The organism is Peribacillus sp. P4_D6 (assembly GCF_056401795.1).
Genome location: NZ_JBFUIQ010000020.1, coordinates 1 through 57,671 on the forward strand (window position 1 = coordinate 1; position 57,671 = coordinate 57,671).

Here is a 57,671-nt window from a genome sequence, read left to right on the forward strand (position 1 = left end):
ATTAGGCACTACTTTGATTTGTTCAGCGCCTAATAAATGGTAGAGAAAATAGTTACCGTTAAAATCCGGTTCAGAATTTGAAAGGCCCTCTTCCAACACAAGGATGCATTTCATTTTCTCTTTAACCGCAGCAGCTAGTGTCAAGCGGCAATGATTTGATTGAATGCCTCCACATGTAATCAATGTATCCGCGCCTTTGTCCAATGCATCGGCAACAAGGAATTCCAGTTTCCTTGTTTTATTTCCCCCAGCCGTCAGACCAAGTAAATCATCTCGTTTAAGATAAATAGAAGGGCCACCAAGAACTTCGGAAAAATGATGTAATTTCTCAATGGGTGTATCTGTTGGTGTATATCGCTGTCTAGGAAATTGTGCTAAATTCATTTTAAAACTCCTCAGATATTTTCTGTTTAAGACTGGCCATATTTACATTAAAGAAAGTAGAATATCAATCTGCCTTCCCTTTTCAATTACATATAATTAAATAATAGCCAACGCTTCTATTTCAATAAAAGCATCTTTTGGTAAACGAGCAACTTCAATCGCACTTCTTGCTGGATAATTATCAGAGAAAAACTCTCCATACACCTGATTCATCACGGCAAAGTGATTCATATCGCTTAAAAAAACCGTTGTTTTTATTACCTGCTGTAAGCTTGATCCCGCCGCTTCTAAAACCTTCTTAAGATTCTCCAATGACATCCTTGTTTGCTCCTCTATATTATCAGGCATTTCTCCTGTTTCAGGATCAATTGGGAGCTGCCCTGAAGTGTACATTATATTTCCTGCCTTAATACCTTGTGAATAAGGACCGATAGCCTTTGGGGCTTCTTTTGTTATGATTGCTTCTATTATCATATAAACCACCTCTTTTTTTGTAATACTATAAATACGGAATAGAATTAAATTCCCCTTTGAATAAAACGCTTACATTCATCATAAGCCTTCCCTCTTATTCTTTGCGCTCAAAATCACACTCCATCAGAGGAACTATTTTTGTTTTCTTAATGATTTTATAACCAAGCCAGAGAAGCAAGAAAATAGGAAGACCTATATACGTGGCGATAATTTCTGCCCAGCTAATTTGATCTCCATAAAAAAGAGTCTGCCCAAAAATGAAAACCACAAAAAATAACAGCGTGATAACCGGGCCCAGCGGGTACCATTTGGCTTTAAACGGCAATTCATTTAGATCTCTGCCTTGGGCTACATAGGCCTTACGGAAGCGGTAATGACTAACGGCAATCCCGAACCATTTGATAAATCCGGTAAGGGCTGAAGCATTTACCAACCAAATAAAAACTGAACCATTTCCAAAAAGTGAAGCCAAAAAAGAGGCAAGGCCTATAAAAGCAGTTGTACAAAGGGCCCACATGGGAATTCCCTTCCTGTTAAGCCGTGCAAAGATTCGTGGTGCCTTTCCTTCTTTCGCCAGTGCCCATAGCATACGTGAAGAAGCATACATTGCTGAATTTGCTGCTGATAAAACAGATGTAAGAAGCACTGCATTCATGACGGAAGCTGCAAATGCCAGCCCAGCTCTCTGAAGAACAAGCGTGAAGGGGCTGATAGATACATTTTGAACGCCGGATTTAAGCAGGTTTGAATCCGTATAAGGGATAATCAAACCGATAACAAAAATCGTCAACACGTAGAAAATAAGGATTCGCCAGAAGATTGACCGAATGGCTTTCGGTACGTTTTTCGATGGATTTTCGGTTTCACCGGCTGCCGTCGCAATCACCTCAGTTCCCTGGAATGCAAAGCCCGCGATGAGCACAACACTAAAGATAGATACAAGCCCGCCATGGAAAGGAGCATCTCCTTGGGTAAAGTTACTGAACCCAACCGTATGTCCTCCCATAATTCCAAAAATCATGGCAACCCCAATAACGAGAAATACGATGATCGAGATGACCTTAATACCAGCAAACCAGTATTCACTTTCCCCATATGCCTTGACTGATAAAACATTTAAGATTAGCAACAAACCCAGAAAAAGTGCGCTCCACAAGATAGAAGGTGAGTCCGGAAACCAATACTTCATAATAAGAGTAGAGGCCACCAAATCTGCAGGAACCGTTATTGCGGTTGTATACCAATAGTTCCAACCTAACGCAAAGCCTAACGCAGGATCAATATACTTTGATGCATAGATGTCAAAAGCCCCCGGGACCGGTAAGAAGGCCGATAGCTCTCCTAAACTATTCATGACAAAATAGACCATGATTCCTACCAGAATATATGCAGCAAGCGCTCCTCCCGGCCCCGCAGTGCTAATCGTCGATCCGCTGGATACAAACAATCCAGTTCCAATAGCGCCACCTATAGCCATCATCGTTAAATGTCTGGATTGCAGCTTCCTTTGTAATGATCCTTTTGAATTTCGCTCTTCTAGGGTGTTACTTATCTCTGCTTCTAATTTCCCCATAGTGTATCCCCCTTTTTACTCATAGTTCAAATACTTTGTATGGAAGGCTCATCTGGCTGTTCTTTTGAATAATCTATTTATGATTATTTAGAGAACTTTCAGTAAATTGTTAAAATACCTCTACCTTCTGCTTTTATCCTCACAAAAAACTCAGGCGAGAAATTGATATGAGCACTCTCTCTTTCATTTCAAGTAACTTTAAATGAGTAAAATAGAAATCTTTTAAACGAAGTTAACATAATTGGTATTTTTCCAACTTGCGATAAAGAGTAGACAGGCTAATCTTTAGTTCCCGGGCAATTTGTTCTTTATCATTTCGATATTTTTCAGTCAGAAAATAGTTCTGGATTACTTCTTTTTCATATTCAGAAATCATTTCTTCCAAACTTAACCCTCTACAATCGGCAGAGAGATGATCATGTTGAAAGAGATAGTCAGGTAAATCATGGAATTCAACGATATCTGATTCAGCCATATTGACCATATATTCTACGGCGTTTTCCAACTGGCGTATATTCCCCGGCCAATCATAGCGTATAAGCCATTGCTCCAGCATGGGGTCAAGTCTAAGAGGATACCTTTGCATGACCTTACAATGTTTATGAATGAAATGTTCGAGATACAAAGTGATATCATCACGCCGTTCTCTCAAAGGTTTGGTATGGAGAGGGAGGACATTGAGACGATAATATAAATCTTCACGAAAGGTACCGTTTCGCACCATTTCCTCTAAGTTTCGGTGAGTGGCTGCAATCACCCGTACATTAATCTCGATTGCTTTTTTTCCACCGATTCTTTCAATCTCTCTTTCTTGTAAAACCCGTAATAACTTTGGCTGCAAGAAAAGCGGCATATCACCAATTTCATCAAGAAAAATGGTTCCTTTGTGCGCTAATTCAAATTTCCCCATTTTCCCATTCCGACTCGAGCCGGTAAATGATCCGCCCTCGTAACCAAACAACTCACTTTCCAACAAGCTCTCAGGTATGGCTGCGCAATTTACTGCCACAAATGAATGCATTCGGCGCTTGCTTTCAAAATGAATCGCTTTGGCTAATAATTCCTTTCCCGTACCGCTATCTCCCCTTATCAAAACAGTGGATGGGCTGTTTATAATCCGTCTAGCTTTTTTAATAACATCTTGAAGCCCGGAATCCTTACCAAGAATGTTTTCAAAAGAAATAGCTTTTTGGGGGATCGGTATCTCTTCTTGAATTTTGCAACCCGGTTCTTTATCAGGGTCCAGCATTGCTAATTTATTGACTAACAATGTACTAACATTGCGTAGAAACTGGATCAGATTCTCTGATTCTATAATCATTTTCTCCTTTTGTTCATGGGAAAAACCAATCATGCCGATGACGCCAACTGGTTTGTCTTGCTTTACAATAGGAAACCCGATGGTAGCGAGTTCTTTGCATTGATTTACGAATTTACAACTCCTACACTGCGACTCATCTTTTTTCACATCGTAAACCACTCCAGGCTCCCCTGTTTCCAATATCATTCTGAAAAAGGAGCCTTCCGGAGCCGTTTTGCCAATGAGATCTTTATAGTAGCCAGTTCCGCTAATACGAACGCCCTTTTCATCAAGCACGGTTATATCCAGACCAAGGATTCCTGCTGTGTTCTCAGCGTAATCTTGAATAAACTGCTGCATGCCGATAAAGCCTGCCATATTATCCTCCTCTGCTATTGCGCTTTATGAAATAATAAAATAAATTTATTATAAAATAAATTTCTACGCTTTGCACAAAGAGGAGACAGCTTTTTCTATGCCACCGAGAGCATTTTTCAACATCGAACGTGGACAAGCAATATTGAGCCGCATAAACCCTTCACCTTCCCTACCGAAAATCTGCCCTCCATTCATTGCAACCCTTGCTCGGCGCAACATAAATTGATCCATTTCTTCAACTCCCAATTCCCGGCAATCAAGCCATACAAGATATGAGCCTTCAGGCTGGATGACTTTGATTTGCGGGATGTTTTTGCTGAAGTAATTCAGAGTGAACTCCAAATTCTCCTGCAAATATTCAAGAAGCTGATCCAGCCATTCTTCTCCGTGTCGGTAAGCAGCCTCTAACGCAACAACGCCAAATATGTTCGGCGAACCAATAGATAATGTATTCAGTTCTCGATCATACCTATCGCGCAGTTGCTGATTTGGAATAATGATACTTGACGTCTGTACACCCATCAGGTTAAAAGTTTTGCTTGGCGCAATACAGGTAAGAGAATGGTTCGCAAACTCTTCTGATATAGAGGCAAAAGGAATGTGAGTATGTGTCTTATAAACAAAGTCAAAATGAATTTCATCTGCGACAACGAGAATGTTATGCTTCATACAAATCTGTCCCAATCTCGTCAATTCTTCTTTGCTCCATACCCTTCCGATCGGGTTATGAGGACTACACAGAATCAACATTTTTACCGATGAATCTATCTTTGCCTCTAGATCTTCGAAATCTATGGAATAACGCCCATTTTCAAGCTTAAGCGGGTTGTTTACAATTTCACGGCCGTTCGCTTGGACTACACGAGCAAAATGATGGTATACAGGAGGTTGGATAATTATTTTGTCCCCTGTCTGCGTGAAGGACTGAATCGCCAACGATAGGGCTGGAATCACTCCTGGGCTGTGGGTAATCCATTCTTTCTCAATGGACCATCGATGTCTTCTTTTCAGCCAACCAACAATGGATTCCATGTACGAGTCCGGTCTAAGCGTGTAGCCATAAACACCGTGCTCCACACGTTGTTTTAATGCTTCGATGATAGGTTGTGGAGACTGAAAATCCATATCGGCCACCCACATCGGTATAACATCCTTTACGCCAAAATGATTTTCAAGATCATCCCACTTTTCGCAGTCTGTGTTCAGTCGACGGATTTCTTGGTCAAAATTATATTTCATCGAGTATCTCTCCTTCTCATGTTTGCTTGTGTACCTTGCCTCTTTATATATGCAATTGTCATGCCAACCCATTTCTCTTATAAAATCTCCTTATTTTCTTAGAAGATCTTGTTTGATTACCCTAAACACGTGATCTTTTTTTTAAAACCCTTTCATCCCAAGCAATAGCACTTTTGCAATCTTAGGAAATATTTTCCCATGGATGATAAAATTAAAAGATTTCATTAAGATTTCTGGTGGGTCACAATTTCTTCCGTTTTCGCCATTCCTCATAACCGCCTACAAGGCTTTGTACTTCTTTAAAACCATGAACTTGCAAAAGGCTTGCAGCGATGGCCGATCTTCCTCCGGTTTTGCAATAAACCAAAATGGGTTTATCATGTGGAAGTTTAGGTGCCTGTTCTTGCAAATGGCCAAGCATGACATGATTAGCTTTTGGAAAATGGCCTTCCTGCCATTCGGCCATGCTTCGGACATCTAGCACATAGATGCTTTCTGTTTGAATTGCGTCATCTATCATGTCCATTGTCACTTCTTCATATTTCATAACATGTGAATCAGTTTCGCCAGCCTGCTCAATGATATATGGGTCCAATGTTGCAATGACGCGATCCAACCCAATGGACTGGAGATCTTTTACAATATCTGCAACATCATCATTGCTTGCCAAAAGATATATAGGCAAGTCATAATCCAACAGCCACCCCGCCCACGTTACAAATGATTTGTTATATGGAATATTAATTGAGCCTCGTATATGCTTGGTGGCAAATTCACTGGCCGGACGCGTATCCAAGACTATTCCCTGTTCCGTCCACTCCTGCACAATATCAATTGGGCCCACCATTGGAAGTGGTGCTGCTATCCTTCGGATTTGTTGCGCTCCATCTTTATTCAACCGCTTCATCATTGAAAAATAAGGGGGTGCCTCAGGCTGCCCAGCCAACAACGCTTCAACAAAGAGATTTTCATCATTATATTGCAGTGCCCAATTTGTCCGTTTTTCATAGCCGATGGTTGACGACGGGATCGCACCTAGCGCTTTACCACAGGCACTGCCCGCTCCATGCCCTGGCCATACTTGCAAATAATCTGGAAAGTTTTTAAATTGTTGCAATGACCGAAACATCATGCGTGCCATTTTTTCTGAGGAACCATGTACCCCTACGGCTTTTTCTAATAAGTCGGGACGCCCCACATCACCCACAAATACAAAATCTCCGGTAAATATGCCGAGCGGATCCTTGGTAGATGCCCCTCCATCTGTTACGAGCAGCGATATATGCTCAGGTGTGTGTCCTGGTGTGTGTACCACCTCAAAATGGATATTTCCAATGGCAAATACATCTCCATTTCTCAGAAAGCGGTGGTCATACCCAGTTGCGTACTCATATTTCCAGTCCGGCCTTCCTTCATCAGACAAATACAATGTCGTTTCAAGCCTGGAAGCCAGCTCCAGCGAACCAGACAAAAAATCGGCATGGATGTGTGTTTCCGTTACGCCCACGATCCTCACACCATGTGCTCTTGCCGTTTTTATATAAGGTTCTATGTTACGTGACGGATCGACAATTATCGCTTCACCGGTAGCCTGACACCCCACAAGGTATGAAGCTTGAGCCAGTTTCTCATCATAAAAATACTTCAATAGCATAAATCCTTCTCCTTTCAAGCACCTCGGATACTTAGGTTGTGTTATGGCTGTCAACGTTTTTACATCTTTCCTTTAAGCATTCCGTTCCAATACATAATGGGAAGCAAGTTTTTCTTTAATAAATACATACTGAACCTCTCACGGGATTGATCGATTGGAAAGGTTTCTTGCGGCTGTAAATCATAATTGAACTCAGCCAGTATAAGCCGCCCATACCCGGTAACAAGCGGACATGATGTATAGCCGTCATATTTATGAACCATAAGTTTGGCACGCATCCGATGAAGCAAATTTTTCACAAGCACTGGCGCTTGTTTACGAATCGCAGCCCCCGTTTTCGATGTAGGCAGGTTTGTGCAATCACCTATGCCAAATATATTGTCATAGTGTTGATGCTGAAGTGTATATTTGTCCACATTCAGCCATCCATTACTAGCTGCGAGCGAACTATTCTTGATAAAATCAGGAGCGCTCATCGGTGGTACCACATGTATCATGTCATAATGCATATTCACGCGCTCTTTCGTGTTCAGGTTTTCAAATGTCGCTCGCTTATTCTCACCATCAATTTCAATAAGATGATGCATAAAATATGTCTCTATTTCTTTTCGTTCTATTATCTTATTTAGTGCCTGTTCATATTTTTTCACATTGAATATGGATGGGCTACCTGAAACAAAAATAACCGAAGATTGCTCGCGAACTCCTGATTTTCTGAAATAGTCTTCTGCCATATACATAATTTTTTGAGGAGCCCCACCGCATTTTACCGGCGTGTTCGGGTTGGTGAAAATGGAAGTCCCCCCTTTGAAGTTTCTGATCGCCTCCCAAGTGCCATCAACATAATCATAAGAGTAATTACTACATACACCATTCTTTCCAATACTCTCTTTTAAACCTTTGATTTTATGCCAGTCAATTTGAATCCCGGCTGCGACAACTAGATATTCGTAGTGCAGTTTCTTTCCGGATGCTGTTACAACAGCATTTTCATCGGGCTCAAAAGTGGTTATCGCATCCTGAACCCACACGGCTCCGCTCGGAATAACGGATGCTTCCTCCCTTTGTGTCACAGTTTTGTCAGCTTCGCCAGCTCCCACAAGTGTCCATAATGGCTGATAATAATGTTTTGTCGCAGGCTCAATGATGGCAACGTTTCCACTCAGAGTGCGAGATTCACGCAGGAGACGGGCTGCAACCGTAATTCCGGCACTGCCCCCTCCTACAATCAAAATTTTGTAATGTGTCTCATTCTTCATATTTGCCATTCTAATCTCCTCATCTCAATTTTATATAGTAGCTCACCAATCTGATACTTCAGCATTTATGATTAGCATATAAATGGAGACCAACATAACAACACTGAAAATACATAATGGAGCTTACGCTGCTGTTTGCTTAAGAGCACTGCCAGCCAAGTTCTGACTGTTCCGCCGACAACTCCCCCTCCAACAAATGCGAGCATAATCCCCTAAAGCAAAAAAGTTATATTAAAAGTTATATATTCTTCTCTTCTATCCCTACACGCTGTATAGTTCCTATGCAAAAAATAAGTTGATAAAACCGGTGATTTTGAATATATCGCCAATAAATATTGAGTAACTATTCAATATTTATTGGCTTCAGATTAATGCTGGTCTCTGATTAATGTTACAAAGTAGAGCAGCTCTAATTGAGTTTCAGTATTAGTAAATGATTATCTTTTTAATTTTCCACTTTCCTCCACGATTTGATTGAGAAACTGTTCAACCTCTTCCTGGCTTTTTCCGACTTTACTTACAAAGCGATTAAGTTCCTTCCCTTCTTGAAAAGCAATAAAGCTTGGGATTCCAAACACATCTAGCTTCTCTAATAGTTCCGGAAAATGATCTCGATTTACTGCGATCATATCTATCTTTTCTTTATACGCTTCTTCTACAATCGGCATGAATAAATTGGTATTCTGACAGTCTGGGCACCATTCAACATAAAATTTGGCAACAACTGGTTTTGTTGATAAAATCGCCTCGTCAAACTCTTGCTTAGTTTTGATCTCTTTCATTATTACAATCCTCCCTATATTTTGTTCTTAATGTTATAAGATTGTCTCCATTACTTGATCGCTCTTGCATCAAGATATCTTTCGTAATCCAGAGCAGCCATAACAACCACTTCCTGCAGCAGTAATTGCTTGGCCGTATTTATGATCTTGAACACCCCACAGGTAAATACACCAGGAATATTTGTTTGTACCAGGATTCACGATGTATATTCCATATCGTCCGTAAATTGATCCATATCCGCCGAGCAAACCAAGTACGAATCCGACAATAGTTCCTGAAACAATGGAGAGGAGTACTTTAATAGTCGTCATTCTCTCCGAGACTCTTACCAACAAAGCCGAATAGTTGGCTATTCAGCTCTCCCTCCTTTCTGAACTTACTCTTATTTATATAAGCAAAAACCATGCCAACTAATTTCTCCTGTAAAACCGCTTGTTTTGCACACCCCACACTTTATAAATTCTCAATTTTGCCACCATTCCCCTTAAAAAGACCTTCTCATCAAGCTTGATGCCTTCTCAGGAATGGGAACTATTTTTGCACCTGTAATAAACTCAACTTGTATAAAATGGTTCTTTAACATGTCGGTTAACAAGAATTTCTATTTTCGCTTCGGTTACTGAAATAGGATACATAACAAGTAATGTGTTACCTCTGATGAAAGAAAAAATCGCCCTCAATTTATTTGGGCGATTTAACGTCACTGGTATTATAGAAATAAAACTGGATGTATACTGTCGTCCTTCAGTTCAATCCTAAGCCACGTTCAAAATTAAGCTGGATAGGTCTTACATGAACTGAATTTTTGCGGCTAACTACTGACGTGCTTACATCACGTTTATCTTCAAAAAGCTATATTGAACACCTGCTTTTTGCGTATCACTTTTTAAACCAAATCGCTGACGATATGACTAATCCTCCTCCAATTTCAAACGTTTGACTTCTCGCATTAATTCTTTGCCGCTTTTTTCCCATAAAATCCCCTTCCCTTTAAAATAAAAAAAGCGGGAATTTCATTTCTGAAATTCCCGCGTTTCCTTATTTCAAGTCTTCAATCGAATCAATATCAACGTAATCCGGTACGACCAGACCATTCTTTGTTCCTTTTAAGTTTGGTCCAAGGTCAACCATTTCAGCTTTATACTTATTATAATATTCAAGATGTGTTCCCGGGAGCCATGCAGCTACCATTGCGTCCGCACTTCCGTTTGCAACGCCGGCAAACATTGGTCCGACTTCAACTTGACTTAATGTTACGTCATAACCATTTTGCTCCAGAACCTTGCCAATCACATTTGTACTGGCAATTTCAGTGTCCCAGGCAACATAAACCAGTTTGATCTTTTCACCATTTCCTGATTGTGCTCCTTGGGTCCATTTGGATACTTTGTCCTGATTTTCCTTTATCCACTTTTCTGCTGCTTCTGAAGGAGACATACCTTCAGTAACTTTGACCATTACATCTTCCATATCTTTAGTATCCCAGAAGAATTGATCAAGAATTTTATAAGCGCCGGGGGCATCTTGCTCCAGGCCTTTTCTGGCAATCGAATTGATATTTTCAGCCCCGCCAAAGGATTCATTCGGATCTTCGAGATATTTCAAGTCATATTTTGAGAACATCCAATGCGGTGACCATCCTGTAACGACGATTGGCTCTTTTTTATCAATCGCTTTTTTCAATTCAGCAACCATTGCCGCCGAAGACCCTTCAACCAACTTCCAATCATCCAGCTTATAATCATCTATAGCCGTTTTAGTCAACTTCATCAATCCTGCTCCAGGTTCAATTCCGATGATTTCATAATTGGCTTTGGCAGCAAAACTATTTTTATCCCCTTTTACAGCCGTATCGTTTGTAAAAGCACTGAATAGTGCAGTACCCACAACTAGTAAGGCCAGTATTGTAAAAATGATTTTCCTGCTAATGATATGTTCGTAAGCTGGTTTACGAAGGTTTTGCGTGATACGATCAAGTATGATTGCAATGATTACGATGGATAACCCTGCTTCAAATCCTTGCCCCACATTAATTTGGCTGACAGCCCTGTAGACATCCGCCCCAAGTCCGGGTGCTCCAACCAATGAGGCTGTAACAACCATGGATAATGCCAGCATGATGCTTTGGTTGACTCCTGCCATAATCGTTGGAGTAGCCAAAGGTATTTGTACCTTGAATAACTTTTGGCTGCTGGTTGAACCAAAAGCATCCGATGCTTCGATCAGATCATTAGGCACTTCTTGAATCCCAAGATTGGTCATACGGATTGTCGGTGCGATTGCGAAAATGAATGACGCAATGATCCCCGGTACTACCCCTATTCCAAAGAATAAAATTGACGGAATCAAATAAACGAATGCAGGCATCGTTTGCATGAAGTCCAATATCGGGGTAACGATCTTACGCACCGTGTTATTTTGGGCACACCATATTCCGATCGGTATCCCGATCACTATCGTTAAGACTCCTGACAATATAACGATCGCCAGTGTTTGGATGCTTGATTCCCAATAACCAAGATTATCGATCAATAGTAAGCTGATGAATGTAAATATCCCTAAGGGCCATCTGCTTGTATAGGTAACCAGAAGGGTTAGCACTATAATTAACACGATGGAAGGTCCAGCACTCATTACATCGACCAGGATATCCAGTAGTCCTTCGATCCCATTCGTAATAAGTGTAAATAATCCAGCAAATACAATGGTTATCCAATCCACTAAAGAATCGACCCAAGCTCCTAGTGGGATTTTCGGCATATTCATTGAATTATTCACTCTCCATTTCATTCAAGGAATCTTTATTTCCGGCCAAAGCACCGATGACGGCACCGCGAAGAAGAATTCCTTTAATTCTGTTCTGATCATCGATCACTGAGATCGGCAAGCTTGAAGTCGCCATCACATCCATGAGGTTTCCAAGTAATTCATCCTCTTTTACAGTTGGGATGTCAGTTGTCATCACTTCAGAGATCGATTGATCATTGCTCATTGCCTGACGAGCCTGTTCAGCTGTCACGGCCCCCAATAACGTCTGCTTCCTATCCACAACGAAAATGCTGGAATACCCTTGTTTGCGCATGATTTCCAAGGCAACCCTCGGGCCTCTGTCCACCGCAATCTTCTCTGGGCGTATCATCACATGAGACGCTGTCAATACTTTTGAGAGATCAACATCTTCCACAAACTTCTCGACGAATTCATTGGCTGGATTCATCATGATTTGTTCAGGGGTACCCAATTGAATGACGCTTCCATCTTTCATAAGGGCAATTCTATCCCCGATTCTTAATGCTTCATCAAGATCATGGGTAATGAAAATGATCGTTTTTTTGTACTGATCTTGGATTTGAATCAGTTCATCCTGCATATCCTTACGAATCAATGGATCAAGGGCACTAAAGGCTTCATCCATCAATAGGATATCCGTATCACTTGCGAGTGCTCGGGCTAGCCCAACCCTTTGCTGCATACCGCCGCTAAGCTGTGATGGCAGCTGATTTTCGTAGCCTTTCAAACCAACGGCCTCGAGAGCCTTCATCGCATTTTCATGACGTTTTGCTGGATCCACTTTTTGAATTTCGAGCCCGAATTCAGCGTTTTCCAATATCGTTTTATGCGGAAATAAAGCAAAGTTCTGAAAGACCATGCTTATTTTCTTTTGTCTGACTTCCCTTAACCTGGCAGCGTTCATCTTCACGATATCTTCATTATCAATTAAGATTTCACCCAAAGTGGGATCGATCAAACGATTGAACATGCGGATCAAAGTGGATTTCCCGCTTCCTGATAGGCCCATGATGACAAAAATCTCGCCGGGATAAATCTCGAAATTAACATTATTCACTCCGACCGTTTGTCCCGTTTCCTTCAAGATTTCTTTTTTCGATTTGCCTTGCTTCAATAAGTCTGTTGCTGCTTTTGGAGATTTGCCAAAAATTTTCGAGACATTTCTGACTTCTACATACGGCTTCATCAAGTCACCTCATTCTAATAGTTGCCCATATGATATTCAGTTTTGCTGAATTTCCCCGGTTTATGCGAGTGATGATTATTAATGCACAAGTAGCTTCAAATTACCGAAATTCCACCCCATTACTTTTTCTTCGAAAAAGCGGAAGTGACACTTATTCAGTGACACAGGTCATAACGTGGATAAAAAAATAATCTAAATTTATTATTCCCAAGAAATAATTCTTTACTTGGATTATATTATGTGTGATAAATTGAGCATTTCAAGTAGGAAAAAAGAGGTGCAATCACAACTGAGGAAACTAGCAGGCACAACATATACCAACTGTAATATAAACGATTTCCACTTAGAGTTTTGTCCTGATGATGGACTTACGACTACCCTCTAAAGTACTTCATTTCCTTTACCAGGTGGAATGGTACTTGCAGTGCAGTATAACACCAAAACGCATAGAAATATGATTATGGGATTCCCAATGTGTCTAATTTGAGCTTTGCAGGGAAAAGAGGTGCAATACAATTGAGGAAACTAACAGGCACAGCATATTCCAACTGAAATATAATGGATTTTTATTTTAGAGTTTTGTTCAGTCCGAGCACACACGGAATGAACCTGTAACCCTAAAGTACTTCATTACCTTAACAAAGAATTAATATAAGTTCAAATGATGTGGGACGGAATTCTTGCCTAAAAAGCCCATTTACGCCATAGATTCTAAAGGTTCCCAAAGACTCTAAAAACCTTGATATACCAACACTTTGGCTTCCTATAATCATAAACGCCCATCATTCGCTACAAATTTTTTTCAGTTTTTTTAAAATCAGAAATGATCCAAAAAACGGAAAAAGCGATTTTCAGTCATAAATCACGGGCAAAATTAGCGATTCCGGATCTGGCAAGATTGGAATTTGATACTATTTTTATAGGTTATAGTTTAATGCAGACACACATGGGAATGTGTCACATATACAGAAAAAAACCTTGAAACAACAATTCCATTTCAAGGCTGATGCATTTTATCAATACATACTAATTGGCATTCCTATGTTCATCAAAATCGATTTTGCATTCCTCTAGCGGAACTACTTTTGTTTTCTTAATGAACTTATAACCAAGCCACATTATCAAAAAGAATGGGATGCCAAGATAGGCAGCGATCACACTTGCCCAGTTAATGTCATCGCCAATGAAGGCCTGATAGTTTTGCGCCAATAATACGAAGAAACAAAGTGCAAAGGAAAATATCGGGCCGAAAGGAAACCACTTGGATTTATAGGGAAGATCATCCAGTGAATACCCTTGAGCAATATAAGCTTTTCTAAAGCGGTAATGGCTTGCCGCTATACCGAGCCAAAATATAAATCCAGTGACTCCAACCGCATTCATAAGCCAAATATAAATGACTCCATCACCGAAAATGGAAGCAAAAAAGGCCAACATCCCTACAAGTGAAGTGACAACCAATCCCCAAATGGGAACGCCGCGTTTGTTAAGTTTGCCAAAAATACGCGGTGCCAGCCCTTCTTTTGCCATGGAGTATAACATTCGGCTTGTCACGTAAAGACTCGAATTACCTGCGGATAATACGGCTGTCAAAATGATGGCATTCATCACGGAAGCAGCGAATGCCAGTCCCACTTTTTCAAACACCATCGTAAATGGGCTAACCATGATCGTGTGTCCCTGCAGACTGCCATTCGTATAAGGAACGATCAATCCGATAACCAATATGGCCAGGATATAAAAGAGGAAGATTCTCCAAAAAATGCTGCGAACTGCACGTGGTACATTTTTTGCCGGGTCTTCACTTTCACCGGCTGCAACGCCGACTATTTCTGTTCCTTGAAAAGAAAATCCAGCAGCAATGAAAATACCCAATGTTGCCAAAAAACCACCGGCAAACGGAGCGTCACCAACTGTGAAGTTTTTAAAACCAATCGCCTCTCCGTTCATGATCCCGAATATCATCAATATTCCGACAACTATGAAAATGATGATGGTCGCCACTTTGATGAGGGAGAACCAATACTCCCCTTCGCCATACCCTTTAACGGATACGTAATTCAATAAGAATATCAAAACTAAAAACAATGAACTCCATAAAAAAGACGAGCTGTCAGGAAACCAAAACTTCATAACCATCGTTGCGGCAGATAGTTCCGCAGCAAGAGTCATTGCCCAAGTGAACCAATAGTTCCAACCAAGCGCAAACCCTAATGCCGGGTCGATGAAACGCGAAGCATAGGTACTGAAAGCTCCGCTGACCGGCATAAATGATGCCAGTTCTCCAAGGCTTGTCATAATAAAATAAACCATTATGCCAATTACGGTGTAAGCGACCAAAGCACCGCCAGGCCCCGCAGAGTGAATGGCTGGCCCGCTTCCGAGAAACAGCCCTGTTCCAATTGCACCGCCCAGCGAAATCATCGTAAGGTGGCGTGCTTTTAGCTTCCTTTGTAAAGTATTTGAAGGCTGGTTTTTTTCATTTATGACAGGTGGTTGCAATTGCCGATTTTCCAAATTAGATTCCCCTCCAAAAATGCATGTTTAATCTAGCACGAATAGGTAAAGTCGATCATTCCATCAATAGTCATTTCCTGCATTTATTACTATTTCAAGGTCATTTTCTCTAATGCTTAGACCTTTTTTGGATTTCTGGGATCTTTGTAGCATTTACATAAGGGTGTTAGGCTTAAAGCCCAAAGCAAAGGGCTATAAGCCTAACGTTCATTCGGATATTCCGAGCTTCATATTATGTTGTAGGTAAACTCCTATGAATAAATGAATTCCAGTCAATTTGCAGTAACCAGCTTGCCGTTGCTTCAATATCCTTTGAAAAGATACGATCTTGTGTAATGCTTGGAATGAGCTTTCTTGCTTCCGTATAAAACTCTTTTGTAAACGGGGCCATCTTCTCTATTCCACGGTATTCAACCGCTTGTAAGGCACAAATGAGCTCAATCGCCAAAACACGGCGAACGTTTTGGATGATTTGATGTGCGTGCCGTGAGCCAATCGTTCCCATACTTACATGGTCTTCCTGGTTCGCTGAAGATGGAATGGAATCAACACTTGCAGGATGTGCGAGTGTTTTATTCTCAGAGACTAGGGAAGCCGCACAATATTGCATGATCATCGCTCCAGACTGCAAGCCAGGTGAAGGGCTCAAGAATGGCGGTAAATCATTCAGCTGAGGATTGACGAGTCGCTCAATCCGGCGCTCTGAAATATTTGCAAGCTCGGCAACAGCGATTTTCATGAAGTCCATCGCAAATGCAATCGGCTGTCCATGGAAGTTCCCTCCTGAAATAACCTTTTCCCCATCGTCAAAAATAAGCGGATTATCCGTCGCTGCATTCATTTCAATTTCCAATTTTTCTTTTACATAATCAAGAGTTTGCCATGATGCCCCATGCACTTGCGGGATGCAGCGAAGGGAATAAGCATCCTGAACCCGCAGTTCTCCTTGCTTGGTGATGAGCTGGCTGCCGCTGATCATGCGGCTAATCCGTTCAGCGACCTCTGTTTGCTGGCGGTAACCCCGTGCTAGATGAACATCCGGATCAAAGGCATCTTCAATCCCGCGTAATCCCTCTAAAGTCAGTGAAGCAATCGCTTCAGTTTGATGGGCCAGCTGTTCGGCTTCAATGTAATTTACGAGGCCCATCCCCGTCATGGCCTGTGTTCCGTTAATTAATGCAAGACCTTCTTTTGCTTTAAGTGTCACTGGAAGAATGCCTTCTTTCGATAAAGCTGCGATGGCCTCCATTCGCTCTCCTTTATAAAACACTTCCCCTTCTCCCATCAATACTAGCGCCAAATGCGAAAGCGGCGCCAAGTCCCCGCTTGCCCCAAGAGAACCTTGCTGAGGGATGACCGGGTGGATATGAGCATTCAAAAGATCGATCAAACGTTCAATGACGATAGGACGGACGCCGGAGAACCCTTTTAATAGCGCGTTGGCACGGAGAAGGACCATAGCTCTCGAAACCACCTCTGGAAATGGTTCCCCGACTCCGCACGCATGGGAATGAATCAAATTCCACTGTAGCTGCTCAGCGTCCTCTGCATCAATCAAAACATCGCTGAACTTTCCAAAACCTGTTGTGATGCCATAGACGACTTTCTTTTGTTTCACGATATTTTCAACCGCTTCGCGGCTTTTTTCCACTTTCTTTACACTCTCGGCTGAAGCAGAGACAAATGCTTCTCCATACAATACTTTTTTCGCTTCTTCAATCGTTAAAGTTTGGCCCGTTAACATAATCATTTCCTGCACCCCTATTCTTTTTTTAAACAAACAAAAGGAGGCCATATTGACAGACTTATCCAGTCTATCAATACAGCCCCCTATTTCACTAAATAACTATAGGCTTTTAATTATTTAAATGTGGTTAATTCCCAAACCGACGGCTTCATGTTCAAATCCCCGAACCGGTGCTCCAATCGTTCCATACACGGCGACAGCAATCCATTCACCTTCGGCCCCGTTTTTAAACGGCCTGCCCCGAACGATTGCAAACCGAAGGCCCGCAGTCCTCAAAAGACCGCCAAGCTCGACTTGGCCGCGTGTCACTCCTTGGAGTGCTTCGATGATCGCATGATACAGCGCATGCATTTCACGATACATATCGGGATTGACCAATCCAAGTCTTTTCGCAGATGTCTCAATGGCCGCAACTATTTTCTGCAGCTCCATTGAACCGACTTTACCTTTTCCATAAAGCCAATCCATCCGCTTAAGTTCATTCGTCAATATGACTTCTTCCTCTTCGTCCGCAAATGCGTACATGATTGCATGGCGCCCAATTCTTCTGTCGAATTCCTTTGTCATGCAGGTACCTCTTTTACAATTTTCTAAATACACTAATAACTAAATATTATTGTAAGCGGATACAGGCTGTTCGGTCAATATATTTTTTAAAATAGTTCTTTTAGGGGGATAATTCATCACTCCCGAAAGCAGTCGAACAACCACGGCAATAACGCCCATACAAAGGTCCAATTCGTCCCCCAGATCGTCCCGGATAACCAGATTAATGCCTTCATGAAATTGTTCGGTTCCATAGATTAGTGACAATTAAACATGCATCATCGTTGTACAAAATGGGGAAATCATCGAACAAGGTGCCCATGATAATTTGCTCCATCAAGACGGAGCATATAAAAACCTGATCCTTGCCCAAACTGTATGGAATAAAGCTTCCAGACATTCTGATAGAACAAGAAAAAAGTCCTCCCGACATTAATGGGAGGTCTTAAACTTTATGGAGATATCCGTATATCCGTTTATTCATTCGTTTCCAATGCTTCATAAATCGCAGTTACAACACTTCCATAGCTTCCTGTTTTGAAGAGGTCGCCAAAAAACTGATTGGAATTGGCTACAGGATTGACGAGCGGAGAGTGCTTTTTATTAGTTAGTAAAACGATCCCTAAATCTATTTCCGGATCAATGATCGTGACCGTCCCGGTCCATCCAGTATGACCATAGGCACTGTCGCTTGCGAGAGGACTGAACATCCACTCCATGCTAGCATCGCCATTTCGTCTCCAACCAAGACCATATGTAGGATTCATCTGGGAAGGTGCGACGAATTCATCGATTGTTTCTTGATCAAACAACGTATGTTTACCGTATCCCCCGCCATTCAGCATCACCTGCAGAAGGACGGCCATATCTTTCGTATTGGAGAAAAGGCCGGCATGCCCTGAAACACCCCCCATCGAATAAAAGGCTTTTTCATCATGGACTTCCCCTTGAAGTGTGTATGTACGAATGTTAGGGAAATCTATCACGCCATCCCGGGTGTTGCCAAGCAATTCGGTTGCGGCAAAATCCCTTGGCTTAAAGCCCTTTCGCAGAGGATTGAACTTAGTATTTTTCAAACCAAGCGGCTTGTACAATTCATTTTCAACATAGACATCAAGCTGCTGACCCGTTACTTCTTCAACAATGGCACCAAGCAGCATATAATCCACATCACTGTAGACATTCTGTGTTCCAGGTACATATGTGAGCGGTGTCTTGGAAATGAACTCGATGGTTTTATCCCGCTCCTGGGAATAAAGTTCTTTCGAAACCTTTGGATTATGGTATTGCGGGTCGGGTCTAAACCCTGCAGTATGATGTAGAACATCAATAACCCTCAGATTATCCTTTCCTTTGATCACATCCTCCTCTGTGTCTTTGAATTCAGGAATGTATTGCTGCACTCTTGCCTGGATATTCAGCTTGCCTTCGCTGACTAATTTCTGAATGGCAAAATTGGTTGCATACATCTTCGTGTTTGAAGCAAGGTCAAATAACGTGTCATTTCCCATTTTTTGAAACTTCTTAAGAGTTGTATGTTCATTAAACTTCTGTTTGTACCCGTAGCTTTCATTTTTAACGATCTTTCCGTCCTTTATGACAATCAAGGCAGCACCGGGGAAACCGGCCGCCACTTCCATTTCAATGAGCTGATCCACTTTTTCCAGCCTTTCAGACGAAAATCCCGCTTCTTCCGGTTTATTTACTTTCTTTAATATTGGATACTGACTGGCAGTCTCCTTACTCACAGCGGCTCCATGATTTGAGTTTTCATTAGCAAAAGACACGGAAGGTGCTAATAAGGAAAGTGCCAGAATTGAACTCAGTGTGCAGCTTGTCCATATATTCATCATTTTCCACTCCTTTGAAATCACTTTTAAAAATAAAGAACAACTTAACCGAAAGCTAATATTCTCATTCATTCCGTCCTTTTTACACCAGGCTTTACAATTCGATAATATGTTCCGGGTTGTGATTTGGATCTCTTATTTCAAGTTGGTTAATGCAGAAATTTCCCAAAATCGGGTGATATTTACAAACAATTCTCAATTTTCAGTATATGTTATTTCGAACATCATTTCAATTTGATCTTGATATTTTTAAAATTATATTTCAAGTCTTGAGCTTACGTCAGCCCCCGTTCTAAGAAGTAAAGCCTATGTTCATTAAAGCTCACTACTATAATCAATGAGTCATTCGGATAAGTCCCAGACATCGATTTCGCCTCTTCCTTCTCCTCAATTATATTCAAAATCAATTTTCCCACATAATACATACGAAGTATAAAGTATGTAAATACGGCTAATTGCTTTTAACTTCATTGCATAAGAAACGTAGAAGATATTAATACTATTTGAGAATTAAAGGAATTTTAGCGGCTAATTGAAACAAGTATAGGGTGATGAAAATGTGGAAAACTATTGTTTCCTACCTTCCAGAATGGCAGGTTTTTATACAAGCTTTTATTGTGTTTCTTATTCCGTATTTAATCTCCAAATTGTTTAATCGGCTTCGCAACTCAAAGGATGAGTGATGAAAATGAAAGAGTGGATATCAAAGATCGGTAAAAAAGGAAAAGGTACCGATAAAGACAAACAAGAAGCAAATACCTCCCAAGATTCAACTGATCAGTTTACAGATAATTTTAATGTAAATCTAGAAATGGTTAAGCAAGAAATTGGACATAATTGGGATGTTCATTTTCGAGAATTTAATATAGGGCGTACCGGTATTCGGTCAATTATCATTTTTGCGGATGGATTATCAGATAAAGACATCATTGATAAACATATCATGACATCATTGATGGTTGACTTTTCAGCAGAATATAAACAAGATCTTCCTTACATCAAAGGAAGCATTTCAAAAGAATTCATAAAAAATGAAGTGTTATCTATCAGTGAGGTAGAAGAAGTTTGTTCCATTAAAGAGTTAGCATCAAAAGTATTAACAGGTTCTACCGCGCTTTTAATTGATGGATTAGTGGATGCCCTAATCCTTGGTACAACAAAACTAAAAACAAGGACTGTTGAAGAGCCGGTATCAGAGGCATTAGTCAGAGGTCCACGGATCGGTTTCACTGAATCTTTAGTTGATAATACATCTTTTTTAAGAGGTAGTGGTGAAATTGAAAATTTATCGTTAGTACAATTCCAAGTAGGTAAGCAGTCAAGAAAAGACTTAGTTGTCGCTTACATTAAAGATATTGTTGATCCCGAATTAGTTCAAGAGGTAGAAAATCGAATTAAGAAAATTGATATTGATAATGTGCCGGAATCAGGTTATGTAGAGCAACTCATCGAGGATAATTACCTTAGTCCTTTTCCTCAGGTACAGAATACAGAGCGTCCTGATCGCGTGATTGCTGCTTTGATGGAAGGCCGGGTGGCCATCTTATTGGATGGGACGCCATTCGCTTTGATCGTTCCAGTTACATTAAGCATGATGTTACAATCACCAGAAGATTATTATGAAAGATGGATTCCTGGCACATTCATACGTTTACTCCGTTATCTCACAGTTATTTTGGCTCTTTTTACACCGTCTTTATATATAGCTTTCATCTCATTTCATTCAGGGTTGATTCCGACCAAACTGGCCATCTCCATTATAGGAACCAGGTCCGGGGTTCCGTTTCCGGCACTTATCGAAGCATTATTCATGGAAATATCCATCGAAATTCTGAGGGAAGCAGGACTGCGATTGCCTAAGCCAATTGGTCCGGCAATGGGTATCGTCGGCGGTTTAATCATTGGGGAAGCTGCTGTACAGGCAGGGATCGTTAGCCCTGTTTTGGTGATTGTAGTAGCATTAACTGCTATATCATCATTTTCCATTCCGCACTATAGTATTGGAATTACATTACGGATTCTGCGTTTTCCAGCTATGATTTGTGCTGCCACATTTGGATTATACGGGGTCATTCTCTTTTTTCTTTTAATGACCAGCCATTTAGTGAAATTAAAAAGCTTTGGTGTACCTTATATGAGTCCAGCCGTTCCTTATCGCTTAAGTGAATGGAAAGACCTGATGGTTCGCATGCCGCTTATGATGATGAAGCGCCGTCCAAAGATGATGCATACAAAAAATCCCATACGTAAAGGATAACCTATCGGTGAAAGGGTGGTTAAAGAATGATTCTCAATCCGAAAGACCAAATCACGACTCCTCAAACAGCTGTCATTATCATCAACTTTATACTCGGTACAGGATTACTCACCCTACCCAGATCATCGACGGAGAAGGTACATACACCAGATGTATGGATAAGCGTTATAATAGGCGGGATTATCACGATAATCGCAGGGGTGATCATGGTCAAATTAAGCCAACAGTTTCCCGATAAGACCTTTTATCAATACATCAATGAAATTGTAGGAAAATGGGTGGGGAGTTTTCTTAGTTTAGTTATTATATGTTATTTTCTTATGACTTCCGGATTTCAGCTCCGTTCAATGGCTGAAGTTATAAGGTATTTACTTCTGGAGGGTACCCCTACATGGGCAATTATTATGATTTTCATGTGGGTAGGTCTTTATCTCATCATCGGTGGCATTAACCCGATAGCCCGTCTTTTTGAAATTATATTACCTTTGACAGTTATCCTTTTTTTGGTAGTTACCCTTATGAGCATCAAAATATTTGAGATCGATAATCTGCGTCCGGTATTAGGAGACGGAGTCATTCCTGTACTAAAAGGAGTAAAAACAACGGCTCTCGCTTTTTCAGGGCCTGAAATCATGTTACTGCTTATTCCGTTTATGAATCAGCCAAAAAAAGCAGTAAAAGCCCTGCTTGTTGGAGTTTCCATTCCATTGATTTTTTACGTGATAACGGTCGTCATGGTTATCGGGGCATTATCTGTTGATGGAGTGGTCACGAGAACATGGCCGACTCTGGATCTTATACGCAGTTTTGAAATCTCCGGTTTGATCTTTGAACGGTTTGAATCTTTATTGCTCGTGGTTTGGATCATGCAAATATTTGCTACATTTACCATCACATACTTTGCAGCCGCTTTAGGGCTGGCTCAACTTACGAAAAAGAGCATTCACCCATTCATGTTTGGCTTGCTTCCGATTCTATACATCATTGCCATGATTCCGAAAAATATGAATGACCTATTTAAACAAGGAGATTTCGTCGGCAATATCGCACTGTTTTTATTTGGTTTACTTCCGCTTCTTCTGCTTATTATCTCAAGAATAAAGGGAGGAAAATATGAAACAATCACATAACAATATACGCCCCCTCTTCATTTCCCTCTCCGTTCTTTTGTTCTTACCCCTTACAGGATGTTGGAGCAGTCATGAAATCGAAGAGCAAAGTCTAGGTATAGGTTTGGCATTCGATAAAGCCAAGCCGTCCTCCATCGAGAAAAAATTAAACGAACAAGGGGGTGGTTATTCAAAAAAGGACCGGATTACTGCAACCTATCAATTTATCACTCCACAAGTAGCAAGTTCAACAACGAAACAATCAGGACCAGAACAAAAATCTTATCTTAACGTTTCCGAAACTGGTGATTCCTTCCATCAAATGGTTCGTGAATTATCATTGAGAAGTGAACAACCCGTAACCGCTCACCATCTGAAAGTGGTTGTTATAGGTGAAGATCTTGCAAAATCGTATAAGTTGGAACAATTACTTAATCAAAATTTTCGAGAAAGTGAGGTTAGACCAAGCTGTCTTGTGCTCATCAGTAAAGGAAGAGCGAGCAACACACTGGAAACAAAGAAAGATGGAGAAATTCCAGCGTTTCGTCTAGCTGGCATTGTAGAAAATGCCTATCGAACAACGAGGATTTTACCTCCCATGTCGCATATTAAAGTAGAAAGCAAGATCAAATCAGGATCTAGTTTTCTAATCCAAAAAGTTCTATCAGCAGATGGGCAAGTCAAATTTGCGGGTGCTGCCGTGATCGATGGAAAGACACACAAAATGACTGGTTTTTTGAATGAGGAAGAACTGGAGGGCGTAACATGGATAACAGGTAAGGGGAAAGGCGGTGTAGTGAAAAGCTTTGATAAAGAAACCGGTCAGCTGATTGTGTATGAGATAGAATCCATGAAAAGCAGTATCGTACCTCGAGTTAAAGGAGACAACATCTCTTTTGATGTAAACATTGAATCAGTGGGGAGACTGTCTGAAAACTGGGTAGTTTCAGGAGATACTTTTAAAAATGAATTTTTAAAAAAAGCAGAAAAATCATCTGAAAAAGAAGTGAAACGCTTGGTGAGAAATGTAGTAGAAAAAATGCAAAAAGAATACCAAGTGGACGTTGCTGGCTTCGGAAATCGATTGAGAATTGAGCACCCAAAAGTATGGAAGAAAGTCAAAAAGGATTGGGACCAAACATTTAGTGAAACTCCGATCAACTACGATGTAAAACTAACTATTAATGATTATGGAGCATCAGATGGATCAAAGAAGTGAATCCACAGGTTGAACACCTAGCTGTGAATAACGATGAGCATGAAAAGGACTCCCACAGTATACTGTGAGAGACCTTTTCAAAAATTTTTTTATCGAAAGATCAGCTTAATTCCACTTTAGTAATTTCACTTAAATAATTCCCACTTATAATCGAGCCTTCATCTGCAACAACATATTCAATGACAGTCGGGCTTATGGTCCGAATATAAACAAAAGCTGAATCATCTACATGCTCAATTCGAAGCTTTTTCCTCTGTGCCTGCTTAATATCAAGCTGGTTGGTACTAGCTTCCGGCAGGCTTGTGTAATAAATCTCAAAATCTTCTTCTGATGCATCAATGAAAAGATGCCATTTGTTATACTCTTCTTCTTGATCAATCTTTGTTTTTAATTTCCCTTTTCTCCCGATGCCAAGAAAATACTTGAACTTTGATTCCCCATTCACCATATCGCGGTCAATAACTTTTATACTTCCGCCTTTTCTGCTTTGTACAAGCCCAAAGGCAACGCCTGTTTTTCCTGTAGGGGCTGTTATTATATCCCGGTTAACCACTCTGTTTCTCTCTTCTTGCTTTAAATAAGCGCCTTCTGTCCCCAGTGGCGGGAGAATCTCAAAAAGGGCACTAGACACTTCTCCCCAGTTTTGAGTGTTCTGCACTTCCCTTTCAATCCATTTATTAAATAGATCCATGACGACCGGGGATTTACTTGAATTACCCGCAAGCAGTATATTCACTTTATTAATTTTGCTGTGTTCTGACCGGGCAAAAGCGCGCCGTAGAGACTCAAAGAAATTTTTAATGCCTTTGTCGATTCTTTCCTCAATCAACTGTTCCATTTCATCTTGATCGATCAATAGTTCCACATTGAGTTTTGCGCGGCCGGCTTTGTCAAATAAATCTGCCCGGATCATTCCTTTTCCAAACTGTTCTTCATACCGTTCATGTCTTTCCCAAAGCGGCCTTAATTTTTCCACCAATTGTTTCGTATTTATATAGGATTCTTGTGACTCATTAATCAATGTTTCACTTCCGGGAAATTTCACACATTCCGCTGGGAGGGTAAAAGGAATGTTTAACTCACGCATTGTTCTTTGGTTGTTTTTAAACACTTGGAACGCCAAAAGCTCCAGCATGTTCTCACCGCCTAAATATCGGTCCCCGCCCGCTGCAAAATGTTCAATGACATAATCATATCTGCTTTCTTTCAAGCCCGCTTCACGCCAAATCCCAAAATCAAAATCTGTCGTTCCTCCACCAAAATCAAACACACCGTAGTACGTTTTTTCTTCTTCTTCTGGTTCAAATCCGTATTCCTGTAACGCACAGACGGCATAGGCAGCAGGTTCACTCGCCCCAGCGGTGACACGAAACTTTTTCATTAATTCTTCATCCTGCTGAATCGGCATAGGAAGCGTCTTTTTTAACCCGCGTTCAAAACACGTTAGAATTTTTTCCCTTACCTCTTTTTCATACGTCACCGGGAAAGAAAGGGTGTAATCGAGGTAAATCCCATTGTTCTGGTTATTGATGTACAAACCGAGGTAGTAGGCGTATAACTCGATTGGGTTGATTTCCTGATCGGTTAAGTCCAAAAAGGAACGCAGTACAACGGCATATCCCCTCTTGTCTTTTAATCGGAGTTCGTTATTCTTTTCTCCAGCCCACTGCTTTAGATTATTCAATATGGAATAATAATGGTCACTCTTTCCATTCATCAAGTTGTTAAGAGCATTGTGGGAAACCGTCACATCCTGCCACCTTGTATCTGGTCTTCCTTCTTTTTCTTGATATAGCTCCAGGAAATGTTCTAAATCAATAAATTCAATCACGGTTGGATTTTCATAATGCCAGTCTTGTACTTCCGTGTTTAGGTAGCCAACCCCAATACGCATGGGAAGAGTAACATCACTTTCTTCTTGATGAACGACAACTGTACTTTTCGTTCCAAAATCAATGCCGACTATGCCGTCCTCCCTAATATCCATTTTAGGGTTTCTGGCCATTATTTCTTCGTTCAGTTTTATCGTTAAAGGTTTTTCATCAGAGGTGACAGGCCATAAATCCCAATGTCCCCGGTTTGGATCTGTTAACATCTTTTCATCATATGTATCAATATCAGCCCTTACTTTTTCAGAGTTTAAAAGCTTCTCATAAAACGTGTTGGAATCGATAGCGATCGATGGCAATTCTTTAAGAAAACTTTCATGATCTAAGCCCCTTAATTGATGCATTTCCAGCAAATAATCATATTCCTTCTGGCGTTCTGCACTTAATCCGCTTGGAACTAACCGGTTTTCCAGCCAAAGATGGAGAGCCTTTCGGTCATTGATTTCAAAAGCATTTTCCCCATTTAAACGGAAAACGGGAACGAAAAATCCTTTTCCCAGCAAATTGTTTTTTTGATTTACTACATCGTAGCTTTGAATATCGTACCCGTTGGATTTAAACGCTATCGATTTAGAAGAGTTAGCCGTTTGATTGGCAAATATCCTTGAAATGGAAGGATTTTTACTCGCGGAATAATCGTCTAAAGTTAGTATTCTCTTATATACAGGGTGATCGGTTGTATTGAAACTTTTCGCAGCCTCTTCCCGTGTCATGACATCACCTTTAAAACCGGAAACGTCCAGATGCTTTTTGTAGTCAAAATCCTCGTCCATTAATTCATAGTATTTTCTATAAGGAAATACCGCTGCGATATTGTGATCATATATAATATTCCCATTATTCATGTAAACCCATCTGGAACGGAGCATTTTTTTAATGTCTTGAAAGAAGCTCGCCTCATCCTTGAAGAAGGTTTCTTCTGCACTCTGATATAAATGGCTGATTAACGATCTCACTTCTTTATAAGTCATTGAAATGGCAGAGACCGGAACGGTTTGGGAATCCGTTGAGAATAGAACCTGCTCTTCGTTCTTATTCATTAAGTATATGGAACTGTCTATGTTATTTTTTTCAGCTAAGCTTGTTACGTTCTCAATCGGCTCTTTATCTTCCATCGTTTCTTGTTTTTCAACTTCTTTTAATAATTCTTCAGAAATTGCATCACCAGAATCCAAATAACATATCAGGTCACCAATCTTGACTATAGTGTCCTCCGCTACGTTCAATTCTTTAAGGGTACCTTCTTTTTCTGAAAAGAGGTCAAATTCGATGCCCTCACAGCTGAATTTGGCTAAGCTTTCGCCCACCGTAATATAATCGCCTGGCTGTTTATACCATTGCACAAGAAGGATTCTTTCAATGCCTTCTTCAATCTCTGGGATAATAATCGATGTCATTGTATTTCTCCTTTACTATCATTCTCTGTTTCGCCTGCTAGATTCTCACAACGGATTTTTTAATGGTTTTACCATTAATGCTTATATATCCTGGCAGCAGGACTTCCATGATGTTCCCGGATATTTTGCTATTGAGGGCCCTTATGTACAAGTCCTCCCTGAAGACCTCATTCATTTTCACTTCCTGTATTTTATATAAAGGGGTATCGTATGTTTTACTGTACTCTTGAAAGAAATACAGAAAAAGGGCGAGCAAAGTCTCTCTTTCCTGCTCCCGTCCTTCCATAATCTCGTTTTTGATAAAATCCCACAAAGATGAAATGTTTTCATATTGCACGCCACAGACTATAAATTCCTGCACGGAACCGCCCTTGAAGATTCCTTTCAAGGAACTTTTAGTGGTTTCGGATAATTGTTGAACAGCTTCGTAAAGTTTTTCTGCTTCCCGATAGTCCGCTCTTCTCTTTTGCAATTCATTATAATAGGATTCCATTTTCTCATTCAGATGGTGGATCATTATTTGGTACTCACTAATTTCTGCTTTTTTCGAGGCAAGCTCTTGTTGGAGTTTTGCTATTTCATTTTCTTTTTCTTTCAGCAGCTCCTTATGCTCCCCCAATGGACTATACGAGCCCGCTTCTGCTATTGCTTGTATCTTTTCAATGACTCTTTCGTCTTCTAGGGAAACCATTAATGCCTCAATAAAACCATCATCCCATTCCTTATTCATCTTTACACTCCTTTCAAAAGTGTTAACCAACCATACTCGCTCTGTATATGCATGAAAAGGTTTCCTTTTTTCGCCATAGAAAAATCCCCTCCCAGATAGACTGTTAGGAGAATACAACCATAACTTATATTCCTAGATATCAGTAGTGAGATTACTTATTTCTTATCAAAAATACGTATATAACGTATTAAAGATGTATGAATAATATGATGCTTACTTTCACTTTTCACTATTAAATACTCACAGTGTTCCATCCTTTTTAAGACTTCTTGTAAAACATCCTCTTTTTTACTACTCAATCCTTTTTTTATTTTCTCCCACTTAACATCAGCGTCAAGAGTATAACAAACATAGAATTCCTTTAACAGGTTAATCTTCCCCTTAAATGCTTAGTTTCTTTAACTGTTTTTATTATTTATATCTAATCCGAATTCATATTTTTCCTCAATCCGATATACTACCTTATGAGTACCACTTAATAATATTCGGTATGGTCATGTTGTTTAAGTGGGTTGAAATGACTAGGGTAAACCTCCGGATTACTTGATAAGAAAAGGCCTCCCTCAGTAAACTGTGGGAGGCCTTCAACTGTAGACAAATTTAGACGTTGATTTCCACTTCAGGCACTCGCTTTCCGCGGGCGGTCCGGGAGCCTCCTCGGCGCACTTGCGCCTGTGGGGTCTCCCWTGGACTCGCTATTCCCGCAGGAGTCTCGCACACCCGCTCCAATCAACTATGTTTAAWAATTTGRAWAGAACTCCTTTTGCCTACAGTCTTTTTTGTTTTAAAATAGATCTATTAAAACTTGAGGTGATGAGGATGCTTTCGAAACATCATTCTATTCAACGAGATCAACTTGAAATGATTACATATTTCTCCCCATTCAACTTTAAATACAAATCCAAACAAAAAAAGCCCTTCTCGTTTGAGATGGCCTTTCGTTATGCTGTTCCAGCACACTCGCTTAACTATTAAATCGCACATCTTGATGCTAGTGGATTCTTGATGGTTCGCATGCATGTTTGTATGGGAGCTTAAATAAATTATCCATAACAGCATTAACACAATCTTCACAATAATAATTGACGAACTCTCTACCTTGTTCAAAAATTGGTGTCATCGTATCTATGTCAGCCCATTTAAAACAGTAAATACACATTTGCCTCATGATATATCACTCCTTTTCCACGCGGAAATAATTTGGTAATATCCAAAGAAGAATATGTGCCACTTGCCGACATTATTCAAGAAACGTTTGCGAACCCCTACTGTAAAATTAAGGTAGCGAGAGAATTAAATGCTATAAACCGATATCATTTATATACCACTTAGCCTGAGTATTAAACCTCCCCCAAAAATATTATTCGTGGCCCCTCAATCTTTTCCACCAAGACTTTTTCCATTTTGAAGTTCACCCATGGTTCGAAATAACGCAATCAATCTTTTTTCCCTCACTAAAATTCCTTTATCCACTAGCTGCACCTTTTGTTACATAAGAAAGAAGAGCTGCCAAAGCAACTCTTTTTTGAAGTAAAATACCTGTTTCAACTTCATGAACGGTATTACAAATGACTATTTCTTTTGTCACTTTCCATCACTGCCAGTTCGTGTGGAAAACCCCTGCTAAATCACGTCGTTCATAAGTATGCGCACCAAAATAATCACGTTGTGCTTGCAAAAGGTTAGCATTTGAGATGCCTGTTCGATAACTATCGTAATAAGTAAGTGAAGAGCCTAAACATGGAAACGAGATGCCGGAATTTATTCCCTCACAGACTACCTTTCGCAATCCCGCCTGGTACTTTGCAACCTTTTCAGCGAAATATGGTGAAATCAATAAATTGGCCAGATTTGGCTGCTCTTGATAGGCTTCGCTAATGACGTTTAAAAATTCTGCCCGAATGATGCAGCCGCCGCGGAAAATAAGCGCAATATCCTTCAAAGGCAAATCCCAGCCGTTAAGTTCAGAACTCATTTTATATTGAGTGAAACCTTGCGCGTATGCACAAACCTTTCCCATATATAATGCTTGCCTAATATAGTCAATCCACTCATTTTTATCTAATTTTTGCTGAACGTTCTCAGGCCCTGTTAGAATGTTTTCCGCATGAACCCGTTCTTCTTTTAGAGCGGAAATGTAGCGCGCAAACAAAGACTCTGTAATGATCGATGCTGGTATTCCGTTATCAATCGCTTGCATGCTGGTCCATTTTCCTGTGCCTTTTTGTCCTGCTTTATCGAGAATCACATCAATCAATGGTAAGCCCGTTACTTCATCTTTTTTCCTTAAGATTTCGGCCGTGATTTCGATTAAATAACTTTTCAGTTCGCCTTGATTCCATGTTTCAAAGATGTCAGCAATTTCATTAACCTCTAAATGCAATTTTTCTCTTAAAAATGTATATGCTTCGGCGATTAATTGCATATCTGCATACTCAATCCCGTTATGTACCATTTTCACAAAATGACCTGCCCCTTTTGGACCGATATAGGTACAGCAAGGAGCATCATTTACTTTAGCTGCGATTTTTGTCAGGATTGGAGCAACTTTTTCATAGGCGTCCTTATCTCCTCCTGGCATGATTGAAGGTCCTTTTAACGCACCGACTTCCCCACCGGAAATACCAATTCCTACATAACTGAATCCTTTAGATTTCAATTCATCATATCTGCGTTCAGTATCTTCGTAATGGGAGTTACCGCCGTCCATGATAATATCGCCCGATTCAAGATGAGGAAGTAATGAAGTGATCACCGAGTCGATCGCTTTACCCGCAGTCACCATCAGAAAAATCTTTCTTGGCGTTTCCAGTGACTGAACGAAATCTTGGATTTCGTAATACGGATGGATTGACTGACCGTCCAATTCAGCAACAAGCTGATCCGTTAAATCTCTTGTGTAATTATAGACAGCTACTTTTTCTCCTTTATTAGCCATATTTAACGCGATATTACTGCCCATTACCCCTAAACCAATGACACCAATTGTATTGAACATTATTTCTGCTCCTTCTTATGTAAGAATAATAGGCAGTAAATCCCTGCCATAAGTCGGGGATTTACTGCCGGGAAAGCCTATACAAATAAGCTTAGTAATAGAATGAATCCTAATCCAGCCACTGATATGATCGTCTCAAGTAAAGTCCATGTTGCGAATGTTTCTTTCATGCTTAAGCCAAAATACTCTTTAAACATCCAGAAACCAGCATCGTTAACGTGTGAAGCGATTAAACTTCCCGCTCCTGTAGCAAGTACGACCAGAGCAAGGTTAACGTCCGTCTGACCTAACATCGGAATAACCAAACCAGCTGTCGTCAAGGCAGCAACTGTAGCAGATCCCAATGAAATACGCAGGATTGCCGCGATGATCCAGGCGAGCAGGATTGGTGATAATGATGTTCCTTTGAATAATTCAGCTACATAGTCACCTACACCGCCATCGATCAATACTTGTTTGAAGGCTCCGCCGCCCCCAATGATCAAGAGCATCATTCCGATATTCAGGATCGCTGATGTACAAGATTCCATAATATCCTTCATTGGAATCTTTCTTGCCACTCCCATTGAATAGACCGCAAATAATAAGGAAAGCAACATGGAAGTACCGGCTTCACCAATAAAACGGATAGCGGCCAGTAAACCATTATYTTCAAATCCCATCGTTTTTTGCATCAAAGTGATGATTGTAGCAATTGACATTAATATAACCGGAAGTAATGCAGTAAATACACTGATTCCAAATCCAGGTGTTTCTTCAAGTTTAAAAGATTTTTGTTCCCCTAATGAGGCAATGCTGCCTGTTTTCGTAAATGATTCAGGTACTAATCTTTTCGCTATCTTCGTAAATATCGGTCCAGCTAAAATAACGGTTGGAACTGCAATGATGAAGCCGTAAAGTAAAACCTGACCAATGTCTGCGCCATATTCACCAGCGATGACGGTTGGTCCTGGGTGCGGCGGTAAGAAACCGTGTGTTACGGATAATGCCGCCACCATTGGAATGCCAAGATACAATATCGAAACTTTTAATTCTCTTGAAATCGCAAATACGATTGGAATCAATAATACTAATCCCACTTCAAAAAATAATGCGATACCGATAATGAATGATGCTGCCACGACTGCCCATTGAATATTCTTTTCACCGAATTTCTTAACAAGGGTCATGGCAATGCGTTGCGCTCCGCCCGAATCTGCGATCAACTTACCTAACATCGCCCCAAGTCCAAAGATTAACGCTAAGTGGCCGAGTGTTCCGCCTAATCCAGCTTCAATGGTTTTGACAATTCCGTCAAGCGGCATCCCAAGTGCTAAAGCCACTCCAAACGATACAATGATCAAGGAAATAAAGGTGTTTAATTTTAAGCCCATTATTAAAATTAATAAAGCGACAATTCCTAAAGCGACAATGACTAATGGCATTGTAATCCCCCCATGTCTTTACTTTGCAGCATTTATTAAGTTTCTTTGATAATTCGCAATCTGTGTATATTCGTTTTCCAATACCCTTGATAGGTTAATGAAAATCGGCAGCAGCTGCCTGTATTCATTTACAGAATCAGCTTTCGGTGTGTGCTTGTGGGTATTGCCTATCATTTCAGAAACCACTTCGAAGGAATCAATTTCCCCAGTTGCATATAACCCTAATATACAAGCACCAAGGCACGAACTTTCGTAGCTTTCTGGAACCACGACTTCCGATTCGAAGATATCGGACATCATTTGCCGCCAAACAGCCGACCTTGCGAAGCCTCCCGTAGCTTGAATTCGGGTCACGGGACCGTCCATGCATTCCGTTAAGGCCAAAAATACGGTGTATAAATTGTAAATGACTCCCTCTAGAGCCGCTCGAATCATATGTTCTTTCTTATGCGACAGCGTTAATCCGAAAAATGAACCCCTTACGTCCGGATTCCATAATGGTGCACGTTCACCTGCAAGATATGGATGGAATAACAATCCATCAGCGCCCGGTCTTACCCGTTCGGCAATCTTGGTCAAGACTTCATAAGCGTCGATTCCGAGTCTTTTAGCTGTTTCCACCTCGGAAGAAGCAAATTCATCGCGAATCCAGCGAAGGACCATCCCCCCATTGTTTACCGGCCCGCCAATCACCCAATGCTTTTCCGTTAAGGCATAGCAAAAGATTCTTCCTTTTTCGTCTGTTTTCGGTTCGTCAATAATTGTCCGAATCGCACCGCTAGTCCCGATCGTGACAGCAATTTCACCTTTCCGGATAGCGTTTACACCTAGATTTGAAAGGACACCATCACTTGCCCCAATGACAAATGGCGTTTTTGGGTCAATCCCGATCTGTTTGGCTAAATCCGCGTCACAGTTGTTAAAGGTCTTTGTTGTTGGTACGAGTTCAGATAATTGATCACGCGTTACTCCAGCAATTCTTAGGGCTTCCTCATCCCAATCCAAGTTTTTGAGATTCAACATGCCCATGGATGAAGCAAGGGAATAATCGACAACGTATTGATCAAAGAACTTTTTAAAGATATATTCTTTAATCCCGATATACTTTTTAACATTGGTTGCGATCTCCGGGTGATCATTCACGATCCAGGTAATCTTGGATAATGGTGACATCGGGTGAATCGGTGTTCCGGTTCGCTTGTAAACTTCATGCCCATCTAATTCATCCTTTATTTTATGGGCCCAGGCTTCACTGCGATTATCTGCCCAGGTGATGCAAGCGGTTAGCGGCTGGTCGTTTTCATCCATAGCTATAACACTATGCATCGCACTGCTAAATGAAATAAATGATGGTTTTTTATCTGGGTGCTGCTTCGTTATATTTGAAAAGGCTTTCAGAACAGCCTGGAAAATCTCCTCAGGGTCTTGTTCCGCCGTTGTCATATCCGGTGTGTAAAGAGGATAGCCAATATTCTCTTGCTGGATGACATCGCCTTTTTTCGTGAATAATACAGCTTTTGTACTTGTTGTACCGATGTCTACTCCTAACATATAGCTAGTCATTTTCTTGTTCGACTCCTTTTGAAAGCATCTGTTGAGCCATCCATAAGTCTTCAACTTTTCCTTGAACATCATCAAAGTTTTCATGTAACGACTTAATCATGATGTCTCGATCTTTTGTTTTGATCGCATCAATATAAAGCTGATGATTATTTATGATCCGTGTAAAGTCTTCATACTTTTCTTTAAAACGGCTGCGCATGGATAGAAGAATCAAACTTTCCATTACAGGTTTTAAATTATCCCAGATCATCAGGATGTAGGAATGATCGATGGAGCGAATGATCGTTTCGTGGAATAGAACATCCTGATAGGAAAACTCATCCGCATCCAGGTATTTTATGGACACTTTCATCATTTCCAATATTTTACTAAGTTCCATTACTAATTCATTCGTGTTCATCCTCACTAGACGTTCAAATACAAACGTTTCGATGAGAATACGTACATCATAAATTTCTGCATACTTTTTTTCTGTTAAACCAATGACAACCGCACCCATTCTTTCTAATCGGATGATATTTTCAGAGGCCAGTATTTTTAACGCTTCACGAACGGGTGAGCGGCTTACACCGAAATCAGCAGCTAATTTATTTTCAGAAAGGATGGCACCGCTTTCAATCATCCCCGAAATAATACGCATTCTAAGCTCGGATGTAACGCGATCACCAGCTGAAGCTTTTGAAAGCCATTTTACAGGATAAAGAAATTCCTTTGATTCAGCCATAAATTCACCTTCTTATAGAGTTCAAGTACACTTGTATACAAGTATTTTATAATAATAATAATAAATAATGCAAGCTTTTTGAATTCAACCGGATTTTCGCCAATATAATCAAAGTCGAACGTTTTAGAAGTATTTGACTTTAGCGAACGTTGAAATAAAACCTTTTTCATTATAAAAATCACCGTTCATAAACGTGTACTTTTAATCCACTATTGAACTGAACTAAACAAGACAGAGATTAACCCCCTATTTAAAAAAAATACACCACTTTTCCTTAACAAGGTGGTGTACATTCTATTTTATCCTCTCAAAAACTTACACAAAGTATTTCTATTTTTATTTAAGGGTGGCGTCAGGTAAATATCCTACATGATGTACCGCCAGCATTATACAGAACAACGCCATTAATTATCTATATGGTCATTCTACTTTCTGATGGCCCCATATCTGTCACCTCTTATTCCGATTAAAAGGTACGTTGTACATAGGAGAATAGAAAAATTAACATAGCCTTCCAACCGATAACGATAGCAAATAAAAAGAAAAATCTCTCTTGTACCACAGCATTAATCCAATTTAGCATTCATAACAATGCAGAATACACCGATCGCTTCAGCATTATCGTCAAAATTGCCCAGGTAAATGTAACCTGATACTCAGAATATACTCTTTGCATCCACTCCAACATAGTTATTCACAATGATTCAATCTCTTGTTTGAACCTGCCCCGTTATTGCCATATGAAAAAAAAAAGGCTGCATATGCAACCTCTGTTATTAATGTAGAGCACCGCTAATTTGAACAGTTAGTAATATGAAGCTTTTTACTAAAGAATTAAGGACACACGCGACTACTTAGTTTTAGTTAAATGTATTTTAATTTCATTGCCAACTTCAAGATTGCAATCTTGACGATCCTTAACTGGAGTTTGAGTTAAATCAAACTCCATTCATGATACCTTAACTCCTTTTATTAATTCGTCTTTTAATTTCATAGGCTCAGCTAATTCAATGCTCCAAGGCACTTTTTGCATACCATGTACCTTTTAGTCAACCAACTCTTCCACTCTATGTCCACTTATGTAATAATTTGTGTATGACAAATTGACAATCACTGTTAAATCAATGGTTGCACATCGTTTATCATATTTAAAGTAGTTTTAAGTTATCTCTGTTCGAGGCAAATTACTAATCGATTTTTATAAACCAAAAACCAGTCAAGAACACGAAAGTTTTAGGGTGTATAAACTCTGAACCTTAAGACAAAAATGATACTTGAAAGGTTGGGAGATTATATTAAAGAGCAGATAATGGCGATGTTTTCACTTAAAGTAGGCGTCCAGTAGAGGAAACGCTACTACGGCTATTCTGGCTGCAATCCTAGGGGGAAAAAAATTGAATACCGAACAAAGAATACTTCGAGTCTCCATTGGCGTTACCATCTTCGTTGCTTGCTTTGGGATCATTTTCGGCCTGCTATCAGGTTCGTTCTCTATCACCTTTGATGGGTTCTATTCTCTGACCGATGCAATCATGAGCGTCTTGGCGCTCATTGTCTCAAAGTTGATTACCTCGTCCACTGCACCGAATAGGCATAATGGTAAATTGAGTGAACGCTTCACAATGGGATTTTGGCACTTGGAGCCAATCGTCCTTGGTCTCAACGGTGTCATGCTCATGGGGGCGGCCGTTTATGCATTGATTAATGCAATTGGTAGTCTTATGACGGGCGGCCGCAATCTCGAGTTTGGGTTCGCCATCGTCTATGCCGTTGTGACGATGATCGCATGCTGTTCCATGGCGATTTTCGAAACACGCTTAAACAAGACACTTAGCTCGGATTTTGTTGCCCTTGACGCTAAGGCATGGATGATGACCGGTGGCATAACCGCGGCGCTCTTGATCGCGTTTTGCATCGGATACGCTTTTGAAGGAACGAATTTGGAATGGCTTACACCCTATATTGATCCGGCAGTACTTGTACTGATCTGTTTGGTAATTATTCCGCTGCCGATTTCAACGGTAAAGCGCGCCTTGGCGGATGTCCTGCTGATCACCCCTCAATCACTCAAGCAGCATGTGGACGAGGTCGCACAGGACTTTGTGAAGCGCTACGGCTTCGTTTCTTACCGAGCTTACGTCGCAAAGGTTGGCCGGGGAAAACAAATTGAACTATACTTTATTGTGCCTGGCGGGTGGCCGGCTAAATGCCTTGAAGAGTGGGACGCAATCCGTGATGAAATCGGTAATGCCATCGGCGAGGAAAGTACTGATCGATGGTTAACAATTGTGTTCACGACCGATGTTGAATGGGCGGACTAAAAATAGGGTAGTGAGCAGGCGAGCCTGGCGATATGCTCGTACGGCGGCAGAATGTTTGTTTAAAGAGCCACGGACCTCATGTGGATTAGGGGTAACCACCAGCAAAAACGCGTCTTTTTTTCAACTAACTGCCCCGATAGTTGCATAAAAAATGCTGCCTTAAAGACTGCTTCAATCATCGGCTAACGCATTACAGAATCGCACCAAATACTTGAATAAACATTTTACTTATCTTAGCTGTAACAAGTTTAGTTTCTAATTTATACTCCATCTTTCTATTAATATAGGAATGTCAAAAAAACAAAAATAAAGGTAGAGCTAAAGATAATCCAACGGTAATATGAGATAAAATACAAATCCATATTTATAAATACCAAGAAAACAGCACATGAGATTAAAAATCAACTGCAAAAAAGGCCGATATCGTGTTAGTGAATAATAATTCCATTAATAAACCTAAATCAAGTCCATTATCCTCTTTAAAAACCTAGCTATCTTCACATGAGTAGAATAGCTGGGTTTCTTTATTATATACGTCCAAGCCCTAAGCTATTTCGTGCAGCTTCTACTACTTCGGTGGTAATCGATGTAAGGTGATTGATTTCGAGGATACTTAAAATGCTTTTGAGCTTTTATCTTTCCTCGTTAATAAATCATTCTTTGTCAGTAAGGTATTTAATTTCTCTGAACTTAGGAGCATTGCTGCAACAAAAACAGCAATACAAAATGGAAAGATTCCTATTGTTGAATGAGATGCAATGAAGCCAAGAAGAGGTGGTATGAAAGTACTACCTGTATAAGCAACAGCCATTTGATAACCCATAATTGTCTGGGAATGCTTCTTCCCAAAACGTGTTGGAGTTTCATGCAACATACACGGAAATATCGGTGCTAATCCTAGTCCAACCATAATAAAACCTACAAGCGAAAAAGTGGAAGGCAATGGTAGGAATAGAAGTGTGGCACCAGCTAATGCTATTATTTGCCCCATCCGAATGAGAGTACGGTTACTCATTTTAAAGGTAATGAAGCCTGTAATAAATCTACCCATTGTTATCCCTGCGTAATATAAGGAAACCCATTGTGCAGCAACCGATACGGGTAACTCCTTGACATTTACCAGAAAGCTACTTCCCCAAAGACCCACTGTTGATTCAACCCCACAATAAAACAAGAAGGAGATCAGAGCCAGTTTAACTCCTTTAATTTGTAAAGGTTTTACATGTTTATCATCTTCATTATAAAATACACCTTTTGAATCTTCCTGCTCTTCATTTATTGTTATATGGCCTTTCTTTTTCACTCTATTCCATAAGGGCAAAGTGAAGAGAAGGATTACAGTTACCGTGAACTGAATTCCAGAGATTGCAAGATATCCATTTCTCCAAGAATTTTGTTCTGAGATAAACTGAGCCATAATGATAGGACCAAAAGTAGCTCCGACTCCCCAAAAACAATGTAACCAACTCATATGGTGTGCCTTATACTGTGTAGCAACATAATCGTTTAATCCTGCATCAACAGATCCTGCACCTAATCCAAGTGGTATGGCACCTACAATTAACCAAACAAGCGATGGAGCAAAATGAAATCCCAACAAAGCACCAGCAGTCAGTAAGCAACTGACAAATGTGACATTGCCAGTTCCAAACCGTTTAAGTACCATTCCGCTAGCTAAACTGGAAATAATTGTACCACCAGCTATCGTCATAAAAAGTAATCCAGCAGTCTCAAGCGGGGCTCCATAGTCCAATTGCATCACAGGCCACGCTACCCCCAACAATGAATCAGGTAAGCCTAAACTAATAAAAGCCAAATAAATGATGACTAAAAGGAATGTTGTCATATTCAAACCTCGCCTTTAATTATTTGGTACTCAATTGCACTTTCCAATTTATTTTACTTGCTTGTTCCACATCCTGAGATCAGGTCCGAGACTTTGTAATCCATATAAACAATCCACTCATTGAAGATGTTCTGACGGGATATATTTTGAGCTACCTATAGCAATTTTGTCTAATATTCCTTAATCAACTTCATCGTTACAAAAAATGATGGAATGCGGGTTAATGATAGCTACAAACGAGGCCACACCTGCTAATGCATCAATCTCATAATGCTCACAGATAGTTACTTTTTTAGGTCCACTCGATTTTCCGAAACTTTCATAAAGTTCCAATAATCATACTGGGACGAATCAAACCTCTCCTGAGAAAAAGCAACTTCCTCGCACCACGTCTCCACATATCTTAATTATATAAGAGATTGATTGTCCTTATAAATAATGAACACAGTAAGGGATTTTAAAACTTTTTACAAAATTTCTTTCTCCCCCTCTTTGTTGTTTCCCGTTGAGTAGAAATAAAATTTAATACATGGCGTTTTCCGGGTGCTTCCTGAATAGCCCCTTTTACGGAAGCAGTCAGTGCTCCACTTGCATTTGCAAAAGTAAGTAATAGTTGATGATTTTCACTCACTCTTTCACATAGATTTTCATTAGTTACTTCAAGTGACACTAGTTCGGATAAGAAACCTCCGATAAATGCATCACCTGCCCCTGTTGTATCCGAAACAATTACTTTAAATCCTTTGTCTTCATATACCTCTCCATTTTTCAAATAAATATTTGCGCCATCGCTTCCTTTTGTATATACGACTACTTTCACGTTACCGACAAAAAGGGATTCAATCGCTTCTTTTTCCGTATGAATATTTGTTATAAAATATAATTCTTCATCAGATACTTTTACAATATCCGCTAGAGGCAAGAAGTTTAGTATGGTACTCCGACAGCTTTCTTCATCTGGCCATAAAGGAAGCCTGACATTAGGGTCAAAACTTACAATTCCACCTATTTTATTAAATCTGTCTATCACTTTTATATGGGTTTGTTTCATTGGACTTTCAACTAAATCCACTGAGCAAAAGTGAAGAAGATCTCCTTGATTAAACCACTCTGACTTCACCTCATCTGGTGAAAGTAATAAATCAGCTGCATTCTTTCGGTAAAAATTAAAACTTCTTTCTCCGAAATTATCTACAGATACAAATGCTAATCCAGTTTCACCTTCATCACTTCGAATAATATAGGAAGTGTCTACATCATTTCCTCGAAGCACGCCCTCTAAATAATCACCAAAATTATCATTAGCTATCTTGGTCAGCATGACGGAATTCCCACCGTATTTTGCAATTGCAATCGCAACGTTCATAGGAGCTCCACCGGCAACACGTTCAAAACCAGTAACCTCTTTTAAAGATTTTTCTTTTTGAATCGGAATAAAATCAATTAATGTCTCACCAATACAAAAAACCTTTTTCAATGTTTTCACCCCTAAACAAGGAACAAGTGTGTAGACACTTGTTCCTTGTTATTTTATTTCCAGATATCTTGCAGGTTCCAATAGGTTATTTCCTTGACTTGTACATCACCCTTCTCAGCAAATAACTCAATTCCTAGTCTATCTTCATTCGGATAGATTCGACTTGTCATGGTCGTTTGTCCATCGTTCGCAAAGATTTCAATGGAAGATCGATCAATAAATACACGCAGGGAAAGCTCTTTATTTGTCTCAAGCATTGTGCTTCTAACACCATCTTCCACTTTTCCTGACTTGGAGCAATCAAGTGTTAGTTGTTGTTTATCTAAGTGATACGTTAATACTGTTTCTTCTTGGTTAACTCCACGAATCTTTAGACCTACAGATTGAGCACTACAATTAGTTAAGTCAAACACTGCTTTCACTTCAAGTAAATCCTCTTTCGTTTCTATCAAATAGCCTTCAGAAATGGATTGATTTGTACACTCAATGTGTTCAGAATCCCGTAATAAGATTAATTCCTCAACAGGATTCATTAAAATCTTGTTATGATCCCCTAGCGTTATTTCACGTGGTAATGTTAAGGCTCCACACCATCCATCAGCTTTAGTTGGCATGTTTGACTCCCACATATCCATCCAACCAATCGCAATTCGACGACCCTTATCATCTAACAGTGTTTGAACTGCATAAAAATCATGTCCATTATCCAGTTCAGTAAATGATCCATGAACAAACTCGTTTGTTTCGTAATTATAATCTCCAACCAAATAACCTGTTTGGAATAGATTATTATATAAATCTCCATTTGATTTAATACCTTGAGGAGAGATCATTAAAATATATTTTCCATCTAATTCAAAGAAGTCCGGGCATTCCCACATATATCCAAGGGATCCATCACTTTGTGCAAGAACGCCAATGTATTCCCAATTCAGTAGATCAGAAGAAAGGTATAAAATAACTCTTCCGACATTCTCCTTCGTCGAATTTCCTAAAACCATGTACCAGGTATCATTGTGCCTCCACACCTTTGGATCACGGAAGTGATGTGCACTATCCACTGGTGGTTTAGCAATAACCGGATTTTCTCCAACCTTCTCAAATGATATTCCATCCGTACTGACCGCAATATTTTGATTTTGATAGAAGAGATCTTTTTCCTTGTCTGTATAGTGATGTCCTGTATAGATCAGGGTTAGTTCTCCATCATTATCAACGGCACTTCCTGAGAAACATCCATCTGTATCACAAGCATCCCCGGGAGCTAAAGCAACAGGAAAATGCTCCCAATGAACGAGATCTTTACTTTTTACATGGCCCCAATGCATAGGTCCCCAATTTGCATCATATGGATGGCATTGATAAAATGCATGATATTCCCCTTTATACTGCACGAAACCGTTCGGGTCATTCATCCAGTTAGCTGGAGCCATGATATGGTAACCTAATCGATAACGATCATTTATTTTTTTCTTGGCATTCTTCAGTGCCTCTTCAGCCTGTTTAATTCTATTAATTGTTAACATCGTAACATCCTCCTATATTATCTTTCGTAACCTTTCCAGATTGCCATTTAAGCCTTTTCTTTTTTTAGAACCTTTTAAAGTAAAGATTGAAATAATGGTAAAACAAAACACCATGATTCCCATGATGAGATAGGTATTACGAAATCCTACACTGTCATATAATCCACCTGCAAGTGGTGAAAGAATGGATGCACCAACCTGAGATGCAAATTGGAAACCAACTAGATAAAGCACAGAAGATAGACGGGTATCGAAATTCGCTGCTAAATATTTAAAAATAGCAATTAGCATAATAGGCAATTCTAGGGCATGAATTAATTTCATCGAAGAAATTCCGATTGGCCCAACAACAATTCCAGAACCGATGATTCGGAAGGCCATTAAAAATCCTGCTAGAATTAAACTATTCTTTACACCAAACTTATTTACGATAAACGGAGCAAGAAACATCATTCCGGCCTCTAAAAATACTTGGAACGAGTTTAGATATCCGAATACTTGATTGCCTAACGATTCAGTCGGAAATAATGAGGCGTAATAAAGAGGGAATTGCTGATCATAAACACTGTAGACGCATGTCACCCCAATAATGTACATCATGAAAAACCAGAAATCTTTTAATAAAAAAAGTTGTCCAACGTCTCTTAATTTAATAGAATCGGCTCTATTCATCTCTTGATCCGTCATTTCTATTTTCACAGACATAATAATGGCCACTAATATGATCGCTGAAACAGATGCAACCCAGAAATTGATATTTGGATTAATATTAAACAGCTGTCCTGCAAAAAATGTAGCTGCCGCCCACCCTAGAGATCCCCACATTCTCGATTTTCCATATTCGAAATCATATTTACGGCTAATCTTCTCAATATATGATTCAATCGCTCCAATACCAGCTAGAAAAGCTACGGCTAAATAGATTCCTCCAACAATCGCGCCCCAAAAGACATTGTGTTTTAATAATGGTCCATAGATGAAAATATAAAATGGTCCTACAAATACGAGTAGCAAACTAATGAAAGATAATATTTTTTTCTTTAAACCTATTTTGTCAGATATATAACCATATAGTGGCTGCATACACAAGGCGAAGATAGCGTTTACAGAAAAGATAATACCTGTAGCTGCCCCACTTAAATTTATTTCTTGTCCTAACCAAATGGAAAATAAAGAGTAACTTGAAGACCAAGTAAAAAAGAAAAAGAAAAAATACGCACTTAACTTCCAATACAGAATTTTTGAAACTTCCAATTTAATTGCTCCTTTTACTAGACATGTGAAAAGAAATGAATAACTAGTTAACGATATGAAAAAGAAGAATCAGAAATGTGAATTTAAGTCCATACATGGTTGTTAATGATGATACACTCTCTATTTAATGCCTGTACCTGAACCACCAATCCCCTCTAAAATATAACGTTGAGCCACAATATAGATAATAATCAATGGTACGGTGGATATCGTCAGAACAGCCATGACTTGGTTAGTATAAACCGGATCTGTACTATTAATTGCTGTAATCGCTACTTGGATCGGAAATTTTGACTTGTCTGTCAAGACCATCAGAGGCCAGATGTAGTCATTCCAACTTCCGATAAAAGCCAATGTCCCAACAGTGGCAACGGCTGGTTTGGACATCGGCAGCATGATCCGCCAGAACACTTGCCATGTATTTGCCCCATCCAATTTAGCCGATTCAATAATCTCTTTTGGAATAGCCATAAAAAAGTTCCGGAACAAATAGATATTGAATGCCCCTGCCAACGCTGGCAAAATAACCGCAAGACGTGTATCCACTAATCCAATGCTATGAATAATGGTAAATTGAGAGATTAAGATGGTTTCAAATGGCACGATCAAAATAGCCAATAAAAGTCCAAACAGCACTTTTTTTCCACTAAAATTAAGTTTAGCAAATGCATAGCCCGCCATCCCATTGATAATTATGGAACCAACTGCTACACACAAACCATAAAACAAACTGTTGCCTATATAACCTAGTAAATGAAACCGTAACAGAACTTGCTTATAGGATACAAACCAGTCTGATGGATGAAATGATGGCAGAAAAGCCTTAATGTTACTCATATCGTTATAAATTTCCGCTTCTGGTTTCATCGAGGATGCGACCATCCAAAACAGCGGAAAAATAAATAGCACCGCGAGCAAAACCAGGCATATGTATTCTAAAATTGTTAGAGGCCCGAATTTCCGTCTCATCAATCTTCATCCTCCTTCACCAGTTTACGCTGCGTAATCGTAACCAATCCGATAATCGTCCCAAACAAGAGAGCAATTGAACTGGCATAACCAACCATACGGTCCGTAAAACCAGTTTGATAAATATAATAGACAACCGTCATGGTGGAATTCACTGGTCCGCCTTGCGTCATAACCATTGGTTGAACCAACAGCTTGAATGCGCCAATTAATGTGGTAATAAATATAAAAATTGAAGTTGGTTTCAACAAAGGTAGCGTAATGTACATGAAACGTTGCCATTTATTTATTCCGTCTAACTGTGCCGCCTCATAAACATCACCGGGGATATTCTGCAGTCCTGCTAGAAAAATCAGCATCTGAAAGCCAGCTCCTTGCCAAGCTGAAACCACGACAATTGTAAATATCGCCTGCTTGGGACTTGTCAAAAACGGTTGCGCTGAAATGCCGAAGTATGTGAGTACGTTATTAATAATCCCTTCATTTGGATTCAACAAATACAACCATAGAACAGAGATAACGACAAGTGACATGACAACTGGACTAAAGTAAGCTACTTTAAAAAACGTGTTTGCTTTACGTTGTTTATTTAACAGGAGGGCAAGCCCCAGAGCTGCCCCTATCTGTAACGGAATCACCCAAACGACAAATTCCAGTGTGTTCACCAAGCTTTTCAGAAAAATTGGGTCTTGGAATAGATTGATGAAATTGTCCAATCCGACAAATTTACGCATATCTGGTGTCAATAAATAGTAATCCGTAAACGAATAATAGACTGACATTATAGACGGAATAACAAGGAACATCGATAAAAGTAACAACGCCGGTCCCAAAAACGTATATGCTACTACATTTTCTTTCCACCGAGTTTTATTTTTGGTTCTTTCCTCTGGTCTCAGAAATGTATAGACACTCCTATTTTCTTTCCATCCAATTTTACTCATGGCTCCTCCTTCTAATTGGCTTTATCGATAGCTGATTGCATTTCTTTCGCATGTGTATCCAATACTTTTTGGATATCTTTATTTTGATCATAGAAGCTGATGTCATCGATTGTTTGTTGGAAAGCACGCGTTACTTGCGGATAAGCCGGTGTAACGGGTCGTGCGTGTCCTGTTTCTTTCAATTGTTTCAAGAAGACATTCATTTGATCTGAGAACTCTTTTGCCATCACTTTTTCAGAAGAGTATCGGACTGGCAGTGCTGCAATCGTACGGCTCAGTTCCACATTCGAATCTTTGTTTGTCATCCAATCGACTAATTTTGCAGCCCATTCTTTATTTTCGGACGTTTGTGTCATCGCAAATTGCCAACTACCTGAAGGAGAAACTAGTTTCTTTGTTTTTGGTGATACAGGATATGGGATAACGCCATAATCTACCTTTTGGTAGTTTGTTTTCATATCAGTTACAGTCCATACTCCACTAAACTTCATTGGATATTTTTCCGTTTCAAACGCTTGTTTGACTGGTGTTCGTGTCGTATAACCTTCTTTCAACATAGTTTGAATAAATGTCAAAGCTTCAACAGTAGGTTTTTTATTGAAGACACCTTCTGCCTTCTTTCCATCCTTCGAGATGATATCCCCATCAGCTGACCAGACAAACGGAGTTAGCGCATACGTCAACATTTCGTCTTTCGACTGTAATTGCATATCAATAGCTGGTTTGTCGTATTTATCTTTCAACGTTTTACAAAGAGCAAGGAATTGCTCCCATGTCCATGGATTATCAACTGTTGGCAGCGTATTCAAATCGACGCCCGCTTCTTGTAACATCCTTTTATTGTAGTAAATCCCAACAGATGATTCACTAACACCAATTGCATACAGCTTGTCTTTATAAGTTCCTTGTTGCTTAATACTTGGCAGCAAATCCTCTTGATCTTTTACATACTCATCCAATGGTGCAATGACACCAGATTTCGCGTAAGCAGCTGTATTGGGACCATCCAAAGTAATAACATCCGGCAACGTGCTGGTTGTAAGGGCCGCGTTTACTTTGTCTTCATAACCACCGCCATTTCCGCTACGTGGAATAAATTCAATTTTAGCTTTGATATTGTCAGGAGCATAATTCTTATTGAAGGCTTCTACCCGTTTTTTATACACTTTTCCTTCTTCATTTTCATCAGATATGTGCACCCACATCGTAATCGTCTTTTTACCATCACTATTTACGCTTTCGCTTTTGCTGCAGCCCACCGCAGCAAACATCAGTAATAAAGATATACTTACAAGTAGCCATTTCTTCATACCTTTCACTCCCTCCTCATATCTTTTAAAAAAAATATAAAAGCGCTTTCAACAGTAGTTTATGTCAACCGGTTACATATGTCAACCGGTTGACAGTCATTTTTTTGAAAAGTCAGACATTAAATTCATGTAAGTCTCTAACTCTTGCACCTAAGTAGTGCTTTTCTCTAAAATAGGTGCGTGATCAGACTAGTCTGAAATTATTTTATTATAGGGTTTTCCTAGTAGGTGACAGTTTATGATATGCTATTAAACAGTTAATTATGGATTTTCATTTTTATAACCTTCGCTCTTTATAAAATATTGATGCCAATGTTTAATAACTCTGTGAACCAACTCAAAAAGTCTCAGTTTCCAGTCAATGGACAAAAACATGAAAACTTCATTTTAAATAATAATGGATGTTTCTTAATGAGGTAGGAGGACATGAAATGAAGCCTAGCATTCACGATGTGGCAAAAATAGCAGGTGTTTCATCAACAACAGTTTCCCGTGTATTAAATAACCGCGGTTACATAAGTGAAAAAACAAAAGAAAAAGTTTATAAAGCGATGGAAGAGATTAATTATTTTCCAAACGATTTAGCCCGTTCTTTATTTAATAAACGAACTAATTTAATAGGACTAATTATCCCAAACTCAAGTAACCCATTTTACGGTGAACTTACCTTTCATATTGAAAGTATCTGTGCTTCATTAGGCTATAAATTGTTACTTTGTAACAGCTTAAACCGCATAGATAAAGAAGAAAAATATTTAGAGATGCTCATACGTAATCAAGTAGATGGAGTAGTCGTTGTGACATATAACCGAGGTATACTAAATTATGAGAAGCAGAATCTTTCTGTCGTGGCAATTGACCACTACTTATCGAAAAACATCCCTGTTGTTGGCTCTGACAATTATAGCGGAGGGAAAAAAGCTACAGAATTATTAATATTGAAAGGCTGTCAGTATATCGTTCATATAAATGGACCAATTGAGCTGCAAACACCAGCAAACTTAAGAAGAAAAGCGTATGAGGATGTTATGAAGGAACAGGGTAGACTTCCAATTACATATGAAGTTTCACCCCTTCAAAGTCATAAAGAAGTAATCTCTAAGCTTTTTGATGAACATCCAGAAGTAGATGGGATCTTTGCAAGTGATGATTTAATCGCGGCATCTGTTATAGCTGAATCTAAAAAACGCGGAAAAGAGATACCATCGCAATTAAAAGTTGTCGGTTATGATGGAACAGAAGCAGTTCAAGTTTTACTGCCAGAATTGACAACCATACAACAACCAATTGATTTAATTGCCAAGTCAGCAATTGATATTTTATTAAAACAAATTGAAGGTGAATTTAACAATTTTCCGTTAGAGACATATCTGCCTGTTAAACTTTTAGAAGGTGGAACGACTTAATTTATTGTATTTATATGATAGGTTTTGAGGTGTCAAAACCGATTTTGTTGCAAATGCAAAGACGAATAGAAAATTATTGTAGATTCGCTCTAAATAGATGGGTATATAAATAAACTGTTTTAATTGGGGAGTCAGTTCACTTACATTGTCTGAAAATGTGTACTTTTAAAAAATATATGTAAAATCCCTTAGGTCTCAAGGGGCGATCCCTATTAAAGAATCGCTCCCTATAATGGAATAAGTCGTATCAATGATTGTATAAATAATTAGAAAAACTATTATCCTCCAATTCATCCAATTATTGAATTTCACGTCTTTAAATCCCCCCAAATAAACATTAAACACCATTATTTTTGATTTATGGTGTAATCAATATGTAAGAAAGGCATGCCAAAGATTCGCATTTTGTGATGTGCTGTGAGTATTCCCGCAATTGTTTCATTAATTAAAAAGTGCTCGGATAATGGAAGCTTGAAAAGCGCTTTGCCAGCTGCTAAATAAATACCAGAGTCACTTTCTCCCTCGCTCGAAAGAATAAGAGAGCCATCGATAGCGTCAAGCTGTAAAATACCAATCATTGACGAATAAGGAAGAGGAAGTGCTATATTCATATACGTCCTGCCCTCCGTTTTATGCTGAGAATAAATGGCCACAAATACGGTATTCTCCTTCACCTGGCGAATCCATGCGCGTGGATTTTTCCTCCCATCTAGCGGTTGATCAACAGCACGTATTTTATATGTCATTTCAGTACGTTTACTTGAGATGGGCAGGTTCAACTGCTGTAGTTTTGTACTTATCAATTTATAGCACACCGCAAACGGTATAAACCAAGTTGCCCATTTTACAGAAGCAAATAACCGATACTGATCTGTGTTCTCATAAAAATGGACGATTGTTTTTGGTAAAGTTTTGATATCAACAAAATCACTTAGTTCATCCACTAGTCCTGGGTGTTGCTTGCCTGCTCCTTTTAACACACCTCGAATTCGGCTCACTGGGAAATTCCAGACATCCTGCTTCGTTTTAGGAGGGACAAGCACCCAACCTAGTACGCCTAACATGCCAAAAATCAAACAGTTAAATAAGCCATGAAATTTCAGCATAAAATCAATACTAACAAACCAAAGTCCAAACGAATTATTTGTCGCATAAAGCAATGAAAATAAGATTGTGATGCCTAGTGCACTGAATGATAGCCGTATTAATATCGTCTGCAAGTGTGAAAGGAAGCGTGTTCGGTATGCAAGTACGATTAAGGTGTAAATGGCAAATATATATAGCAACACAGAGATGAATTCCAGTAACGGCGAAAATGAAATGCCAATGGCGACGAGTATGGGACCCGATAAAATAATTGGCACAATTAATCGATACCATGTTGAATCGTGTAAGCGTCCAAAAAACCCAAGAGATATGGGCAATAAGAAGGCAGAGTAATGAAAATGAATAGCTGTTAACCAAGTGATTAGTGGACTAAAACCTGTATCAATTCCCGCAATATAAGCAAAGAACCATAGTCCGCCTACAAATAAATACATCATCCCGATATCAATCGATATTTCTGCCCAGTTTGTAAAACCACGCTGAAAAAACCGTTTTAGCCCATAACATGCCACAAAAAAGGTTAAAATCATATAAATGAAAGCGAGTACCATCTGTCCTGTACTTGATGGGATAACTTGCAATAAAAAGATGGAGAGCATAGCAATCCAATTGAAAATAATATGTTTCCTCTTTGTTTCTAATAGTAGCTGGAGCATAAGTGGCACGAAAATCAACTGTGCAGCTGTCAGCATTAACAAATAGGGTTCAGATGTCAAAATGCTGCTTGCTATGAAAAAGAACACACCTGCAATGGTGATTGAACTAAACAGTCTGCTCCTTAAATTCGCCTTCATAAGCCATCAACCTTCCTACGATTCGGTTTCGTATATCGACTTGAATCGTAAATACTTCTCGGGCATCATCATACCCTTCCTCAACGGTCACAACTCCTTCTAATAACCGAAGAATTGGAAACTCTAGGTTACCTATAACGATACGTTGAGGCCCAGAGCGAATGTTTATGCGCCCTTCAGGTGTCACCGTAAACTTTAAATCCGAATAAAATAAGCTCGGCTCCCCTAAATAATCCTTCACAACACCACGCTTCGTATCAACCGTCATATATGCATTAAAATGCCGAGTAATCTCTTCAAAATAAAAAGTACGCTCCCAATATATTTCTGCCTCACCAGTCGGCAATGATCTACAGGTATTTTTGATCGAAAACGGCACATTCTTCCCTTTTTCGGGAAAAAGAAATTTCCAGCGTGTTGCAAATTTAAAAAAGGGTTTTAGCCAGAAAGCTCCCGTTTCAATCTTTGACATCATTCCGACCCCATTAAACGGTTTATCAATTGGTAGGGCATAACGCTCTTGTAGCTTAGGATGAAGTCTTTGAAAATCCCCACCTAAGAGGTCTTGGTAGATTGTCATTATGATTCACCCTTTCTCGTACGCTTGCAACTTGTTGCCGATGGCAAATCAGTTGCGAGTAAGAAGCTAATAATGGAAAGAACCCACAGACTAGCATTAAATGTAATAGGGTTAAACGGGTGTAATGAGAATGAAGGACTAGCGATCAAGGCACTAATGGTCAATACTGGAAAAGCAATCATCTGCAGAACAAGTAAATGTCTTTTCTTACGATAAAGTAGCCATACCACTGCAAATAAAATCTCGAGAACGCCTATTATCCCTACACCCTTTACAGCAGCAGTCCCCTCCAAGGAAGTTAAACTAGATAGCATCGATACTTCCTCAGGATGTTTGGCAATCATCTTCGGTATTAGCCCATGATAAAGCCAAACAAAGAAAAAGAGCATTGTTACTATAGTGTTAATAATGAAACGTACATACTGTGATCGTGGCGATTCCCCCTTTTCGATCCAGCGTTTTAGCACATCAAAGCTTAGAGCTGTTGCCCACCCCATGATTGGCCGAAAAAAGATGTCTAAAAGCCGTCCAAATAAACCATAACGTACATTATAGTCATATTGGGTGAGAAATGTGGTTCCGTTATCTGTCGGAATATACTGCCAATATCCTTTACCTTCACAAATTGGCGAAATTTTTTGATCGGTACCAAAGTGAAGAGAAGATGTCTTTGAACCATCCTTCTTATTATGCGTACCGATACTTTTACCCCAGCCAGCGACTTTTATCCAACATCCCAATTTCGTTTCATATAAAAAGGATTGCGGATCATCTTCTGATTTTTTCGGTAAATAGGTAATAGAAGAAAAACGCAAATCCCATTGTTCATGTAGTTCAGGCTTTTGAGTCATACGCCATACTTCGTCTATAGTTGCCTGAATTGGAATTTCCACATAGATCGGTTTGTTTTTCATAAATGTCACCTCCATTAATAAAGTAACATAAGTTTCATTACACAATGTTAGAATTTATGAAATCGCTGTAAGAGTGATAGAGTTTGAAAGACACTCTAAGAACTTATTTTATCTCTCAATTATCTGGCCCAATTGCTGAACAGAGGTTAAACAGCACTCTCTAACTATCCTGCCCCGTTCGTACAATTGGTTACTCGATGTACTTCCACCTCTTTATCCTACTATTAATTCAATCAAACTCCACCCTCTTTCGAGGTGTAGCTTTTAAATAAAGTTTAATCAAAAATATCTCGCAAACCCACATTTTATGATAAATAAAAAGAATCTATTTTGAAAAAAGATTGATCAAAATAGATTACTATTCAGAATATTCCAGTTCAATTTTTATAAAATATTTTAATCAATTTCAGTGTATCTAAAGTTTATTCGGCCTTCTCGAATTGAATGTGCCAGCTTTCCATGACTTTCCCGGATGGGTTGATGGACAGAAGCATTAGCTGAAATATTTGCCGATTTAGCCATCAGTGCACCTCCTCGATCATCCATCCTGCAAGATCGGACGGACCGGCCGACTTCTTATTGTTGGCGGAGCCGTCGCGTGGACGAAGCATGCCGCCAACGAGACGAAGTCCCTGTTTCCTCGTCATGAATCGTCCGATCTGCGTACCTATATAATTCTGTGTACCCGGAACGACATACAGCTTCCCGTCCTTCAATGCCCGAAGTGCAACTTCCACTACCCGCTCCGGTGTGTCTTTCTTACCGACGGCGGCTTCTTCCGCGCCTACGACGTTGAAGAAGCCGGTGTCCGTCGCTCCGGGACAAAGCGTGAAAAATTGGACGCCACTGTTGCGGTTTTCCCACCACAAGGCTTGGGTAAACGACAAGACGAAGGCTTTCGTTGCTCCGTATACGGCCATATAGGGAAGGGGCTGAAATCCGGCGGTCGATGCGACATTGATAACGGCCCCAGAGTTTCTACACAACATATCCGGCAAGAACAAGTGCGTCATATCTACAACAGCGGCAACATTGAGCATGACTTCCTCATGCTGGCGCACGCCTGACACTTGTTCAAACAAACCGTGTGTGGCAAAGCCGGCGTTGTTGACTAGCAATTCGATCTCTAAATTCAGAAGTTGACATTGCCGATATAACTCGCCTGGCGCGCCCTCTTTGCCAAGATCGGTAGGAATCACCTCGACCTTGACGCCGTATTTCTTTCTAAGCTCCGATGCCAGGTTCTCCAGCTTGTTTTTCGATCGGGCTACGAGTACAAGGTTGCCACCCTCTTTGGCCAATTGTCGGGCGAATTGCTCTCCGATGCCGGATGAAGCTCCCGTGACAAGCGCCCAATTTCCTTTTATGTTCATTGTGCAACTCTCCTATCCACTTTTTTATAATTAGGAAACAGTGTTACTTTTTCCTTAAAAATAATTCCTGACTCTCATAAGAGTCAAGAATTATGATGCGTTCTGGTAACACTGTTTCTAATTGGAATCATTGTAACTAAGCTTTTTAAGAAAGTCAACATCGTTTTTTGAATCGTTGGTTTTTGGCATCCCTTGCAACATTGACAACGCTCCGACAATTATATTAAAATTCCTGTTAAGAGCTGGAAACATTGTTTCTTACTAAAAATGTATTAATTGAGGGTGATAGCGATGACAGACCAAAATAATTCCTTCGATGCAAATACGCAAAAGTTGGAAACATATCAGGAGGCTCGCTTGAAAAATATTGAAAATCTTCGAAAGCTCGTCGTCGATGCTGCGGCAACGATTTTGTACGATGAGGGTCCTGAAGCTGTGACGGTGCGTAAAGTTGCGCAGAAGATGAATTGCTCAACCAAAATCATATACAACCTGTTTGTCAATAAAGATGGACTGGCTCAGCAGCTTTATCTCGACGGCTGCAAGCTTCTCGCCAACGAATTCGAGATAACGCCGCGCGCTGACGATCCGATGCAGCAGCTGTTTAATTTAGGCGAAACCTTCTGGCAATTCGGGCAGCGATACTCCGGTTATTACAAGCTGATGTTCGGAGGAGCCTTCGCGGATTTCAAACCAGACGAGGAGAGCATACACGGCACCGTAACAGCCATGCGGCAATTGTTGACGGTAATTGGTAATGCGCAAGAGCAGGGACTGATTACCGGTCCGTATGACACGGAAACCGTCGTCCGTATCTTCTGGGCGTCGCTCCACGGTGTTATCCATCTTTACATGTGCGGACATTTTGGTGATGTGCAGACCGCACATGCCGTTTACGAGCAAACGTTGTCTTTGGTTGTCGGTTCGTTATTTTCGAGTTGAGGCTTCTAGAGAGGGAAAAAGCACCTTAGGGTGTCTTTTCTTTATTTTTTAACACGTCGTAACTTTATTTCAAAACGACACGAGGGTATTTTTTTAATACAAGCAACCTTGATAAATGAATAAATAGAAAGGGCATGTTTTGAAAAAGATTAATCAAAACATGCCCTTATACTATTTAATTGATTAGGGGATTGTTTACTTCTTAACCTCCTAAAGCTCTTACACGTGCAGCTAATTGATCAAGAGCTTCTTGAACAGTAGTCGGTATTGGTGGGTCGTAATCCGCAGGAACAGCAGGTGTATAGGCTAGCCCAAAAGCATCATCAACTCTAATTAATGTTGTACCAGTTCCTACAAGAGTCACTCGAGACCGAATAGGTATAGAGTCTACTGTCGCTCTGACTCTTGTACTTACATTATTAACCCCATTAACGATTAACCTTCCTGAATTAGGGAAAGGACTGAAAATATTTTCCGTTATAGCAAAACTGGTTAAATTCAAAGGGTCAATTGGAATATGACCAGATTGAACATTAATGATGATATTTCCATTTATTCCTCCACCCACTAAATTAACTTGGGTATCCGTAGTAGCTTGTGAATTAATAATGATATTTCCACCAGTGACGAATGAAGCAAACATTATCATGTTAATCCCATTTTGAGTGTAACCAGAAGATAGCAACGAGTCTCGAATATTGACTTGATTAACCGAAGTCGTTAAAGCTGTGAAGGTTGGTGAGGGAGTCAAATTAACACTAACAAAGAATAACTTCCCACTAAAACTACTAGCAGTCACAAAGTTAAAATCAAGTGGTGCAGCTAACAAAGTCAAATCCACAAATCCCGATCGATTATCATTTTGAAATCCAGTTTCAAACCATGATGGATCATTAATATCGAAAGGTATCGATAGTCTGGTTAATAAAGTACTGGTTCCCACCAATTGTACGTTTGCCTTTAGATGTATTAATGGTTCTGTATAGTTACCTGGACCAATAGAAATAGCATACCGTTTAGTTGGTGAAGCATCTAGAATAGATGCCATGGCCGCAGTGACTGTCAAGAATGGATTACATTCAGAACCGTCAGCAGTCGCATCATTACCAGCTTTATTTACATAAACGATTTGAGTGGCTATTGGTGGAGGTTCAATACAGGATTCTGGCGCAAGGAAGATATCGACCATAAATTGTAAAGCTGCTGGATTGTTCAAACTGGATGGATTGGAAGAATAAATAGGTTGTTGCAGGTAATTGGTTACCTCAAATGAAACAACGATTTTAAACGTTCTAGAGACAGATGGTAAATTATCCGGAGTAGTAAAGCGAGTAGAATACACACGAGTATCTTGGAAGGTAAAGGGTGGATTATTGATTGTTAATCGACGGCAGGATTATTTGGTTCGCCTGCGATCAATAAAAATTCATCTAACCCCTCAGGCTGAGGGGACACCTTTACAAACGTACCTCCAATTTCTTCAAAAAGTTCAATTTTTGCTTCCATGGCATTGTCAGCAAACGCACCTAAAGAAACACTAAATGACGCAGTTAAACCGGCAGAGACTATAAACGGCTCAGAAGCAATAGCAAAAGATACGGTCTGACCATCTGATGTAGGCTGATCCCAAATATACTCAGGATTGGGAACCGAGCCAAAGGGGGAAAAAGGTTGTGCAATTGTATCATTATCAAATTTTTGTAAAGATTTCCAGGTAGGGGGCTAACACGACGGGCAACAACATCTGGATGATCACCTGTATTATTTGCTGCATTCATTGCAGCTTGATCCCTATCAGAACCAAGAAATACATCACTTGCATTACTCACAAGCCTTTGAAAAGGGGAAATTGCCATATTATGTCAAACACTTCCTTTATAGTTTTCCTGTATTGTATGAACATACTGGACTAGCTGCTTGTGCAGTTTTTAAATCCCTTGTTGAAATTAACCTACCCCTTTGAGCATTTGAGAAATATACCTATCATACTGGGAGAGTTCAATAAGAAAAAGGACAATTAGCTATTGCTAATCATCTCTTTCGCTTTAGCGTAAATAGTGGATCGTGGAATGCCGGTCATTTTAGCTATATCATTAACGCTTAAACCGTTAGATTCTCTTTCCTCATACAGCTTTAACGCTTTCTTAACGTCCTTTTCGTCCCATATGCTTACCCTGTGCCTTTGTCCTTTCACGTCCCTCAGTGGTTCTATCTTGATTAAATCACGTTCAAACTCAGCAATAGCACCCAGCATAGTAAACATTAGCTTTCCTGATGGTGTACTAAAATCAATCTGTTCTTTGATGAATACTAAAGCTATTCCACGTTCTTCTAAATCCTTAGCAATCTTTTGTAGGTCAAAGGTGGAACGTGCTAACCTATCCATTTTGTAAACAACTAGCTTGCACCTTCCCTTAAATAGTCCAAACCCTTAGCGAGTAGATTTAGCACCACTCTGTTTCTCCATAAAAATCTTATTGTAACCATATTCTTGTTCATATAAGTGTACTTTTACGAACACAAACGATAAAACAACAAAAAGAAAGCCTGAAGCGTTTTCGCTCCAGGCTAATTCTATATATTATAACTTTTAGATTCCTACTTTTAGAGGTACCGCTAACATTTCGGAAATTCTGTACTCTTAAGCAAATTTCAACCTAAAAAAAGTCGATTTCCTGTTTTGATAAGGAATCGACTTTTTTGTTCGCTGTTAGACTAACGCACCCGTTATTTCTATAAGAAAAGTAATTCTTATTAAAGTATCGCACCCTTTAACGGAACAACTCTATTGCCACTCAAAAATCCCCTTGAACCATTTTTAAATTTCAGATGTACTTTATCTCTTGAGCATAAAAATACCCCTTTAGAGGATATTATCTAAAGGGGTAAAATGATGCAACTTTATTATAAACATCGTGACTTTATTTCAAAGACACATCATTTTCCCTTTAATTCAGCTAAATAGTGACTTACGGCACTTTCAACTAGTTCATAAACCGTCCTATCATGAATGATTGCTTGTATTTTTAGTTCCTTCATAAGTTCAACATCCATATCGATGAGTATAGGAATTCAGGCGAAAAAGGCTGAACCAGCTTTATTCAAAGCTTTTCTTAGTGATTTTTCTGAAAGATGAACATCAGCCCTTTTGGCAATATTCGCTGGTATATCAGTTATAATTAACTCCAAGATTTTACCGATTTTCATTTAGTGCGCTCACGGGAAAACCAATACTTTGTTTTGATATTTCGATAAGTCCCAATGTCTTTGATCAGCTCGGCAATAAGATCATAACCGCAATATGTGTGCCTCAGCGTGCTAAATTCATCCAATGTGACATAATCATCACTCTTTAATTCAACGTGACACTCTCCACAACAAATCCCCATATCCAACACCTCCAAAAAGTATATTAATATATTCGTCGAAACTTGGTGGCCATCCTTCTTTCGTACAAAAAACAGGTCTATTGACGGTCCTTTAATGTTTGTTAGTTTTTCAAAATTATCTATACCTAATTATAAAAAATCTTAATAAATAAAGGAGAGTACATATTAGCCATGTATAATATGTACTCTCCTTTTTTCTTTTAGTGAACTAAACCAGCTAATAGTTTGTCAATATTTTTCATTAAAAACTAAAAATTCTTCATGCTATACTAAAAAAGGGTATACCTAATAACCCTCCATTTTCTCGTAATTGGAAGGTTTTGTGTTATTTAGTTAGATATAGGTCCTATGCTATATCTCGGAAAGTCGTTTTGCTTTTTAACAGGGCAAAAATCCAATGTAAGAGCTTGTTAACACATGCGATTACAGCTACTTTAAAAGGCTTTCCTTCTTTACGCTTCTTGTCGTAAAACTCACGCATTTTTTTGTTGCGAGGGATGACTTCATCAGTCGTTTTCTTCTTGCGACA

45 protein-coding genes and 1 pseudogene (1 of these 46 running past the window's edge) are annotated in these 57,671 nt (G+C 39.7%); 6 read left to right on the forward strand and 40 right to left on the reverse strand.

The genetic code is table 11. The features are described from left to right. The 15 genes from AC1DVB_RS09240 to AC1DVB_RS09310 form a co-directional block, all read right to left on the reverse strand. A partial coding sequence (locus tag AC1DVB_RS09240) for a pyridoxal-phosphate dependent enzyme (RefSeq protein WP_477589024.1) occupies window positions 1-384 on the reverse strand: 384 nt, incomplete at its 3' end. 96 nt (window positions 385-480) lie between these two features. Beyond that, on the reverse strand, window positions 481-858 hold the full coding sequence (locus AC1DVB_RS09245; protein ID WP_057276068.1) for a RidA family protein: 378 nt from the start codon (window positions 856-858) through the stop codon (window positions 481-483). Between the two features lie 94 nt (window positions 859-952). Beyond that, on the reverse strand, window positions 953-2,431 hold the full coding sequence (locus tag AC1DVB_RS09250) for an amino acid permease (protein ID WP_095679703.1): 1,479 nt from the start codon (window positions 2,429-2,431) through the stop codon (window positions 953-955). A 232-nt stretch (window positions 2,432-2,663) separates the two neighbouring features. Next, window positions 2,664-4,109, reverse strand: a complete 1,446-nt coding sequence (locus AC1DVB_RS09255; protein WP_095679702.1) for a sigma-54 interaction domain-containing protein — start codon at window positions 4,107-4,109, stop codon at window positions 2,664-2,666. Window positions 4,110-4,172: 63 nt separating this feature from the next. After that, window positions 4,173-5,420, reverse strand: coding sequence for a MalY/PatB family protein (locus tag AC1DVB_RS09260; RefSeq protein WP_477589027.1), 1,248 nt, complete (start codon window positions 5,418-5,420; stop codon window positions 4,173-4,175). A gap of 169 nt (window positions 5,421-5,589) precedes the next feature. Beyond that, window positions 5,590-7,002, reverse strand: a complete 1,413-nt coding sequence (locus tag AC1DVB_RS09265; protein ID WP_095679700.1) for an MBL fold metallo-hydrolase — start codon at window positions 7,000-7,002, stop codon at window positions 5,590-5,592. Window positions 7,003-7,061: 59 nt separating this feature from the next. Beyond that, window positions 7,062-8,261 (reverse strand): FAD/NAD(P)-binding oxidoreductase, encoded by a 1,200-nt coding sequence (locus AC1DVB_RS09270; protein WP_057276110.1) that lies wholly within the window; start codon window positions 8,259-8,261, stop codon window positions 7,062-7,064. A gap of 437 nt (window positions 8,262-8,698) precedes the next feature. Continuing rightward, window positions 8,699-9,043 carry a thioredoxin family protein gene (locus AC1DVB_RS09275; RefSeq protein ID WP_057276072.1) on the reverse strand — a complete coding sequence of 115 codons (345 nt, stop codon included), beginning with the start codon at window positions 9,041-9,043 and terminating at the stop codon, window positions 8,699-8,701. Between the two features lie 1,039 nt (window positions 9,044-10,082). Then, complete coding sequence (locus AC1DVB_RS09280; protein WP_057276073.1) at window positions 10,083-11,810, reverse strand: glycine betaine ABC transporter substrate-binding protein; 1,728 nt, start codon at window positions 11,808-11,810, stop codon at window positions 10,083-10,085. Window positions 11,811-11,814: 4 nt separating this feature from the next. Further along, a complete protein-coding gene (locus tag AC1DVB_RS09285) occupies window positions 11,815-13,020 on the reverse strand; it encodes a quaternary amine ABC transporter ATP-binding protein (protein WP_057276074.1) in 1,206 nt (401 codons plus the stop codon). Window positions 13,021-14,046: 1,026 nt separating this feature from the next. Continuing rightward, window positions 14,047-15,444, reverse strand: a complete 1,398-nt coding sequence (locus tag AC1DVB_RS09290; protein ID WP_082609224.1) for an amino acid permease — start codon at window positions 15,442-15,444, stop codon at window positions 14,047-14,049. Between the two features lie 325 nt (window positions 15,445-15,769). After that, entirely contained in the window at window positions 15,770-17,287 is a 1,518-nt protein-coding gene (hutH, locus tag AC1DVB_RS09295) for a histidine ammonia-lyase (protein ID WP_034306584.1), read from the reverse strand. Between the two features lie 114 nt (window positions 17,288-17,401). After that, window positions 17,402-17,851: a hut operon transcriptional regulator HutP gene (gene hutP, locus AC1DVB_RS09300; RefSeq protein ID WP_054398152.1), complete on the reverse strand. Its 450-nt coding sequence runs from the start codon at window positions 17,849-17,851 to the stop codon at window positions 17,402-17,404. A 455-nt stretch (window positions 17,852-18,306) separates the two neighbouring features. Next, window positions 18,307-19,680: a penicillin binding protein PBP4B gene (pbp4b, locus tag AC1DVB_RS09305; protein WP_477589056.1), complete on the reverse strand. Its 1,374-nt coding sequence runs from the start codon at window positions 19,678-19,680 to the stop codon at window positions 18,307-18,309. Between the two features lie 275 nt (window positions 19,681-19,955). After that, on the reverse strand, window positions 19,956-20,081 hold the full coding sequence (locus AC1DVB_RS09310; protein WP_268750787.1) for a hypothetical protein: 126 nt from the start codon (window positions 20,079-20,081) through the stop codon (window positions 19,956-19,958). Window positions 20,082-20,362: 281 nt separating this feature from the next. On the opposite strand from AC1DVB_RS09310, the gene AC1DVB_RS09315 reads away from it, so the two are divergent. Genes AC1DVB_RS09315 through AC1DVB_RS09325 form a run of 3 tightly spaced genes read left to right on the forward strand, consistent with a single transcriptional unit; the run spans window position 20,363 to window position 24,265 of the window. Beyond that, window positions 20,363-21,937, forward strand: a complete 1,575-nt coding sequence (locus tag AC1DVB_RS09315) for a spore germination protein (RefSeq protein WP_057276077.1) — start codon at window positions 20,363-20,365, stop codon at window positions 21,935-21,937. 26 nt (window positions 21,938-21,963) lie between these two features. Further along, on the forward strand, window positions 21,964-23,067 hold the full coding sequence (locus tag AC1DVB_RS09320) for a spore germination protein (protein ID WP_477589032.1): 1,104 nt from the start codon (window positions 21,964-21,966) through the stop codon (window positions 23,065-23,067). Next, a complete protein-coding gene (locus tag AC1DVB_RS09325) occupies window positions 23,051-24,265 on the forward strand; it encodes a Ger(x)C family spore germination protein (RefSeq protein WP_454862418.1) in 1,215 nt (404 codons plus the stop codon). The genes AC1DVB_RS09320 and AC1DVB_RS09325 overlap by 17 nt, the downstream gene beginning before the upstream one ends. A gap of 100 nt (window positions 24,266-24,365) precedes the next feature. Here the strand turns inward: AC1DVB_RS09325 and AC1DVB_RS09330 are convergent, their stop codons facing one another. The 7 genes from AC1DVB_RS09330 to AC1DVB_RS09360 form a co-directional block, all read right to left on the reverse strand. Then, window positions 24,366-27,551 (reverse strand): biotin/lipoyl-containing protein, encoded by a 3,186-nt coding sequence (locus tag AC1DVB_RS09330; RefSeq protein WP_477589035.1) that lies wholly within the window; start codon window positions 27,549-27,551, stop codon window positions 24,366-24,368. A 37-nt stretch (window positions 27,552-27,588) separates the two neighbouring features. Then, window positions 27,589-28,281, reverse strand: a complete 693-nt coding sequence (locus AC1DVB_RS09335; RefSeq protein ID WP_230134589.1) for a coiled-coil domain-containing protein — start codon at window positions 28,279-28,281, stop codon at window positions 27,589-27,591. 1,465 nt (window positions 28,282-29,746) lie between these two features. Then, the gene (locus tag AC1DVB_RS09340; RefSeq protein WP_284145167.1) at window positions 29,747-29,869 is read right to left on the reverse strand and encodes a hypothetical protein; all 123 of its coding nucleotides are present in this window, start codon (window positions 29,867-29,869) and stop codon (window positions 29,747-29,749) included. 6 nt (window positions 29,870-29,875) lie between these two features. Further along, window positions 29,876-31,279, reverse strand: a complete 1,404-nt coding sequence (gnd, locus tag AC1DVB_RS09345; protein WP_034306198.1) for a decarboxylating NADP(+)-dependent phosphogluconate dehydrogenase — start codon at window positions 31,277-31,279, stop codon at window positions 29,876-29,878. 77 nt (window positions 31,280-31,356) lie between these two features. Beyond that, entirely contained in the window at window positions 31,357-32,703 is a 1,347-nt protein-coding gene (locus AC1DVB_RS09350; RefSeq protein WP_477589038.1) for a GntP family permease, read from the reverse strand. 18 nt (window positions 32,704-32,721) lie between these two features. Continuing rightward, window positions 32,722-34,266 (reverse strand): gluconokinase, encoded by a 1,545-nt coding sequence (gene gntK / locus AC1DVB_RS09355; protein WP_057276084.1) that lies wholly within the window; start codon window positions 34,264-34,266, stop codon window positions 32,722-32,724. Then, complete coding sequence (locus AC1DVB_RS09360) at window positions 34,259-34,990, reverse strand: GntR family transcriptional regulator (RefSeq protein WP_048687535.1); 732 nt, start codon at window positions 34,988-34,990, stop codon at window positions 34,259-34,261. The genes gntK and AC1DVB_RS09360 overlap by 8 nt, the downstream gene beginning before the upstream one ends. Window positions 34,991-36,384: 1,394 nt before the next feature. Here AC1DVB_RS09360 and AC1DVB_RS09365 point away from each other — a divergent pair. Beyond that, window positions 36,385-37,311 (forward strand): cation diffusion facilitator family transporter, encoded by a 927-nt coding sequence (locus AC1DVB_RS09365; RefSeq protein ID WP_377332130.1) that lies wholly within the window; start codon window positions 36,385-36,387, stop codon window positions 37,309-37,311. Window positions 37,312-37,924: 613 nt separating this feature from the next. On the opposite strand, the gene AC1DVB_RS09370 is transcribed toward AC1DVB_RS09365, so the two are convergent. The 7 genes from AC1DVB_RS09370 to AC1DVB_RS09400 form a co-directional block, all read right to left on the reverse strand. Further along, a complete protein-coding gene (locus AC1DVB_RS09370; protein ID WP_057276087.1) occupies window positions 37,925-39,157 on the reverse strand; it encodes an MFS transporter in 1,233 nt (410 codons plus the stop codon). Window positions 39,158-39,614: 457 nt separating this feature from the next. Then, window positions 39,615-40,634: a carbohydrate kinase family protein gene (locus AC1DVB_RS09375; protein WP_477589041.1), complete on the reverse strand. Its 1,020-nt coding sequence runs from the start codon at window positions 40,632-40,634 to the stop codon at window positions 39,615-39,617. Window positions 40,635-40,687: 53 nt separating this feature from the next. Next, complete coding sequence (locus AC1DVB_RS09380; protein ID WP_057276111.1) at window positions 40,688-42,151, reverse strand: glycoside hydrolase family 32 protein; 1,464 nt, start codon at window positions 42,149-42,151, stop codon at window positions 40,688-40,690. Between the two features lie 21 nt (window positions 42,152-42,172). After that, window positions 42,173-43,414: an MFS transporter gene (locus tag AC1DVB_RS09385; RefSeq protein WP_034306214.1), complete on the reverse strand. Its 1,242-nt coding sequence runs from the start codon at window positions 43,412-43,414 to the stop codon at window positions 42,173-42,175. A gap of 120 nt (window positions 43,415-43,534) precedes the next feature. Further along, the gene (locus AC1DVB_RS09390) at window positions 43,535-44,383 is read right to left on the reverse strand and encodes a carbohydrate ABC transporter permease (protein WP_034306216.1); all 849 of its coding nucleotides are present in this window, start codon (window positions 44,381-44,383) and stop codon (window positions 43,535-43,537) included. Further along, a complete protein-coding gene (locus tag AC1DVB_RS09395; RefSeq protein ID WP_034306219.1) occupies window positions 44,383-45,327 on the reverse strand; it encodes a carbohydrate ABC transporter permease in 945 nt (314 codons plus the stop codon). The genes AC1DVB_RS09390 and AC1DVB_RS09395 overlap by 1 nt, the downstream gene beginning before the upstream one ends. Window positions 45,328-45,338: 11 nt before the next feature. Then, window positions 45,339-46,637, reverse strand: a complete 1,299-nt coding sequence (locus AC1DVB_RS09400) for an ABC transporter substrate-binding protein (RefSeq protein ID WP_239860017.1) — start codon at window positions 46,635-46,637, stop codon at window positions 45,339-45,341. Between the two features lie 431 nt (window positions 46,638-47,068). Here AC1DVB_RS09400 and AC1DVB_RS09405 point away from each other — a divergent pair, with 431 nt between their 5' ends. Next, window positions 47,069-48,043: a LacI family DNA-binding transcriptional regulator gene (locus AC1DVB_RS09405; protein WP_477589043.1), complete on the forward strand. Its 975-nt coding sequence runs from the start codon at window positions 47,069-47,071 to the stop codon at window positions 48,041-48,043. A 347-nt stretch (window positions 48,044-48,390) separates the two neighbouring features. Here AC1DVB_RS09405 and AC1DVB_RS09410 read toward each other — a convergent pair whose 3' ends face one another. The 5 genes from AC1DVB_RS09410 to AC1DVB_RS09430 all read right to left on the reverse strand — a co-directional run bounded on the left by AC1DVB_RS09410 (window position 48,391) and on the right by AC1DVB_RS09430 (window position 52,811). Further along, window positions 48,391-49,944, reverse strand: coding sequence for a YndJ family protein (locus tag AC1DVB_RS09410; protein ID WP_477589045.1), 1,554 nt, complete (start codon window positions 49,942-49,944; stop codon window positions 48,391-48,393). Continuing rightward, a complete protein-coding gene (locus AC1DVB_RS09415; protein ID WP_057276092.1) occupies window positions 49,913-50,524 on the reverse strand; it encodes a DUF4166 domain-containing protein in 612 nt (203 codons plus the stop codon). Before AC1DVB_RS09415 ends, AC1DVB_RS09410 begins: the two co-directional genes overlap by 32 nt. Next, on the reverse strand, window positions 50,524-51,438 hold the full coding sequence (locus tag AC1DVB_RS09420) for a DoxX-like family protein (protein WP_057276093.1): 915 nt from the start codon (window positions 51,436-51,438) through the stop codon (window positions 50,524-50,526). The genes AC1DVB_RS09415 and AC1DVB_RS09420 overlap by 1 nt, the downstream gene beginning before the upstream one ends. A 396-nt stretch (window positions 51,439-51,834) precedes the next feature. Beyond that, window positions 51,835-51,960, reverse strand: a complete 126-nt coding sequence (locus AC1DVB_RS09425) for a hypothetical protein (RefSeq protein ID WP_262983613.1) — start codon at window positions 51,958-51,960, stop codon at window positions 51,835-51,837. Continuing rightward, complete coding sequence (locus AC1DVB_RS09430; protein ID WP_057276094.1) at window positions 51,960-52,811, reverse strand: SDR family NAD(P)-dependent oxidoreductase; 852 nt, start codon at window positions 52,809-52,811, stop codon at window positions 51,960-51,962. The genes AC1DVB_RS09425 and AC1DVB_RS09430 overlap by 1 nt, the downstream gene beginning before the upstream one ends. A gap of 291 nt (window positions 52,812-53,102) precedes the next feature. Here AC1DVB_RS09430 and AC1DVB_RS09435 point away from each other — a divergent pair, with 291 nt between their 5' ends. Next, window positions 53,103-53,753 carry a TetR/AcrR family transcriptional regulator gene (locus AC1DVB_RS09435; RefSeq protein ID WP_057276095.1) on the forward strand — a complete coding sequence of 217 codons (651 nt, stop codon included), beginning with the start codon at window positions 53,103-53,105 and terminating at the stop codon, window positions 53,751-53,753. 202 nt (window positions 53,754-53,955) lie between these two features. Here the strand turns inward: AC1DVB_RS09435 and AC1DVB_RS09440 are convergent, their stop codons facing one another. From AC1DVB_RS09440 to AC1DVB_RS09465, 6 genes and pseudogenes are all read right to left on the reverse strand, one after another. Next, window positions 53,956-55,095: an exosporium leader peptide gene (locus AC1DVB_RS09440; protein WP_318269909.1), complete on the reverse strand. Its 1,140-nt coding sequence runs from the start codon at window positions 55,093-55,095 to the stop codon at window positions 53,956-53,958. A gap of 38 nt (window positions 55,096-55,133) precedes the next feature. Continuing rightward, window positions 55,134-55,259 (reverse strand): hypothetical protein, encoded by a 126-nt coding sequence (locus AC1DVB_RS09445; protein ID WP_477589049.1) that lies wholly within the window; start codon window positions 55,257-55,259, stop codon window positions 55,134-55,136. 511 nt (window positions 55,260-55,770) lie between these two features. Next, window positions 55,771-56,244, reverse strand: a pseudogene (locus AC1DVB_RS09450) (recombinase family protein); the annotation flags it as partial. A 581-nt stretch (window positions 56,245-56,825) separates the two neighbouring features. Further along, window positions 56,826-56,960: a hypothetical protein gene (locus AC1DVB_RS09455; protein ID WP_268750788.1), complete on the reverse strand. Its 135-nt coding sequence runs from the start codon at window positions 56,958-56,960 to the stop codon at window positions 56,826-56,828. Further along, window positions 56,957-57,142 carry a hypothetical protein gene (locus AC1DVB_RS09460; protein ID WP_034306238.1) on the reverse strand — a complete coding sequence of 62 codons (186 nt, stop codon included), beginning with the start codon at window positions 57,140-57,142 and terminating at the stop codon, window positions 56,957-56,959. The genes AC1DVB_RS09455 and AC1DVB_RS09460 overlap by 4 nt, the downstream gene beginning before the upstream one ends. A gap of 346 nt (window positions 57,143-57,488) precedes the next feature. Further along, window positions 57,489-57,671, reverse strand: partial view of an IS110 family RNA-guided transposase gene (locus AC1DVB_RS09465; RefSeq protein WP_477589051.1) — the final stretch only. It continues 1,053 nt past the right edge of the window; only the last 183 of its 1,236 coding nucleotides appear in the window; its start codon lies off the right edge, out of view — the gene reads right to left on this strand; the stop codon is at window positions 57,489-57,491.

Excerpts from the sequence above, each read along its gene's own strand:
- AC1DVB_RS09275 (WP_057276072.1), bottom strand. The coding sequence starts at position 9,043 with ATGAAAGAGATCAAAACTAAGCAAGAGTTTGACGAGGCGATTTTATCA.
- AC1DVB_RS09395 (WP_034306219.1), bottom strand. The coding sequence starts at position 45,327 with ATGAGTAAAATTGGATGGAAAGAAAATAGGAGTGTCTATACATTTCTG.
- AC1DVB_RS09250 (WP_095679703.1), bottom strand. The coding sequence starts at position 2,431 with ATGGGGAAATTAGAAGCAGAGATAAGTAACACCCTAGAAGAGCGAAAT.
- AC1DVB_RS09325 (WP_454862418.1), top strand. The coding sequence starts at position 23,051 with ATGAAACAATCACATAACAATATACGCCCCCTCTTCATTTCCCTCTCC.
- AC1DVB_RS09360 (WP_048687535.1), bottom strand. The coding sequence starts at position 34,990 with ATGGCTGAATCAAAGGAATTTCTTTATCCTGTAAAATGGCTTTCAAAA.
- AC1DVB_RS09400 (WP_239860017.1), bottom strand. The coding sequence starts at position 46,637 with ATGAAGAAATGGCTACTTGTAAGTATATCTTTATTACTGATGTTTGCT.
- AC1DVB_RS09420 (WP_057276093.1), bottom strand. The coding sequence starts at position 51,438 with ATGAAAAACAAACCGATCTATGTGGAAATTCCAATTCAGGCAACTATA.
- AC1DVB_RS09245 (WP_057276068.1), bottom strand. The coding sequence starts at position 858 with ATGATAATAGAAGCAATCATAACAAAAGAAGCCCCAAAGGCTATCGGT.
- AC1DVB_RS09335 (WP_230134589.1), bottom strand. The coding sequence starts at position 28,281 with ATGAATAAGGAATGGGATGATGGTTTTATTGAGGCATTAATGGTTTCC.
- AC1DVB_RS09270 (WP_057276110.1), bottom strand. The coding sequence starts at position 8,261 with ATGAAGAATGAGACACATTACAAAATTTTGATTGTAGGAGGGGGCAGT.
- AC1DVB_RS09455 (WP_268750788.1), bottom strand. The coding sequence starts at position 56,960 with ATGAAAATCGGTAAAATCTTGGAGTTAATTATAACTGATATACCAGCG.
- AC1DVB_RS09460 (WP_034306238.1), bottom strand. The coding sequence starts at position 57,142 with ATGGGGATTTGTTGTGGAGAGTGTCACGTTGAATTAAAGAGTGATGAT.
- hutH (WP_034306584.1), bottom strand. The coding sequence starts at position 17,287 with ATGATTATGTTAACGGGCCAAACTTTAACGATTGAAGAAGCGAAAAAA.
- AC1DVB_RS09320 (WP_477589032.1), top strand. The coding sequence starts at position 21,964 with ATGATTCTCAATCCGAAAGACCAAATCACGACTCCTCAAACAGCTGTC.
- AC1DVB_RS09430 (WP_057276094.1), bottom strand. The coding sequence starts at position 52,811 with ATGAACATAAAAGGAAATTGGGCGCTTGTCACGGGAGCTTCATCCGGC.
- AC1DVB_RS09445 (WP_477589049.1), bottom strand. The coding sequence starts at position 55,259 with ATGGAAGCAAAAATTGAACTTTTTGAAGAAATTGGAGGTACGTTTGTA.
- AC1DVB_RS09390 (WP_034306216.1), bottom strand. The coding sequence starts at position 44,383 with ATGAGACGGAAATTCGGGCCTCTAACAATTTTAGAATACATATGCCTG.
- AC1DVB_RS09405 (WP_477589043.1), top strand. The coding sequence starts at position 47,069 with ATGAAGCCTAGCATTCACGATGTGGCAAAAATAGCAGGTGTTTCATCA.
- AC1DVB_RS09260 (WP_477589027.1), bottom strand. The coding sequence starts at position 5,420 with ATGGGTTGGCATGACAATTGCATATATAAAGAGGCAAGGTACACAAGC.
- AC1DVB_RS09425 (WP_262983613.1), bottom strand. The coding sequence starts at position 51,960 with ATGGCTAAATCGGCAAATATTTCAGCTAATGCTTCTGTCCATCAACCC.
- gntK (WP_057276084.1), bottom strand. The coding sequence starts at position 34,266 with ATGACTAGCTATATGTTAGGAGTAGACATCGGTACAACAAGTACAAAA.
- AC1DVB_RS09280 (WP_057276073.1), bottom strand. The coding sequence starts at position 11,810 with ATGAATATGCCGAAAATCCCACTAGGAGCTTGGGTCGATTCTTTAGTG.
- AC1DVB_RS09255 (WP_095679702.1), bottom strand. The coding sequence starts at position 4,109 with ATGGCAGGCTTTATCGGCATGCAGCAGTTTATTCAAGATTACGCTGAG.
- AC1DVB_RS09415 (WP_057276092.1), bottom strand. The coding sequence starts at position 50,524 with ATGACAATCTACCAAGACCTCTTAGGTGGGGATTTTCAAAGACTTCAT.
- gnd (WP_034306198.1), bottom strand. The coding sequence starts at position 31,279 with ATGTTCAATACAATTGGTGTCATTGGTTTAGGGGTAATGGGCAGTAAT.
- AC1DVB_RS09410 (WP_477589045.1), bottom strand. The coding sequence starts at position 49,944 with ATGAAGGCGAATTTAAGGAGCAGACTGTTTAGTTCAATCACCATTGCA.
- hutP (WP_054398152.1), bottom strand. The coding sequence starts at position 17,851 with ATGACAAAGGAATTCGACAGAAGAATTGGGCGCCATGCAATCATGTAC.
- AC1DVB_RS09285 (WP_057276074.1), bottom strand. The coding sequence starts at position 13,020 with ATGAAGCCGTATGTAGAAGTCAGAAATGTCTCGAAAATTTTTGGCAAA.
- pbp4b (WP_477589056.1), bottom strand. The coding sequence starts at position 19,680 with ATGAATATATGGACAAGCTGCACACTGAGTTCAATTCTGGCACTTTCC.
- AC1DVB_RS09330 (WP_477589035.1), bottom strand. The coding sequence starts at position 27,551 with ATGACATCGATTATTATCCCAGAGATTGAAGAAGGCATTGAAAGAATC.
- AC1DVB_RS09265 (WP_095679700.1), bottom strand. The coding sequence starts at position 7,002 with ATGCTATTGAAGTATTTTTATGATGAGAAACTGGCTCAAGCTTCATAC.
- AC1DVB_RS09435 (WP_057276095.1), top strand. The coding sequence starts at position 53,103 with ATGACAGACCAAAATAATTCCTTCGATGCAAATACGCAAAAGTTGGAA.
- AC1DVB_RS09370 (WP_057276087.1), bottom strand. The coding sequence starts at position 39,157 with ATGACAACATTCCTTTTAGTCATCATTTATTTGGCTTTTATTAGTTTA.
- AC1DVB_RS09290 (WP_082609224.1), bottom strand. The coding sequence starts at position 15,444 with ATGATTTCGCTGGGCGGTGCAATTGGAACAGGGCTGTTTCTCGGAAGC.
- AC1DVB_RS09315 (WP_057276077.1), top strand. The coding sequence starts at position 20,363 with ATGAAAATGAAAGAGTGGATATCAAAGATCGGTAAAAAAGGAAAAGGT.